Source organism: Lachnoclostridium phytofermentans (assembly GCF_000733755.1).
Taxonomy (GTDB): domain Bacteria; phylum Bacillota; class Clostridia; order Lachnospirales; family Lachnospiraceae; genus Lachnoclostridium; species Lachnoclostridium phytofermentans_A.
On sequence record NZ_JPOF01000003.1, the window covers coordinates 1 to 54,542 of the forward strand.

Here is a 54,542-nt window from a genome sequence, read left to right on the forward strand (position 1 = left end):
CCATGATAGCCCCGACAGCTAGTATTCATCGTTTACGGCGTGGACTACCAGGGTATCTAATCCTGTTTGCTCCCCACGCTTTCGAGCCTCAGTGTCAGTTACAGTCCAGTAAGCCGCCTTCGCCACTGGTGTTCCTCCTAATATCTACGCATTTCACCGCTACACTAGGAATTCCACTTACCTCTCCTGCACTCTAGTATGCCAGTTTCAAATGCAGTCCCAGGGTTGAGCCCTGGGCTTTCACATCTGACTTGACCTACCACCTACGCTCCCTTTACACCCAGTAAATCCGGATAACGCTTGCCCCCTACGTATTACCGCGGCTGCTGGCACGTAGTTAGCCGGGGCTTCTTAGTCAGGTACTGTCATTATCTTCCCTGCTGATAGAGCTTTACATACCGAAATACTTCTTCACTCACGCGGCGTCGCTGGATCAGGGTTGCCCCCATTGTCCAATATTCCCCACTGCTGCCTCCCGTAGGAGTTTGGGCCGTGTCTCAGTCCCAATGTGGCCGGTCACTCTCTCAAGCCGGCTACTGATCGTCGCCTTGGTAGGCCTTTACCCCACCAACTAGCTAATCAGACGCGGGCCCATCTCATACCTATAAATATTTGATAGCAAAATCATGCGGTTTCGCTATGTTATGCGGTGTTAGCAATCGTTTCCGACTGTTATCCCCCTGTATGAGGCAGGTTACCCACGCGTTACTCACCCGTCCGCCACTAAGTTTTTAAACTTCCATCCGAAAACTTCCGTTTAAAAACTCCGTTCGACTTGCATGTGTTAAGCACGCCGCCAGCGTTCATCCTGAGCCAGGATCAAACTCTCAAATTAAAGTTTTTAACAAAGTTAAAAACTGATACTAATTGACGTTGGTCAATTAGGTACCTTTTTTGATGTTTTAACCATTCAGAACAATTGCTGACTTCTAAGTTGCCTTAGTTATCAATCTTTGATTCCGTTTACTGATTTAGGGTTGTGTCTGAATTTCTTCAAACACAGTTCTTTGCCAAACATCTCTGCTTGGACTTTATTCTCAACGAATTTCAAGGTTGTTTCACTGTTCAGTTATCAATGTTCATGCTTGTTGTTTCGACAACAACTCGTTTATTTTATCATAAAGTGTTTTAATTTGTCAAGCACTTTTTTGATTTTATTTTTTATCACCGAAGCGACTTGATAAGTTTACCACGAGTTTATTCAACTGTCAAGCATATTTTTTATTTATTTTATGTTTTATTCTTATTTTGCATAAAATTAATACAATTTGATGCTTTGCAATAATATCACAACATAAGTCAGTTGTCAACTGTTCATTTTTCTAGATTGTTTTTATCTGACAATTCTATTTCAAAAGAGACAGCTTTGATAGTTTACCATTGAAGCTGAATTAAGTCAATACTAATTTTGTATTAATTTATAGTAAAATCTGGTTTTTTAATACGTCATAAAATCCATTAACACTAAGTAAGTTCAAATCCTCAGTATATACATAACTAAGAATATTCTCATTTGTTATGCTGTGACTTTATGTAGATGTTAAGACTTTATATAGATGTTAAAACTTTATATACATTCTGTGACTTTATGTACTTGTTAATACTTTATACTCATGCTAAGACTTTATAAATCAAACCCTAATATTCTATAAGTTAGGTATACCATTTCCCTCACTATTTACTATCTCTGTTTTCTTCCTCAACTGAAATGGATTCTTGCTACTTATGAGTTTTCAATACTATAATAATTAAATAAGAAGCACGGCTTTAGAGTTACATCCGATTACATATCCATGAAATCTTAATTAAATCGCAATCCTCTTTCTTTAATTTAAATACAAGCCACTATATCTCCTTAATCTTAAAACCAACTACAAAAGAAAGAAAAGATACACCTTAATCATAAGGAAGTATCTTTCCATTAAACTTATAACTTTAGTTAATCAAAATCTATTTATCCATGGTTGCTACATCGGAGCTTGCTTCATTTACTTTTGCTACTTTACGTCTTCTTTTTCTAGGTTTCGCTTTATCCTTAGTTATATTCTTAAAGAGTTCTGGTTTAGCAACCCTACTATGTACTATACTACCACATTCTGTGCAAATCATATGTTCAACTTTAGATCCAGCATATCCGGATTTTCCAGTCATAACGGCCCCCTGAGCACTTTGATATCCCCATCCCATATCCTCACTTCCACAATATGGGCAATTTTCAATTCTTATCTCAACCATGAAAAACCTCCTTTTTACAATCCCCCTCAGTAATGGGTATCTACCATTCACCTTATTGTACTATAGAGTATCTAGAATGTCCATAGAAAACCCCTGAATATGGCATATGTTCTTATGTAAGCGACATGAAAATTTATCGTGTCATGTCGCTATTAATTAAATTAACTTTGCTAATTTGGGTATAAATAATGTAAGCGGAGACCAAAACGTAACAAGCAATAAAATCGCTATTAGAACCACGAAATAAGGTAGCAATGTTTTTATAACCTCTTCTATTGTCACTTGTGCAACTTTACATCCAGTAAATAAAATCGCACCTACCGGAGGAGTGATACAACCAATACATAGGTTGAATGTCATCATAACTCCAAAATGAACTGGATTCATTCCGAAACTCTCAACAATAGGAAGGAAAATCGGGGTAAATATAAGAATTGCAGGCGTTGGGTCCATAAATGTTCCTAATATAAGAAGTATTACATTCATCAATAATAAAATGATAATCGGATTATCTGAAAATCCAAGGATAGAATCCGCAACCAAATTAGGAATTTTAGTAAAAGCTAAGATCCAAGACATAATGGAAGAAAGCCCAATTAAAAATACGATGATGCAAGTTAATTTGGATGACTCTAACAATATTTTGGGTAAGTCAGAAAACTTTATTGTACGATAAAGGAATGACAGAATCAGTGCATAACAAACAGCTATTGCAGAACCTTCTGTTGGAGTGAAAATACCACCCAAAATTCCACCGATAACAATAACAATTAATAATAAACTAGGAATGGCATCAAAAAAAGTTTTTAGAGCAACAGCGCCAGATACGCCTTGTGTTCCTTTATATCCTCTCTTTTTTGCCATCACAAATGCAACTACCATAACTCCTAATCCCCATAGAATTCCTGGAATATATCCACCTAGAAATAAGGAAGTTATAGACACCCCACCAGCAACCGTAGAAAAAATAATTAATGTATTACTTGGTGGGATTAATATTCCAGCTGGAGCTGATGCGATATTAACTGCGGAAGAAAAATCCTTATCATATCCCTCCTTATCCTCCATCGGCCCCATAATACCACCAATTGCTGCACAAGAGGCAGAACCACTACCAGAGATAGCTCCGAATAACATATTTGCTACTACATTGGTTAAAGCCAAAGACCCTGGTAATCGCCCAACTAAAACTTTAGCTAAATCCACCAGACGCTTTGCTATCCCTCCATTATTCATGATAATACCAGCAAGAATAAAAAAGGGAATTGCCAGTAAAGTAAATGAATTCATACCAGTAAAAGACTTTTGTGCTGCCATCAGGGCTGCTTTCGTCCCAGGTAATACTACAGTCATTGCTAACACTGCTCCGCATCCAAGACTGATACTGATTGGCGTTCCAATAAATAAAAGAACAAGTATTACCACAATCATAATTAGACCACACATCAACGCTGTATCCATAATTGCTCCTTTCAAAGTATTTATAAAAAGATAATCAAATTACTCAATAATTTTTATCGTAATCACTAGCTTTTCATGAAAGCTCTATTTCTCGCATTTTCTAGGTTCTTTTAAAATTAGTAATTGCATCAACGATATTACAGAAAGAATAAAACGCCGATAATACTCCACCAACTGGTAGTGCTAAATATATTACTCCTACTGGAACCGGAAGAGCAGAATCCATCTGATTCATCGCATGAAGTGAGATATATCCCCCGCCATATACTAGAACAATTACAACAAAAGCAAAAATTACAAGTTCTGTAACGATTAGAAAGATAGCTCTTGTTTTATTTGAAAATTTACCAACAAAAAAACCAAGAGACATGTGTTCTCGTTTTCCAACGACATATGCAGCTGTAACTAAAACAAGCCATATAAATAAATATTTTGCCAATGCTTCTGTGATTGTACTTGGAGCCTTAAGTACAAACCTTGTTATCACTTGCCATGTAACTAGAATCGTCATGACTGCAAGAATCAAGCTTGCAATTATTTCTGTTATTTTATCTATAACCTTTCTCAATACCTTCATATAACTTCCCATCTGTGCGTTGCGTTACGCACTTATTTCTTGTTTTTTTTGTCTGATGTTGCCATAACTGCATCGTAAACCTTCTTAATTTCAGGGTTTGCACACAATTCATCATGAAGCGGAAGGCAGGCATTCCTTAATGCTTCCACATCCACATCTTCGATCATCGTTGCTCCACCAGCGATAACTGCTTCTTTACTACGCTCTGCATCTTCTGCCCATAATTTAATTTCATACTCTGCTGCCTTACGTGCTGCTTCATCGAAGGCCTCCTTATCTTCTTGTGACAAACTATCATAAGCATTTGTATTCACAATGAGATAGTCAGGAACAATCAAATGTTTTGTATAAGAATAATAAGGGGCTATTTCATAATGTTTGGAATTATTATAAGAAGCTTCATTATTCTCAGCACCATCTACGACCCCAGATTGTATTGCGGTAAAAACTTCACCAAATGACATCGGAGTAGCAGAACCACCGAGATATCTCATCATCTTTGCATATGTGTCTGACTCTGCTGTTCTAATTTTCATACCTTTTAAATCCGACAATGCACGTATTGGTTTACTCGCATACATATTTCTAGTTCCTGCTGTAAAGAATGTCACTATTTTGAAATTATAGCTTTCCGTTTTCTTAAATAACTCTGGTACAATCTCGGAAGTTTCAAAAAAACGTTTTTGGTGCTCTTCATCATCAAATAAAAACGGCATTTCAAAAGTCAAGAAACCATCCTCAAAACTAGAAATATTAGCATTACCAATAACAGCCATCTCAATAATTCCATATTGTACTTGTTCTAACGTTTCTCTTTGTGGCCCTAATAGTTCATTTGGGTATACTTCAAACCTATATCTGCCATTGGTTAGTTCAGAAAAGATTTCTCCCATCTTCTTTACTGCTAGTGTTTGAGGGTGCGTCTCTGTTTGAATCGAAGCAATATTCCATATCTGCACCTTTTGTCCAGTTTCTGTAACCGTGTTAGAACGGCAACCTACGACAGTAAAGACTAGTATACTTATCAGTAATAAAAGAATTCGCTTTTTTCTCATTATTATTTTCCTCCAGCTGTTTAAGTTACCCGATACTATAAGAATTCTTCGGATATCCATTAGGATGTGCTATACTAGCATTCCATATTCATACTATTTGTCCATAAAATCCTATGATTTTATGTTAAATCACCAAGCTCTTATTTCCATCAGCCATTTCCACGCCCCAGTACACGAACTATTTCCATGAGTCATTGCATGGACTTTTTCACACGATTTATGGGATATTTATAAAAGCATTGTACAGGTTATCTGTATGTATAAATTCTGCCTCTTACGGATAGGTAAAAAAAATAAAAAAGGATGCTATCTAAATAGTGAAATCATCACCACTAAGATAACATCCCTTTATAATTTAATTAGTAACTATACGCTGAAGAGGAGTCGTACCAAAAACTAATTTCTATCTTCCATATCATCCTCATTCATATCTTCTAGATCTTCTCCATCAATATCTAAGGTATGCATGGTTCTACGTTTTCTTCTTGCCTCTTCTGAAGCTTCCATTAAGTATTCCTTAATGCTTGAACTCTTACGAATATGCATTAGCTTAAGCTCTGGATGGGTTTTATCCCCAGTATAACAAGTAACAGTACCAAGGCCGAAAACTCTTTCCAGAAAACTTCGTGTTAACCTTACATCTTGTACTTTATACATATACGCATCATCCTCAACAATACTTAGAAATCCACTTTGTATGTTGATTTTATCCGGTCCAATGCGATATGTAACAAAACACAATGGTAATCCAAACAACTTTGTACGTTTCTTTTCCTTAAAAACTACTTCCATGTTACACTCCCTTACCAAAATATACTATACTTAAAATTAGCTATTTAAGCTTAATGATAGCTGTCTTTTCTTCTTTTGAAATTATGAGATTAGCTGTTTTTATCTCTTGTTTTTTTGGTACTTCAAAGATTATTATAGTCTCCTTGCTTTCCTTGCCACCAATTTCTAAATCTATATAACGTAAATCATTTAACATAAATGTTAATTGTGGTTTCACAATTATCCCCGTATTAATATCTAGCTGATATTGAATCTCTGCATCAGATAATTGAAGCTTTATTGCATTTTTAGATGAGTTTTTTACATCAAACTTAATTACCATCAACTGTTTATCTTTAGAGGCATCTAAAGAAAAATACTCATCCGAAAAACTACTTACCATATCATAACCAGTATATTCTATTGTTAAATTCTTAATCCCAATAACTTCTGTGAAATCTGCGTTTGCTTGTACATTAGAGCTACTCTGATTGCCACTAGCATTTCCTTGGCTAGAATCCTGGGTAGGTTTTCCATCCTTTGAAGGAGTCGGGGTTAAGGTAGGTGCTGGGGTTGGCGATGGTGATGGTTCTATTAATGCTTGGTCATAAGACCTTTGTTGACTTAATAATACGCCCGCTAGGTATTCTGCAACAATATTATTTTCATTTTCCGTCAGCCGAATTGAGGTGGCACAACCGGTTAATCCAAACATAGAAACTACTGCTAAAGCTAGCAATAATCTTTTTTTCAACATATCTCCTCCTATGGAAGTGAACTCTATATTTTTTCTATCACTCAATTGCTTCTCTTATCATACCACTTTTGTTCCAATTCGGCAACGAATTTCATAGTTATGATGTAATATCTAATTCAAACCAAAATTCAACACCATTTGAGTGGTTTACAACACCACATTCCTTATTGTGTGAATTCATAATGGCTTTTACGATGGACAAACCGATACCGTTTCCTCCATATTCTCGGGTTCTTGCTTTGTCAACCTTATAGAATTTAATCCATACTTTCTCTAAATCCTCTTCTGGAATTAATTCCCCAGTATTAAAAACAGCAACACGAACTACATTCACCATATGAATTAATTTGATTTCAATGATTTTAGCACCATCTGCATGATTGATTGCATTGCTAACATAATTCGTCACAACTTCTTCAATCATGTACTCGTCTGCCCACACATAACAAGGAGATTTTTCCTCAAAGATTACCCTAATCTCTTTTTGTTTGCATAGAATATCGGTTGATTGAATAACGGATTTGATCAAAGATACAATGTCAAAACGAATAATTTCTGGTTGACTATTTCCAAATTCTAATTGATTCAAACTGAGAAGTTTTTTTACCATCTTATTCATCTTCATTGCTTCATCAATAATAACTTCACAATAAAATTCCCTACTCTGTTCATCCTCCGAAATATTGTCCTTTAATCCTTCCGCATACCCTTGTATGAGAGCGATTGGTGTTTTCAGCTCATGAGTGACGTTTGATAAGAATTCCTTCCTCATCTCGTCAATTTGTACTTTATGTTCAATATCGGATTGTAATTCAATATTCGCAACCTTTAATTCAGAAATTGTATGTTCTAATTTTTCAGAAAGCATATTAATGCTATTCCCAAGCTGCCCAAGCTCATCTTGAGACGTCCCCTCATACTTCGCATTAAAATCAAGATCTGACATTTTCTTAGCGATACTTTCCAGTACTAAAATAGGTTTTGTGAAGCTTCTGCTAATAAAGAACATAACTATTGTGCCAACCACAGTTACAAAAATTCCGACGTACGCTAAAAAATTATTGGATATCGCAGAACTCTCCTGAAGATTTTCCATATTAGTTCGTATGAATACGACAAATCCACTATCTAATCTTCCAATTAAATCAAGATAATTCATCTGCATCAATGCGTCATGCTGGATAAAAACATCGTATTGATCACTAGATTTCATCCATTCTATTTTATCAATCATTGTATCTGGTGAATTCCAATATAAGTACGCTTTCATTGATTTCTTTACACGCTGAGTGTCACGCTCCGTACCATTGGATCGATATACCATCAAATCCATATTAGCATCTACTGTGATGTAGGCACTTGCATTATTTCTAGAAATCATACGATCCATCATCACTAATTGATCCTGAGTTAATACACCACCTTTTTGACTGCTATCATTAAAAGTGTTATTAATCTCATAAAATACAGAATCCAATGATTTTATCTTGCTATACTGATAGTAATCAGTTAAGAATGATTTATTTAGTGCCCAACACAAAAAAATCGTAGATGCGAGCGATACAGTAAGTAAGAAAGTTATTTTAAGCCGTAAGGAATGTTTCATTAAACCACCTCAAATTTATAGCCCATTCCCCAAATGGTCTTGATATAATCACCCTTATCCCCCATTTTACTACGAAGCTTCTTCACATGAGTATCAATAGTTCTTGCATCCCCAAAGTAATCATAATTCCATACATTATTTAAAATCTTCTCTCTAGATAAAGCAACTCCTCTATTCGTTATAAAATAAGTCAACAGTTCAAACTCTTTGACGCTTAGTTCGATTGCCACTCCCTCAATCTTTACTTCATGAGCTGCTTTATCTACCAAGATACCACCAATTTCAATTGTCTCCTCCGATGTTTGGATTGCTCGACGTACAATAGCTTCCACACGTGCTACTAAAATTTTAGGACTAAATGGTTTTGAAATATATTCATCCACACCAAGCTCAAACCCTAACAATTCATCTTTCTCATCGCTTTTTGCAGTAAGCATAATAATAGGTACCTTTGAAAATTTACGGATTTCTCTACATACTTGCCACCCATCCATCTTTGGCATCATGACATCTAGAATAATTAGCGAAATATCTTTCTGCTCAAAGAAAATATCAATTGCTTGTTCTCCATTCTCAGCTTCTAATACATCATAGTTACTACGAGAAAGAAAATCCTTTACTAATTTGCGCATTCTACTCTCATCATCTACCACTAAAACTTTTAAGCGTTCCATATCGTACCTCCACTCTTTTCTACAGCATAACAAAGATCTATGTAGAATTTGTGAAAACCTTATAACTAGTTTCCCTTATCTTGCTGTAATAGCTCCTGTTCTTTTTCTAGTATTGCATTTTCTCTTTCAGACAATTCCTTCTCCCATGCTGAATACTTGTTTTGAATCTTCACCTCAGCATCTGTAAAAGGTGAATTGTTACTAAGTAACACGGATACAAACATTCCAATAATGATCAAGATTAAAAAAGCATTGATAATTCGTAGGTTTCTTAGTTTTCCTTGTAAAATATCTTTTTTCCCTTGTTTTTGATCCTCTGACATCTGCTGAAAGGATTCACTACGTCCAAATGCTCCTTTTTTCATATACGTAGGCACTGTAACAAACACTGGGCTCACCGTTTTATCAGAGAATGCATTCAGTTCTTTTTGTATCTCTCTAAGAAAATTGATGCCAGTTGGAGTAACAAAGGATTGTTTTTCTATTAATCCTTCATATAGTTTTTTTAGCTTTTCTCTGTCCTTAAAGTCTGTTCTACTTTTAATATAGACAATCGACTCAGCCTCCTTTTTAGCTAAATCCATCTCTTTTGCAGTAGCATAACCATATCCATCAAACTCAAACAATCCTAATTCCTCCTTTTTTCTTAATATAAAACTGTATCTAATTTGTTAAACAATATTCTCTTTACTTAACTTCTGATATTGTTATAGTTTCAATTACAACCGGAGTCTTTGGGGTTCCTTGATCGTCTGCCTTCTCGGTTTTAGCAATAGCATCCAACACATCAAATCCCTCTAATACTTGACCAAACACAGTATGCTTTCTGGTTAACCAAGGTGTTCCACCATAAGTTAAAAATCGATCCAATTCACTTGAAGATAATACTACACCATATGCCTTCTGAACATAATCTATAAAGGATAAATCATAATACTCCTTAGCTAAATCCCTTAAAAGATTTACCTGTTTTGCGTCCGCTTGGACAATGAAGAACTGGCTTCCATTTGTATTCTCCCCACTATTTGCCATACAAAGTGCACCACGGAATGGATATAAATCGTTCGAAAATTCATCTTCAAATGGCTCACCATAGATACTCTCACCACCAAAACCTGTTCCAAGTGGATCACCACCCTGAATCATAAAATCATCAATGATTCGATGGAATGTTACCCCATCGTAATATCCTTCCTTCGCATGTGTGATAAAGTTCTCAACTGCTTTCGGTGCATCCTTCGCAAATAGTTTTATTTTAATCGTGCCAAAATCTTTTACATTGATTTCAGCGATCGTATCACCTTTCTTTGCTTCCTTAAACTGATAAAGCTTTTTAGCTTCTTTGGTTAAGGTTGGTTCTTCTATACTATCTCCATTACTGGATTCCTCCTGCGTGATGGATGGCGTTGGTGTTATATTGTTATCCTCATTATTTTTTGAACCACAGCCTAGTAAGCTTACAGCCATGACTCCACATAGTATCATTATTCCTAATTTCTTATGCATGGTATTCTCCCTTTGTTTCTTTCTAACTCATTATTAAAATAGTCTCATAATGTCTGTTAAACATAGTTTCATTAGTAATTTTATTTACGTATCTTTGCTTTTGTATCGTATCATATTTTGTTATAAAATACAACGGAAGCGAAATAGCTTTCTTTGATAAATGATTGCTTATTCTATTGTCTAATGGTAGAATTAAATCCATATGGGTAAAATATCATAAAAAGTACAAAAGCATTGGGTTACCATACTAAGAATTCCCTCGTTTCCTAGTTTTCATGCTAATTTAAATAGAAGGAGTTTTAATCTAGTAAGATGGTAATGGAGGTATGAATGTCAAAATTATATTTTAAGTACGGTTGTATGAATAGCAGCAAATCAGCAAATCTTCTAATGATTCGCCATAATTATGAGGAACAGGGCTTTAATGTTTTATTATTAAAACCTTCTATAGATGATCGAGAAGGGAAATCCATCATTAAGTCTAGAATCGGAATTGAAGCAGAATGTATTATGGTGAAACCAGAGAATTCAATTAAGGATATTTTAAAGCAGCATCCTGCTGATATCATTATGGTTGATGAGGCTCAATTTTTAACGAAAAACCAAGTGGATGAACTATATGATATTTCATTTTATAACAATGTCTTATGCTTTGGTTTATTAACAGATTTTCAACAACATCTATTTGAAGGAAGTCAAAGATTGATTGAACTTGCAGAAAGCCTGCAAGAAATTAAAACCGTTTGCTCCTGTGGACGTAGAGCTACGATGAACGTTCGATTTGATGAATGGGGTAACTTAATTACTCATGGAGAACAAGTCGACATTGGAGGAAATGATAAATATAGAGCAATGTGTAAATATTGCTATGAGAATTTGAAGAAAAAATAAGGGGATAGATTAATCAGAATAATTTTTTAGGATATTTGTTTTAGAATCCAAATTTCTAAATATCTAGTCCCTAAAATTAACTTAATTCTTAAAATAGTACCATATAGGTAAGCTTCTAGTTGTCTACATTTTTATATTACAATCAGTGGTAGGGATACATATTATTTGTATCCCTACCACTTTTATTCATGACAAGGAAAAGTTCGAGAAGCGTGCTTTTTCTTGTTTATAGCAAGGAAAAGCTTACATCTTTTTCTTATTAAAAAATTCTGAATTAATATACTAAATGACACTTCTACTATTATATGATTACATAACTTTTTTAGAAAAGATAAATTTGAACTACAAATTATTTGAGAAGATGCCCAATATGAAATTGTAGTATAATAAGTTGGTTCTAGCACATAAAAAAAGAGAACAAAAAGATTTTGATATAATCTTTTTATCCTCATACTTTAGTGGAGATGACGGGAGTTGAACCCGTGCTATAGAACTCTTACCAAAAGTAGAAAAAACGCAAGATACTATTAAATACTAGCTTTATAAGTGTTTTTATTTTTCTTGTTTTGTTCTTTACTTACCGATTATATTACACTTTTTCTATATTATGCAACACGAAATGCAACATGAGTATCTAAATGCTTAGTGCTTGGGTAACCAAGCACTTTTTATTTGCGGATTTAGTCACATTATGATACAATCATTATACCATATATTGGATATGATGGAGGTTGCAATGAAAAGTAAATCTAAACTGGTAATCACACTATTGATATTGGCCTTATGTTTTTTTGTTTACCAATACATAGACATTCTTATTAAATATAATAAAGCTAATGTAGATGTAGCTGACCTACAGTCGAAAATAAGTATATTGAATGACGCAAATATTTCTCTGAGAGGGAAAATATCTGATCATGAGAATGGTGCTGAAAATAGATTATATATGATTCGATTAGCCGCAGAGAGAATGGACTTCAATTCTGTCTTATCAATAGCGGATGAATTGCATGAAAAATTCCCTGGAAGCCCTGAAGATTTAGAGGGGCAAGAATTAAAGAATGCTGTCAATGCTGTTCTTGCAGAAGAGGCTAAAGCTAAGGAAGAAGCTGAGAAACTTGCTCGAGAGGAAGCTGAAAAAGCGGAGAATATTGCAAGAGAAGAAGCTGAAAAATCTGCTCAAGAAAAAGCAAGAGAAATTATTCGAGTAACTAAGCTTAAAGTCGGAAAACCAAATTCTGCAGGTGGTGTTGATTTATTTATTGGATTTACAAATAATTCAGATAAAATTATTAAATATATTTATTTTAAAGCGACTCCTTATAATGCGGTTGGCGATTCTGTGAAATGTGATATAAAAAGAGAAAGTACTACAGGAGTTAAGGATACAGGCCCTTATCAAAAAGGTGAAGGAATACTTGGAGATAATAGCGGATATTGGCAATGTGTTTGGTATAATTACAGTATTGAAACAGTACAGTTAAACGAAATAAAGATTGAATATATGGACGGAACTTCAGTAACATTGACAGACAAAGATTTGGAATACGTTCAATATTGATTATAAGCCCCTCGCATAACCGAGGGGCTATTTTTATCTTCCCAAAACCTCAAGTATCTCATTCACTCTATCGTCCGTATCCGGTCCATACACCCCATCATCATCCACTCCGATCAGACGTTGCAGTTCCTTAACGTCATCGCCTTTCATTCGCGGAGATGTAAGCTTTAGTGCTCTCTTAACTTTCTTATATTCAATCTCTGGATGCTCGTACCAGTGAGTCCATGGTCTAGCACTAAGATTGGTAATACAAACACCGTAGTTAAATCCACGAGCCTCTACTACTTTACCATTTCCAATGTAAACTCCAACGTGACCCTTGTATCGAACGCACAGACCTATCGCAGACTTATCCATGGTGTCAATAGTTCCTTTCACAGTTGCCTTGTTATACGCATTGTCTGCAGCAGTATCATAAGTACCTTCACCAGATTCTACTACACCATCCTGATCGGTATCGTTAAGGTAGCCCTCAATTAGACCGTGACAATCTGAAGTAACTTGTCCTATCCACTTTTTACACTCCTCAATGCGCACCTTTGTGAACCACTTTGCAGGGTTCGTATTGATCAGTGATTGAAGTCTAGACGATGTAAGAACTCTGCAGTTTGTACCCATGACATAAGGAATACCGACTTGCTTTTTTGCGTAATCCACTAATCCTTGATTATTCTTTTCCATTGTCTCCACCATCCTCTCCACTTGTTTTATCTCTTAATTGTAATAATGTATCTTTAAGCCTTGCCGGCATTGGAATTAGTACTGCAGCATTTTCCACCAAGCTCAATCCCTCATTACAAATAAAGAACATGATAACAATCTCTCGAAGCTTAATCGACTCACCGAGCAATAGTTGCATCTGATATGCTGCAGCAATGACGATGAATATCATCACCTTTTTAAGGAGTCCTTTAAACCCTATCTCGCTGGACAATGATTTTGTATAGATACCCTTTATAAACCCTGTAAGGTAGTCTAATATAACCAAAGCTACAATTGTCTTAAGAAGCATGTCCCATCCTCCCATTGCGCCAGCAAGCCATCCACCGATTGCAGCTATCACTATACTTATTTTATTGAAATACTTTTCCATTCTTCCTCTTTCCGCACACAAAAAAGAGCGCCTAAGCGCCCTATGTATGCAAATGATTATATAGATTTTTATGTTAGACAGTTTTATCAATGTCTAGCTGCATGAAATCGATGTATTCATCAATTTCTTGTTGTAAGTCAGTACGCTTTGTTACTACTTCTTTATAGGTTAAGTTACCTACAGTAATCTGACTTACTAAGTATCGTGATGTTGCGCTGTACTTTTTCATACGAGTTCCTCCTTTCCTAAATAATAATCTATACACCCAAGAGCATCTCATTTACGACCTCTTGTAGTAAACTTAGTTCACTTTTTAGCATTTGGTTTTCATCTCTTAAGTCAACTAACTGGTCTTCTAATGACTTTTGCGGTTCTTTCCAATTTGGATTTAAGTAAAATCCTTTCTCAATGGTATAGCAATATTTATATGGAACTATATCTTCTACAATTTCATTTACTTCGAATGCTCGTATCCCTTTCTTTATGCAAAATAAGTTTTCGCTTATTCTATAAACATCTAAGCCGCTAGGATCTACTGTCTCTTCTAATACTGTTAGTATATACTGTAGTACATTTGCTTGGTCTACTAATATAAACATAATTACCTCCATTAATTTGAGTAAGCCAACATCATAATATTTCTGTATGGGAATGTGTATGCCGATTCTGTCAGACCTGCCGCGCTACCTGTTAGAGTCTTACCAGTTCCTGAATACTGCACATCGAATGCAACGACATATCCATCTTTTTGACGACAACCTGTTGCATGTATACTCTTTCCGACTGGAACCATTCTAACTACATTGAACTGTCCTGTTGATGCCACTCTATACACTTTATACATCCCTTGACTGGCAGCAGGAATAAATGCGTTGCTTGTTCCGTCAGTCGATTGTACACCACCTATACCTGATATAAGTTCAAACGTAGTAAGTGTAGTACTTTTTGTTTTTACTCCATTTGAATCAAACTCAATAACGTCTAGTCTTATATCAGTATAGGTTTTATTCATTACCACTAAGGCGTAAATGCCATCAAAAGGATGGAAACGTGAATCGAAAATCTCAATATTAACTGCTCCTAAGTAGTTACTTGATATTTTTTCAAAGGTACTATTTGTCACAATGTATTGACTGTTATCACCTGAACCGGTCTCAGTAGTGATGACAGTGTATCTATTTGAAGCACTCCAATATTGTATTGTTATGATGTCTATAGAGTAAGTGCTGAGAGAACTTCTTACATTTGTAAAGTTTACTCCGTCATCGCTAACCAATAACACAGAACCACACACGAACAGTTTCCCATTTGTTATTGTTAGATTTCTTGGGTACTCTGTTGTTGTCTCCCATACCTTTTCCCAAGATGTGAAGTTCTTAGTTCTATATATCCCATCTCTTATGACAGCTACATAAAAGTATTTTTTAAAATATACCATACCCTGAATCTGATTACTAAAAGGAGTGTTTGCAATGCTTGTCCATTGCAGTCCTTCTTTTGAATAATATGGGGTACCTGCCATTCCAGAAAACATAAAAACATTTAGCTTGTTTTGCCACTTCAATCTTAACGTTTTATTAGCATCGCATTCCCAAACCTCTGAAACTTGCTTTAGATTGTTAGAAGATTCTGTTACCTTTACATCTTCTGTGTTACTTTTTACATTACTTGAATTAGTTATAGTAATAGGCATAACAACCCTCCTATTCGGTTACAAAATAAATCGTGTTTGCCACTGTGCTTGCTGGTACTGATGCAACAACTTGAACATGATAATTATCTATCTTATCAGAATTGTTTGCATTAGTGGCATTATCTGCTGTTCCTGCACTTGTTGCCTTACCATTAACAGCTAAAGCACCGACCTCAGACGCAGAATATGCTGGTTTATTTGCTTGTTTAGCCCAACTATATACGTCACTTGCAGGCAAAGACGTCGGTAATCCAGTAATCATACTTGCAGGATGAGTTGATGGGTGTGTATATACTGTATCTGTAAATTTAGCATTTGATGGAACGTCTGCATTTACTGTGTGACCATTTACAGTATCAGCATCACCACCATCCGCTGGAAGCGCTGTAGGAAAATCTGTTATATCACTGGTCATATGCTTGTGTGCTTTAGGAGCCTTATTATCCTCTAAATTTTTCAATTCACCATCAATAGTATTAAAATTGGTGTTGAGACCATTAACATTGATAAAATCAGTCCCCTGTTGTAGTTCTAGGTTATAATTCTCTGTATATTGTGCCATTAAATAGCCTCCTCTCTCAATTGATTCCATGTGCGCCTTCCAGCTTCTTCCCATGTCATTCCACTAACCATATCCCATGTATTGTATAAAAGACTGACATTTAAAATAAGATTGCAAGGAGTAATCCTGTCTAATAGTTCAGAAACAGAAGTGAAATTCTTCTTCGCGGATAAAGCTATTTTTATCTTTAAGACGTAGTTTTCTTTATCCATAACGATAGAATATCCATCTTTACCACACAGGTCGGCAAGCCTTTCCTCTAAGCTTCGATACGTGTAAGGTAATTGCTCATTAACTCTGGCCAGAATTCTAAAATTGCGTTCCTGAAGTGTATCTGTATCCAAAGACTTAATACCTAGAATCTTCTCCCACCTAGCACACCCATACGAATCCAATGTACCAATGAATTGATTATTTAAAGTCTTATCGATAGCAAGGTCTAAGCTATCAATTTCAGGATTCTCTGCAGTTGTTATTGCCTTAAACTCACGCACTTCTTGGAGTACCCCAGGTACATAACTAATAAGATTAGCTGCCATTAATTTCACCCCTAACTGGTATAGCATTTTTATCAAGCTCAATGTTAAGAGAACTCCCATTTATTGCAGTATCAGTCACATCGATTATTCCTGGTATACCTAATAACGCCACATCAATTTTACTTATTCTTACAATCAATCCAGAGTTTCCTTCCTCCTGCCAGCCTCTTGCCAATTCCTTAAAATAACTATCAACCACAGAAATGATATAACTTTTAACATCATCGTAAGTATATCCGCTCTGGTAAGTGATTGTCGTTGTAATATTGATAACTGTCTCATCTGCTCCAGTGACATTCACAAAATGCCATAACGGAGCAAGCCCCATCCCATCACCGGCATTAACCGTCGGATCTAAAGCGGATTGCGCATTATCCACTAAAGCGGTACTAGGTTTGGAATAATCAGAGTTAAGTATCACTAGCTTAACATTTCCACCTGACTCATCTCCAGATATGTTTGTAGCTCGATATATTTTTACTGCACCGACACCATCAAGGCTTAAGACTTTTGCTTTGTAATCTGCACGATTTCCGCCAAAAGCTTGCGCATCCAAGCTATCAAAATACCTTTTCCGGAACGCTTCTGTATCTTCTTCCTCTTCCCCTGGAATAAGTATTTCTGTGATACTGGCACTTGTCAGACCGTCGATGTATTCCACTGGCAGTAAAATCCCTGTTGAGCCATTAGGTGCGCTTCCAGAAGTCTCACAGGTGAGTTTGAAAGTTCCTGTAGATATCTTATCCGTAGCTCTATAACTAAACTTATCCAGGGTAAACCTTGCACCGATTGGTATATCAATATTAAATACTCCTTTGACAACTGCATATGTTGAATCCTTAGGTGATAGTCCTCGCTCTGCAGCTCTTCGAATAAGGAAGTCTCTTGATGCAGTGTCGGCAAAAGATTCACTCATGATCCCCTCGAGTTCAACATACATCTGCGCAAGTTCAGCGCATACCGGTGCAACTGCAGTATAAATCATGCTGCCTTCTCGCTTATCGATACCGGACGGAATTCTAGCCAGTGCTCGATTCAAAATTACTTCATATGTCATGTCCTCATACACTAGATATTCACCTCCTTCTCTTGTTCGATATCTCCATACACGGTATGAACCATAAACTTAGCAGTTACGCTTCCTTTATTTGATACAAAATTAAACTCATCAACTGCAAGAATACGGTCGTCTTGTAATAAAGCTTCCTCAATACGACTCTTTAGCGTTGGATACACATAAGAAGGATCTTTACCAAAAAGATCTTCCAATTCAACACCGTAATCCCAAGAGTAAATCAAATGTTCGTAACGTTCTACGCTTAAAGCCATATAGATAGACTGATTAATCGCTTCCAGTCCATCCACAGTCCCTATGATCTTGTTTCCGGACAGAGCAAATGTTTTACTAGGCATTTCCGAAACATTAAGATTCGTTATATCATAATTCGTCTGTGGTACCATTAACTATCCACCACCCTATCTAAAATAAGATACTGCTGTCCACCTTTTTGCTGAAGGAGTACCACCTTATCATTTATTTTAAGTGCATTCTTAAATGTGTAGGCAGTTTCAGCTCCTGCGAACTCGACAGTCATCTTGTAATCGGTTAAGCTCTCCGGCACAACTAGAAATCCGCTTGTCAGTATCACCTTCTGATCAATAGATACTTTAAGCGGATTGATTGATATCACCTTGCCATATACAAATTGCATCGGTTTAGTGGCCTCCACAGCGTCGCAGGCTGCCTTTTTAATTAATTGTACTAACTCAGCTATTGATAACACCTCCTGTCAATTTTAGATCCATGAAGTGAGCATCTGCCTCGTAGGTATGCTTTGCACTCTCCACCATCATTGGGTAGAATTTCTGTTCACCATTGGTGTCGTACATCGGAACCAACACACTAAAGCCTGCTCTTACTCTGCTGTCACCAAAACAGTTCCTAATCGTTAAAGTTCTTTTCGGTGTATTATGCATACTTAGCAATTTTTCCACTTTATCTTTCGCTGTATTTTTATTTTGGATTTGTTCGTAGTACTGCAGCACTCCCCATTTTTTTATCGTGTTACTGTCGAATACTTGAAATATCTCTCGTGTTCCAGCCTTTTCGTTTGCATATGCAAGTTTAATACTATTATAGGTGCTCTCATCGATGCTTCTTGTAAATACATGGTCTTCTGCAGATGTTGTATCAACCACGATGTTTAAGATTAAATCTGTAGACTTCCTTAAACACAGTTCACCATAATCATCGTAAAGAATATAGAGATTTTTTGTAGCATCTGCAGTATCTGCAATAGAGTTATTAATCATATCAAACAACTCTGTGTCTACCTCAACTAATTTAAGCTTGATACCAGTATCATCTACAGTACCAAGCTTTAATCTAAAATCTGTTGCAATACGATTTAATAAATCCCCAGTACTCCAAGCAGTATACACGTACGTATCACGATTCTTTAAGTAGCGAAGCTGATCATATGCTATGATCTCTAGTAAATCATCTTTTGTTTCCTTGATTGAAAAAACATAACCGTGAAAAACTCCTAGATTATCTTCTACTAAAGCGATTGGACACCCTTCTTCTATTTTCATGGAATCGTCTCGAAGGATAGATAGCTTAATCGTTCCAGGAGTAGATTTTCGTTCTGTATTCCACACAAGACCGCCTTGTATAACAGGAAAATACAGTTTATCATTTATTATTATGCTTACCTGGTACATTCATTCCACCCATCCAATCCTTTCTAAGATCATAATTCCCTTGCCCTTCGTTACCGGTTATGGATTTGACGTACCCAACATTACTAAAAGGAACTGTAGTTGTAGCCTTTTTCAACGCATTATTGATTTGATTGTCACTCAAATTACTTAGCAATCCACTCATACCTCCTAATGGAGTAGGCGAAATAGACGTAGTTTTCGTATTGCTAGTTTTCTGAGACGGATTGCTTTTTTTCGTTGTTGCTGGAACATCCTCAATCTTTAGCACTTGCCCCACGTAGATAAGATTAGGGTTTTTGATATTATTTAACTTCGCAAGATTCCAACACTTTGCACCATTACCAAGAAGTTTCTTTGCAATAGCCCAGAGAGTATCTCCTTTTTTAACAGTGTAAGTTTTTGGGATACTTTTCGAAGAAGATGATCTTGTTTTTTTCTCAATGACACCATCCTCAACATTATTAAGTGGTACATAGGTAACACCGTAGTTTACATATTGCTTAAGCTTCATATCAACCAACAAATCAAACCCATTGTCGGCATCTTCAGTAACAGTATAATCTTCTAAAGTGACATCAGTCTCTGTTTTAAACCACTCTGTCCCCTTGATTAGTCTTGATACAATCAATTTGACATATCGCTTATTCTCTTTCAACTTTTGCAATTTATTAAGATACCAGTTGGGGGACTTGTACTTTCCCTCGTAGTTTGCAAATGGATAGTTATTTCCAGGCAGTAATATAGTAAAGCTGATTTCAGTAAGACCAGGAGACTTTAAAAGATTTATCTCCTGGCCATTAATTAAAGTAATAGTTTTATTCCTATTGTTTACCCTTGTAACAATCTTTGATGGCATAACCGGTAGGAATATGTCACCTAGATACATTTTATACATAGACGTACCCCCTAACTGCGGTTATGAGCTTGCGCAGTGTTATTTAACTCCTCACCAAGCTTCTCGGTCAGATAATCAACCATCCCATCAAGATCCTGATTGCTATTCACATTATTATTAATGCCACCCATTTCGACTGATATCTGGGCTGTTGTAAAACGATTGATAGCTTCGCGCTCTGCAGCATCACGAAGGTATTGGATATCTTCGGTTAAGGCGTCGGCGATAGTATTGGTATTATCAACTATTTTTTTTATATTATCTTCTTTATCGTGTAGGTCATCATAACCATCTGAATCGGTTTGGAACTGAGACATTTTATCTAATATACCATCGATTTCTTCATCAAATTGTTTAATGCTTGACTCAAAATTTTCCTTTTGAGTATACAGTTCCATTCGTTCCTGTGCTTCAGCATATTTATCTATACCTGTCAAAACCAAACCTGTTTCATAACTGTAGTTTTCAACAAATCTTGGCACTAATTTGTCTCTTTCAAAATCTTCTTTTGTATACTTGTCCATTTCACTGTTATCTTTTAGAAAAGCATCGTATTTATCTTGTACTTTAGTCTGATCATTCACTACATCATCTAACTTTGAAGAATAAGCATTGTAATAAGCCTTGGCTCTTGCAAGCTCTCGGAACTGGTCTGTGGCTTTTTTTAGAGATACTGCTAAATCATCGATATATCCTGTTTCTGTCTTTATCTGATTACTTAGTCCCGGTATGGTATTTTCCAATTGAAGTACGATAGTATTCATTTTATCGTGCTCTTCTTTTGATCTATTCACTTTGCTTTCAAGCTCATCATACTGATCCATTAGAGCCTTAACCTTTTCAGCTGCAATGTACGCAGATTGACTTGTCACACCAAGCGTATCTTCCATCTCATCATTTGATTCTGCAAGAGCCTTCGTTTCTCTAGTCAACTGATTATACGCAGTAACGCCAAGTCCAAGAGTAGTGGCTATCCCAGCTATCGTGGTTATCCAACCTACTGGATTTGTCGAGTTTAAAAACATGTTTGCAGTCGCTAACATCTTTGTCCCTATTTCCCATGCCGCATATGCTGCAACGATACCATAGATTTGAGGTGCTATATCATCCCAGTTATCATGTAAATAGTTAGCTGCATCAATAAGATCGTCGAAGACATCTACCGCAGTTTCAGCAAGCGATGTAAGCGCATCGATGGCGCTTTCCTTGAACTTCTCAAACCGATCTGTATTAGCGATATCATTTAGCCTAGTAAGTGACGGTTGAATATTTTGAATTAAGTCATTTTTGAACGTAGTCCATATATCAGCATAAGTAAGTGGTATCTTTTCAAAGCGTGCCTCTGTTTCATCAGCAGCACGGAACATTGCAGTTTTAATAACATCGGCGGTCAATAAACCATCGGAAGCCCAGTCCTTCATCGTTCCTTTTGCTTTTACGACATTGGTCATGTAGTCCTCAATTGAGCGAGCAAGCAATGGAGCGTTCTCTATAATACTACGATATTCATCCCCCTGCAGTCTTCCGGATGCCATAGCTTGTGACAACTGATACATAGCGGATTGCTGTTCTGTCGTAGATGAACCACCGATTTTAAATTGCATGTTCATGAGTTCAGAGAAACGAATCATCTCATCATTACTTTTAAATGATTCCTTAGCCATTAGTCCTAGCCTGGATACAACTGCAATAGTATCCTGATAGTCCGCACGTGCTCTTTGTGACGAATTAAAGATTTTTTCTTGGAGATCATATGTTGTTTGAAAACCATCATTCATCAAGTTAAGTCGTGCTGTAGCTTGGGCCATACTGTCTGAAGTGCTAAACATTGCTTTTCCTGCCATCGTACCACCAAGAGTAATAATGATGCTTTTGAGATTACTGAGCAAAGCTGATGAGTGACTTGTACTCCTTGCAATCTCGGAATTCCATGCACGTTGGTGATTCTTTGCTGATTCCGTATTTCTTTCAGCCTTATCAATCTCTGAGTTGGCTTTCCGATATGCAGTATCTAGCTTTTCTGCAGTTTCTTCGGTTTTGGTCACATTTTCTTTTATCTTATCTGTCTTATCTTGAGCTTTCACTAAGCTATCATTGATCTGCTTTAGTTGCGCCCCTGCATTCGCCATTTCGGCTCGTGCTGCTGCAAGACTTTCTACGTCAATCGCTCTAGAGGACGCATTATCTAAAGCTTCAAAACTATTAATAACCATATTCATAGCTCTTACCATGGACATCATAGGTTGTGTTATTCTATCCATTACCTGTACTGATGTTTGTATACCTGACAATTTTACGCCCTCCTATTCTTCGCTCTTTCTATTTTCTATCTTATACTTAACCGATGCATCCACTAACGCTTTTTGGTATCGGTCTAAGTTCATATAAACATCTGGCGTCCAATGAAATTGGTGAAGGCAATAATGACACATCACTGCATCGTGATCACCTTCACTTATTAGTTTTTTGCGTCTTCCACCAAATCCTCATAAGACGTGTCAAATCCATTAACTTCTTGAACCTTTGTTAAGTAATCCGCGTACTCACCAGGCGTGAGCATAGTCTTAAGCAATGCATCTGCCCCCATAACACCATAACTATCCTGTAACTCTGTATTGTCAAGCTCTGGATAAACTGTGCAGCGAGCAGCTAACTTACCAAGGTATACGCTGTAATCCATTTCTGTCTTAGTGCGACCTTTTCCATCCGGAACACGTTTCATACACTCCTTGCGGATTGCTTCATCCTCTTTGTTAGTAACAGCTGTTAACTCCCAAAGAACTGGCTTCCCTTCCTTGTCCTTAAATCTTTTTGATACCACTACCTTGATGTTTTCCACTTTAACTACATTCTGCGCTAAAAACGCTTGTAAATTTTCCATCCTTAATAATCCTCCTAATATTAGAAATGGGCGGTTATTCACCGCCCTAGTTAATTACAGCATGCCATTAAGTAGCTTGAACTCTTCTGGCATTTCAAAGTCATCGAATGTACCATTCACATCCTCGGTTAATGAATCGTCGCTTGATGCGTCAAACTTTGCTAGGATTCCATCATCCATATTACAGTTCTTAAAGATGATAGTCTGTCTACCAACACTTGAGGAAGGGTCTTCATTCGTGATTTGAATATCAAAATAAACATCCGCCCCCGTGTTCTTAAAGTCTAATAACATACGTCTAAAGATAGATGTATTATAGTGAATGGTTGCTTTAAAAGTTCCTTCCCATCCGGTTGATTTATTTCCTTTTCCAGTTCTGCCTAGAATCGGTACTTTCTTTTTCGTTTTCTTTACTTGCGCTTCAAACTTCGTAAAGTTGAACGCATTGTAACGCTTCGAACCAATCGTAACATAGCACTCTGCGAGCGATGCTGATACGCTGTCCTTTGCGTTCATGGCAATATTATTCATAAACTACCTCCTTACTGTACAATGATTGTCATGTACAACTTATCCATGCAATTCGTCGGAGTTACATAACTGTTGGCCACAACATCTGTTTTACCAGTGCCTTTTAACACCTCAATATCTGCAGCATCAAAGTTTTCAATGGCACGTAGGCCTTCGAGTTCCTTATAGTAAGATACTAAGTCGTTCCATAAGGATATCCGTCCGGAAGCATCGTTTGGAATCTTCCCATTATACTTTTCATTGAAAAGAGCTGCAGTGTCATTTCCAATCTGATCTAATACTCGAATAGTCTGATTGTTCTTAAACTCTACACCCTTCTCGCTTGATGTTGTAATCAAGGAATTGATATCAACAAGCACTCGATAGCCATCTCCAACCTTGTGGAATGTAAGTTCTCCGGCTGCTATCGCATCCTCTAGCTGACTTTGAGTATACGATGTCGTGATTTCGTACTCACCATCATAAATCATATTTGTAAGAGACTTATTAACCTCACAGCCTGCCTCGGCTCCTGCAACCCAAGGTATAAGTTCCACACTGTTCTTTACATTGATAACACCCTCGTAATCAGATGCACTTCCGAAAAGTACCGTTTGAAACTTAACACCTAGCTCCTCGCGCATGCGTTTTGTGAATGCTGCATACAGTGCCTTAGTTGGAGCATCTGACGTATCCGAAGCTAGGATATTAAAACTAGAACTTTCTACCGCGCTTAGAAATGCTTGATGTTGCGTTCCGGTTACCGTGCCATTTGTTCCACCCGCAAGTACTGTTCCTACAGTAGCTGTAAGAGTAGCATCTGTCTTAAAGGTAACAAAATCGTTCTCTTTCAAAGCAGTAGCGTCTACTACTTTTGTTTGTTCATCTACCAATGCCGTGCCAAGATAAGTACTTACATCCCATTTGCTACTATCATCCGCATTCTCTGAAATAACAATCTTTAGATCATTACCACGTGTACCAGAATATTTAGCGGTAGCAAAATCATTCGATGCTTTTACACCAGCATTGAGTCGATAAAGATAAGCTTTTGTTGCATGTTTAAACAGCTCACGAAGTTGCTTTAACTCATCTGAAGAATAATCATAACCGAAAATCTGAACTGTTTTCTTAATGAAATCATCCTTCGTAACTAAGAATACACCAGTATCATTACCCCAGTTAAGGCTCATTCCAATAGCAACGATACCTCTCTCACTCAATGCGCTGTCAGCCCTTGCAGCACTTACGAAATTTATATAAGCACCAGGTATCTTTTTATTCTGACTGGTAAATGTTCCACCACCTAGCATTAACCCACCTTACCTTTCATATATTTTTCGATCATAGCATCTACCTCTTGAATGGTATAATCGATGTTATCGTCTAGCAATGCGCTAACGAGATCCTTCTTAGCAGCATAACGCTTAGACTTTAATAACTTTTCCTTAGAATGCTTTGTTTCCTTGACATCTGTCTCTTTCTTGGCCATTACTTCACCTTTCCTTTCACATAAAGGTCATTCATCTTTTCTTTTTCTTCCTGGATAGCAAGACGCATATTATAGTCAATCGTACACACTAGAGCACCATCCGAGATTACACATGAGATGTCAGTCCCTCGAACTAAATTACCATCAACATTGATACTCTCAAGTACGAATGGTAATTCGCTTTCAACAGTCCTCAACTCATCCTCATCATCAGTTTTAGGAAGATAGGTAATGCTAAAGCTCATTGGCTTACCATACCGCTTACCAAGTGTTCTCTTATGGCCTGTCTTGATGGACTTCACACGAAAGCAAGGAAGGTGTATATTTTGCTTTTTTTTACTCGTATATACTTCAGCATCGGTCTTATATTCCAATGCTTTCGAAATCCCTATGATAACTTTATTAATCAGATTGAAACACCTCCCTAAAATACTTCTCAAGCTTCATTTCTAGGATAGCAGGAGCTTTCGTTTGAATGTCCTTTTCTGCAATTGTTAACATGAACTTACCATCTACCCATCCTTTATGATTAGATGTCCGATGACCATACTCGACATACATTGCGTATTCCACAGGATTGATCAGCTCAATTACGAAGTTATCTCCAACCCTAGTGACTACAATATTCTTAACATACTGCCTAACATCAATTTCTTGTCCTGCAGTCCATCCTCGCCTTAAGTTTCCACCTACTTTACCAGTACTTGAATCGTAAATACCAACAGGTGTATTCTTTATCACCTGAGTGAGTAAACGTGCTGCTAACTCCTTTACACATGATTCAAGGAACACTTGTGTATCATCAATACTTGCTTGCAGTTTATTCCTGAAAGCAATCAGCTCTGAAAAGTCTGCACTTATTAAGCCCACCCCCTAAATGCTTCCAGTGGTACTTCTTGGTGAGAAGGGTAAACAGCGGGTATTCCGCTCCTGGAATACTCAAACGTTTGGCCAGTCTGCATAGTAACAACAACCTTGCTACCCTCATTGATTATGATATCTGGTGCTATATGCAAACTAACAGTCTGCAAGAGCATTGCTGCATCACCTTCACTTACTGATCGTACCGACTTAAAACAGAGTTTGCATTTTTGTCCTTCCAGTACTACAACTTCCTTGTCTTTCGTGATATTCGTTTCAGCATCCCTCACTGGATGAAACTCAAAAATCGTGCATCTGTCCTTATACTGCCTTTCTACTACCTCTCGACCATTCATCGTCTTAATCTCCTAAAAGGCTTCAATTCCTTTTTATCCTTTTCTGATAACCCATAAATGGTATCCTTGCAGTTATCTTCTGACACATTGTAAGACCAGGAGCTTTCGCCCTCTGTCTGTGACTTTACATCAAAGACCGATTGCGTGCCGGCAAATGATTCATAATCGATAACTGCTTTTACCTTCTTTCTTACAAAAGGTTCAAGCTGTTTAGGAACCTCCGATAGATTGCAGTAGTTCAAGACATCATTGATGCGATCTTTAATCAATAAGTCGCTTTTCGTATCTGCTATGCTCAAATGCTCCTTAACGAGTGCTACTGTTTCTTCGACCGTCATAGTCCTCACCTCCAATAAAAGAGGGGACCTTAGACAGTCCCCTGTAATAATTCAAGTAATTCGTTTTTGTTCGCACGAGCTTTATACTCGATGCCTTTTGCGTCGAGAATGCCTTTGATTTGATCATTTGTCAATTCAGAGAAATTAACTTGCACCGAAGGAGTTTCTTTTACTTCTTCTTTTACTTCTTCTTTTACTTCTTCATGTTCCAATTTATCATCCTGTAATTCATTCAACTCTTCTTGTTGCTTAGAGGCAGCAAGTTTGGCCGCCTCCTCTTCCCTTCGTTTACGTTGAAATGCTGTCGCACTCATACTATCACCTACGCAATCTTGTGGGTAAACTGGACAATACGAATATCTTTCTTTTCGTATACTTGACTCCAGTTAGCCGCAGTAGCTAGTTCTGCATTTGTTGGAGAAACACCAGCTACAGATGCATTAGTAAACTTAATTCCTCTTGGATGAAGCACGAAATGACGTCTGTTGACCAAAATATCATCACCAGCTAAAGAGTCACGATCTGTCTCAGTAGGAACTGGTGCCTGACCTTCTCCACGACCAACTGCACCCTGTCCAAATAGATAGGTTGTAGTAACTTTAGTTGATACATCATATGGAAGCTCATCATCTACAACAACCTTCTTACCCATATACGTTGGAAAATCAACAACTCCATTGCTATCTGGGATATACTGAATTAAGTTCTGCTTCTCTAAGTATGCAAATGTATTGCTATGCATAGCAACTGCTGTTAACTTCTTAGCATTATCTCCAAGTACAGTTTTCGCATCAATAAAAGTCTCTCCGGAGATAAGAGCTGCATTACCTGTTTCACCCGAAATATCAAGCTTGTTAGTTGCATTAGAAGCAGAGAATGCGCCTGTTAAGATCTTAATAAGAGTTGTCTGCTCTTTAGCTAACCAATATCTTACTACCAAGTCACCAATTGCCTTCATTGGGTCGTCACCGGATAATGCAGTTGCTAGATCGTTGACACTCCATGCCTTACCTCTCATAAGTAGTGCTGCAACGTCCTGTCCAGCTGTAATACCAGCGACACCAAGCGCAGCAGAATCACTTAACACTTCATCGTCACCATCTAAGTCATTCCAGAATGGCATATTGATTAACTTACCTCCTGCAGATGCTAAAGCATCTAGTGTAGGGTCCGGAACTACAATTCCTGCCTTGATCAACATTGATTGTTCCTTTAATGCTTTCATAATATAAGGATTAAACACCTCAGGTACAATAACATTAGCAATTTTCGTTTTTGCCATAAATTTTTACCTCTTTCTTTCTATTAATTATTGAGCTGCCATATACTGTGCAGCAAGTTCTGGATCTTCGCTGAGCATTTTCGCCTGTAATGTAAGGTTAAAATGTTCTTTACTCCAAGGATTCTTAGTTTGGTCTTGAGACTTCTTGGTTTTATTATTAGGTTCTTTCCCCTTAACACCCTTACTTCCCTTGTCATCTTTGTCGTCTTTCTTATCATCGGACTTAGTAAAATGAGGGTACTTCTCAATCACCATCTCTATCGCTTCCTCAAGGTCAGTCTCATCATCCACGTAGGACTTGGCCAATGTCACCACATCGGAGACAGATTCCTTTTTAATACCACGCTCAAGGCAAATGATTTTAGCTTCAAGAGCTTGAACCTTATCATCGCTGTCAGATTTCTTTTCTGAATGCTCTTCGTTCTTCTCTTTAGCCTTCACCTTTTTGCGTTCTCGCTTAAGACGTCTCTCGATAGCCTCATCCAGCTCCTCTTGTGTAAACGTCTTAGCTTTTTTCTTCTTTTCCGACTGTTCTGATTCATCATCCTGATCGTCGTCATCATCTTCCTCATCTTCTGAGTCCTTGTCTTCCTCGCCTTCTTTATCCTTCTTCTTTTCAGCGAAGAACTGTAAATTATACTTCTTATACATATTCATGCGTTTCATAAACACCTCCGTTTAACGTCCGTCGACTTCCTCAGAGTTTAAAGCCTTTCAGGTTTGGGCATAAAAATAAGCCGTATCTCTACGACCTAGTAACTTGATTACTATTTAACCCATAGATGGGAGATAAAAAGGATCACCGCCTTTCTACTTCACAACAAAGTTCTCCCATTTCTTATAAGCGTCCACATATGTCTCCTGCTTATCTCCATTATGGGTTATTTCATAGTACATTCCATCTGAAACATTTGTGCTTACAAGCGCCTTATTATTCTGCAATGTCTTGCATGACCAGACAATAAACACGTCATCTTCAGTAATTTTCTTACTGTCTGTCTTGTCTGCATTCTTGTTGAAATACTCTACTACAACTTGCTTTGCTAGCTTTTGAAAATCATCATTTCCCATTTAACTACCTTAACCTTTCTTCAACAGACATCTACCGTCTGGTACTTTTTCATACTGCACTGCATGCCCTTTATGTACTGGTCCAGTACAACCGCATTCATAACCTTTACGTCGTTCAGCACATATCGGGCACTCTGCGCAGGTCTTGGGTCGTTTATCTACTACCGCTGATAATATTTTCATAGCGCTCCGACCTCCTCGAATGTCTTAAATATCTTTGGTGACTGGATTGCAAACCAATCAACCATTTCCTCATTCTTACTCCATGCACGATTGAAACTTACCGCACTCTCTTGCAACCCACTCTCGTTCAAATAAGCATGCACTATCTCATGCCGCAATGTATACTTTTGTGCTTTTAGCACTCTTTCTTCAGATTCTTTCTCCCACCCTGGATATGTTTTCATGTTACATACAGCGATATCATTATCTATAGAATCGCAATAACCATCTACACTGTTTTTCTGCATATACTCGTCATCCTGATAGTTAACATATCTAATAGTGTAGTCTGTACCAAGAATATTTGCCTTCATAGCACACCCCCCTACAGCGTATCACAGAACTTAAGAAACGCTTTTTGTTTCTGTCTGCTGTGATGCCACTTTCTGTTCTGCCACATCCACTGCAGCATTTTAAATGTTTTCATACGCCCTCCTTTCCGTTGCAACGCATAACAAAAGCACCTAATAATCTAGGTGCCTGTTTACGGGTATAAAAATACCACCTACCGTTATGATAGATGGTATTACGATTCCTTTATAACTTTTTCAATCTGATCTACTGTTATAGCGATCGTATCCCAATCAACTGGTGAGCTCCCAACATCAGCAAGAAATTCAGTCTCACTAAACTTTTCAACAATAGAAGCTTCCCTTCCGTTCTTTAATAAAACAGAATCATACTGCTTAACTTGCATTCTTAATTCACCTCTTTTATATATGCTGTAGTCATACTAATGGTTCCATCAGGCTTGTTAATCCAGCCAACAATAACGTTTGCAGGAGTATCTTTTTTACCATAAAGAATCATTTTTTGTTCATAGATATCGCCATACTGAATCTTGTCTTTAAATACTGCAGGGTATTTATTAGCTTTACCTTGAATCTCATTCTGTAATTCAGTCCAATTACTTATATTGTAACCCAATCTGCTGTTAAATGCATCGCCTTTGGGCTTGCCTTTTAGATTAGTTTCGCTAAATAAGTACTTTGTAAATTTTTCGTCCGGCAAAATCGCACTATCTGCATTTGGTAGTGCTAATTCTGGGTTATCAATAAGGTTCTTTCTCCTAGAGTAATCCAATTTCACCAAACCAAACTTTTCATTGTCATTATACTTCAAATTTTGGAAATCATCAAGACTACTAGGCGCAAATTTTCCTAACGTATCCTTGTAGTTTTGGTATTGCTTTTCATCAGCAGCCTTATTCTTGTGTTTCTTCTCTGCAAGAAGCGCATCCGGATCACTCACTATATACTTATCATACCACTCCTGATAAGTCATATCTGCAGGTATTTGATATGTCTTACCGGTAACAGAGTCTCTCGCTACTCTTGTTGTATCTTCCGTGAACTCGTCATCAAAGAACGGACACGTGCAGGTTCTACAACGGCAATGGAATGGTGGGGCAGTCACATTGACCTGGTAATCTTTTAAATCGATTCCTACATTATGGTATTTCTTATCAATATCACGGCATATTTGACTAGTCTTAATATCCATAGTTACGATGATTTCATACTTCTCTACGTCCAAGTCATTAAAGCATTGCTTCTGAGCCATAGAGTGTATAGCTGCAGTTTCGGTCATTATTAAATTACCGGCTTTACTTTTACTGACATCCATCTTTTTAGCAAGTGCAGAAATTGTCATGCCTGGATCAGAAACCCTTACTAATTGCTGTGTAAGTTCGGTATGTAACTCTCGTACAAGCTTTTCTTTGTTTTGCCATATCCGGCTGCTAAAGTCCTGTCCATCTGCAGCCCATGGGTTACGTAGGAAGCCTCTTATCAAATTATCATCCAGCATATGAAGGTTCTTTCCTACTCCGGTACCTTTTGCAATCTCGTAAGCTGACTTGTAGTAGGAAGATTTATAGGTCTTATTAAGCAAATCAGAAGTTCCGCCCTCATACTCGATAAACAATCTCTCAATTAGCTGTTGCAACTGAATCTTAATCGTTTCCAATCTGGTGATGTGGACTCTGGCCGATGCGTTCTCAAGCTCTTTCATCCACTTCTGATCAAGAGCATTTTCCTTACCGTACTTGATGTATTCCTCTACTGTCCACCGAAACTCTTTCAGCTCTTTCCGGCTAAGATATCTCTTTGCCATGGAATAGCTAATCTCATTATTCTCAGCAACACGATAATACCAGGACGCAATTTCCATCTCGATTTCATTCGATGCTCTCCTAAACTGCTTAGCCAGATCATCATAATAAGCTTTACTAGTTCGATAAGCATCATCCTCTAACTTCTCAAAGCGCTTCTTCCAATATTCCTTACTCTTCGCCATCGGTTATATCACCGCCTTGCTGCTTGGCGTAATCATCCTCTATTGCTGTCTGCTCTTTGGCAAGCTGCTTTATTTCTTCGTCAGCATCTTCAACCCATGGATGGTTCTTAACAATCGTAACCTGAGATATAACTCCCTGGCTGTTTTTACAATCCGTAATAGCGTCTGATTCATTAATGGCGATATCCCTGTTAAATGTAATCTCTACCTCCCGGCTAGATACTGGTTGCTTAGTCACTTCAAGATACTTATTCACAAAATACATGAGCTGTTCAAATCCCCACTTGAACCAATCCTCTAGTGAGTTACATTTTAGATCTAAACCGGAGTAAATAAACTTTAGAGCGATACCGGATGGTGAGTTACCCAGCTTATCGCTGTTCTTATCAACACCTTGGCCAAAATCAAAGATATCTTTTTTCAGTTGCTCATAGTGAGATTTTGCCGCATCGATATTAATTTCAGTTTGTATCGGCTCAACCCCACCATCTTCACCATCTACCTTGACTGCTCTGTAGTAAGATAGATCATGCATGAACTCTGCAAGATTTGTACCATCGTAACCATTAAGTGCAAATATTACACTTCGGATTTCTGCAAGCGTATTAGAGACATCTGATCTAGTTAAGTCATAGTTGTCAATTAAAGACTTTACAAACTTTAGATCTGGCATTTCAAAATCGTTATTCTTGAAGGGAACAAACGGTACCTTCCCCCAGGATTCATATTTATCATCGACTTTAAAATGACCTAACTCGTTAGGCTGGTTATCATCAACATCAAGATACATTTCAGCATCAATCATCAGCTGATTTTCGTCCTTTTCGTAGTAAGTAACCCCCTCAGGAGTATAGTATTCAACCTTACTCTTTACTTTCTTTTCTTTGCCCTCGTATACTTCGACGTCATACACTCTGATTAGGCACTCTAACTCCTCATGATCATTATCAGTCCACTCAGGAATACACTGCTCCGCTGGTATCATTAGCGTTTTAAATTCACCGTCACTGCTTATATACACATACAGCCACCCTGTACCCTTATTGCTTGCTTCTGTGCCTAGCTTAGCAATTCGCTTTTGAAACCTTTTACCTAATACATTCTTAACATTTTCTAGATAGGCTTTATCCTCGCATGTCATTGTGTAAGGTTTGGTAAGCAAGTAATTCACCTTATCATCAACTAAGTTATGCATAAATCCATGAGAAAGCTTTTCATTGACCTTTGTCTCATCAACTACTGGTCTCGCCGATTCATCATATCTAAAGATTTGACGTTTATTTATATCATTCTCAACCAAATAGTAACGCTCGCCTTCATCCATCAACTTACGTTTCTTAGACGCAAGGAATTCGTTGACCTCAATCAGAATCCACTCTTCTCGTGTTAATCTATTAATGCTGTTATTAAACTCCATTCGTTCCTCCTTACTTCAAAATGCTGATACCGCCATTCCTGAAAAGAATCGTATAACAAAAATATCTGAGAGCATCCATTGCATGATCGTGCTGCTTGATCGGTTTATCCTCACCGCGCTCACATGCTTTCGCATCCCAGATATAAGAGTTGAACTCTTTAATTGTATTTGTACAGCTCTCGTGTATTGCAATCTTCTCTTGATTTAGCATACTTCCAACATATCGTATACCATCAATTACATCATTACGAGCTTTCTTCACTTCATATCTGCGCTTCCTAAGCTCAGCTATAAAAGAAGCCGCTGCAGGGTCAACAATAATCTTACGTGGTCTTATTCCATTCAGCCACTTTTCTAGATCATCTGCGTACTCACCATCTGTTTTCTGCTCCGACTCATCGCGTCCAGAATAGTAATATTCACGTATTGCAATCCACTTACCTGTCCTATCTTTGCACCAAAGAAGGAATACCGTTGCATTTTGTGTACCGTAGTCACAACTAACATAATAAGTGTCTGTGATAAGGTCTTTTAACTCTGTAGCTACATGCTTGACAGCATCGAACATATCATAGATAACACCCTCTGCAACGACCCACAGACCAAGGATGTAACGTTTAAAAAAGACACCGGTATACATTGACCGATATCTCTCTTTTATCTGCTCAGATAAACTCAAATTATCATTCATCGTAAAATGTAGATACAACAGATTCTTTTCATGTATCTTATCAATCCAGTTAACCTTGAACCAATGATACGGTCCATCTGGGTTACAGTTGAACCAAAATTTTGAACCCTCTACGGAGCATCGACCAGTAGCCTGATTAACAAAGCTCTCTGGCATAAGTGCAACCTCATCGAAGAAACATCCTGCAAGTGTGATACCTTGAATTAAATCCTGCGAGCGTTCATCCTTACCACCGAAGATGTAGAAGTAATTATCTACGCCATTTCTGCTTACAATGAAGAGGTTGTCGGCTCTATGTTCAACTACTCTGTACCCTCTTGATTTCAATATCAATTTGAGCCAAAATAGAACGTTACGTCTAAAAGAACCAATTGTCTTACCGCACATTCCGAAGTTCTGGCCATCAAACTTTGACATAGCCCAAATTACGAATGATAGCGACATACTAACTGTCTTACCTGAACGGATAGCTCCATCTGCTATGATTCCATCTCTATCTTTTACCGGTGAATCATCACACCACCAGTTTAATACTTTTCTTTGCTTTTTAGAGAATGGTTTAAATTGAAATAGCTGCTTAATCTTCTTTTTAAGCTTCTTCATCCGACCAATCCTCCTTAGCCGATGCATTCAACGCATCAAGGAATCCGTCATCAGCTACCTCTTCATCGTCAGGATCTTCTACCTTAGCTTTCAACAACATGATACGCGCCTTTTGTTCTTCAGTAGCAAGCTCCCAATCCTTGTGAAGCATTTCATCATATTGCTTAATCATGCTTCTAAGCTCGCCCTGTGCTCTTGCCTGGGCTTTCATAAAGTTTGATTGCTTATCCCATGCTTGCTGTACTTCCCATTTCTCGCTACTACCAGAATCACTATAACCTTCGCCAATCTTTGTAGTGGTCACATCGTCTCTGTCCTTAACATAGGCAATCTGTTGCGCTCGTATAATGGCAGCATAAGCAATCTGTATTTGATGCCATAATAAGTCTAGTGGATTTGCTTGAGAGATTGCATCGAAGATCTCTTTTGTCTCCTCAGGAAGGTACTTAGCAAAGAACCCATACTTCTCTGCTTTCTTATTCCCAGGAGGTCCACCCCCTTCATTGCCTACAGCATTTTTATTACCTGGTTGACCACCTTTATTTCGTTTCGCAACGTTGCGTTTATCAGTTTGCAACGTTGCATTCCACTTATAACGATTCTTCCACGATCTCACCGTTCCTTCTGGAACATCTAATTGACTTGCAATCTCAATTAGTTTTAATCCTTTCTTGAAAAGCTCATGAGCCTTCTCAACTCTTTCATCTGGTGCTCTGGCCAATCAGGCTCACCTCCATTCGTGTGGTTTTGGGTATAAGAAAAGCACCCAACTAGTGAGTGCTATCTAATAAATGATTTTATGTTGATATATCAATTACCTTTTTTAATATGATTAAACAAGTGAATAATCTTATAAACATGAATATAGTTAAAAAAACTGATAGACTCCACAAAATAATTAATTCAATTCCAGCTAGCGTTAATATTAAAAGCAATATTGTATTAATTGTAATAAGATAACATGTTTGAATAAAGGATTTCAATAACTCTGAATATTTTCCATTATTTTTTAAAGCAACGATATATTTTGTCTCTTTAACAGTTAAAAGTATTGATACTGCTGTAATTAAAAAACCCAAAATTGTAGCTAGAATGCTAATTAATGTAGATGAATTGGCATCATAACGATTTAACATATAACATATTCCATAACTGTAGTAGCAATATAAATAAAATATGGAAAAAAAGACTATCGATATTAAAAAGTCAGATAATAACCTTGTATTATTTAATTTTTTCCACATATTATCAGCTCCTTTTATTAATGTTCCTCATCTTCTACAACATATTCTTTCACTTTACTATCATAATATTCTATCATTGAATTATATGCTTCTTCTTGCTTAATTGTTTTTGTTTTTTCTATAGGAATAAATGGATCGTTACATATAAATTGCTCTTCAAGTAAATTAATCTCTCCGCTTCCTGAACCATAAGCTAAAGAAAACTTATCAAAATCTTCTTTGTTATTTTTAAATAATTTGTTTACGAACTCTGCGCTTAAAAACGGAAAAATAAATCCCTTTTTCTTGGAACTCGTTCTTCTTCTCATTACAATTTCAACACTATCAATATCATCGTTCTTACAATTAAGTGAACTAAAAGCTGTGTCCTCTGCAGTAAGCATGGCAATAACAGCCGAATTAGTTTTAACCTTAATTTTAAGTAATGAAATTTCCCCGTTTTGTTTTATATTTTTCAATGTATCAGGATTAACTCTATTAGTCAAATAAGTTATTTGTGGTATACCAGCTTTACTATCTATGTACTTCGACAAGTCTGTTTTTCTACCACCAGCTGCATTATATTCTAAAGCCAATGTATTAGATTCTAGAAAAATTATACCGTGAGTTATTTCTGCAAGCTTCTTCTTACCTGTAATTACCTTATTAGCAAGTGGTTCTAACTTACCTGATTCTTCAATATATGGTAGTAATTTATCCTTACACAGCAACATCCTAAACTTTATATAATGATCGTCTAATTCATCAATTATTAAGTATGTATAATCGCCTCTTTCATTTTCTTGAACTAGATATTTATCAGTAAAATCTGTATCAGAATATTTTAAATGCTTTATTCTGCAAAAAATATCCTTAATACATTTTTTTAAATCAGGAACTTTTTCCACGCTACCAGCGATTTCTCTGCGTATATCAATTTCATAATAATAAAATTTTCTTTGTATTTCAGTTTTCTTTTTGCGCGGTGACATTGCATACCCTCTCCTCTTGGTTGTATTTACCAACATTATACATCAGATGTCGACAATGTCAATAATTACAGGAGATTTCAACCCTATTTTTGTTTTTATTATATCGAACACACATTCTATTATCAATGTATAATAAGTACTAATATTAAGCTACTTTTTTCTACACATAAAAAGACACCCGGAGGGGAGTCCGGATGCCTTTAAGGGGTAGAAAGCATAATACTGGGTATACACTTTCTAGCTTAATGATAGCATAAGATAAATACTGATGTAAATGGTTATATTCCAAAAAAAAAGGAACCTACTTCATTTAGCAGATCCCCTTTTACACATATAACTTTAAGGAGATTCATCATGGCAAATGTATCAAGTTCTCTTAAAGGCTTTGACACCTAGAAGAGATACCTAGGAATGTTTTCGTACATTTCTTGCATCGTAAACGCTCATATATCGCATAAGTTGCGCCAATATCCTTATCGTACAATTAGTAAGACGTCACTTCTTTTCGAGAAGAGTGGAAACAAGAAGTAAGAAGAAAATCACTCTATGGATACTCTTGGATTTGAACCAAGGACATCATAGCATAAGACTTATTGGCATTGCTTATGTATGCGATCTACCAGACTGATCTAAGTATCCAACACCACGTTTCTTATGTGCTGGTACGTGGCAACCAACTTGATGTTGAAACTGTGTTCAACTTTCCTCTTACAGATTATCATATTGGAAAAAACATTAAAAGAACATCTTTTTATCATGTTTTATTCAAGCCATTTCTAAGCCATCAACACCAAATATTCTAATACTGATCTCTTTTGTAACCTCATTGATCCATCGTCGGATAGTAACAGCACTTGTATCCAACTCTTCTGCCTCTGCTTCACATGTTACATTATTTATCAAGCAGTCATAGAAAGCTGTATACTTATATAACATTTCCTTTTGCTCATATTCCTCTTTAGTTAGTAGAAGAGCCTTATCAATGTGCGACACAACAATTAAGCTTTTCAGCTTACTTCTTCGAATACTTGCAATGTATACGTCATCCTCGTCGGAACAATCAAAAGGATGATCTTCTAGTTGACTTGCTTCGGATACAGCTTCCTCAATGCTACTCTTTATCTTCTCGTAATTCTTTAAAAGTAGCTTAGTGTTATGCAGTGCTTTTCGCTTTTTTTCTGTCTTCTGCTCTTTAGCATATTCCTTGATTGCTCTCTTCACTGCCTTATCAATTAACTCATCTGCTGTCTGTTGATTCATTCTATCCCTCCAGGGCACCAACGTGGTGTTCTCTTAATTGTAAAATCCTTGCTATGCCGTTCCGTCTTGCAGATTAATTTTCTTGGTGTACACTCCGTACTAACTACTTCGCAATAATACCTATTTGGTGATCCATTGCCTTTACAGAAACTGCAGTTACTACATGCCTTACATTTAATCTCTGTCACTCTACCGCCTCCTCCCGAAGCCACTTCTTTATGCACTCAATACATTCTTGTTTTTCTCCAGACTGTCCATCCGGACAAACAAGTTCGTCACTGTCGTTATATAATCCCTTGCATGCCTTGTCTATGTCATCATTTTCATACATCATCATTGCTAATGCATCAACTGTTAAACTCTCTAAATTACTCTTCCCAGGGTTAATGATATCGCAGACGAACTTCCCCATTTTACACTCTGCGCATATAAACTCAAGTTCTTCCTCTTTAACTTCTCTTGGAAACCGACATATGTTGTCACAGATGTGTTCCATCATTTCGGTTGCTATACTATTCAAGTCTTTCAAGATTCCCCTCCTAACTTTCGTAAATATTGTTTTTTATACTTAAAATTTCTCAATTCATGTACTTAATAGTTATAATTACTGAATTTTACGTAAATAATTGTTGTTATTGTCAATTTACATATATTGTCATTTAATGTAAACTTATAGTATATTAAGTAACTTTAAATTTTAAATCCGGATATTAGTTGCTTAGTATATTCTATTACCTAAAGTTGAGTTTTTATGAAAGGAGCCATACTATGAAAAAAATAATTAAACGTTTTATAGCTTTTGTGTTTGCTACTGCTTTACTTCTTGCACCGTTATCAGCTCCAATTACTACATATGCAGCCTCACAATCGTATCCAGTATTAACATATTTTTCTGAAACTTTAAAAGAATATACGTATCAACCATCACCATATGAGTTACAACCAGGCGAAACTATTACCCTATCTAATCTTACAGGTGGCGGTGGTTGGGATATTCCAGCTGGTAAGTCATTTCAATTTGCATATAACTTACAGTATACAAATAATATAAAAGTTACTGTTATCAGAACTTCACAGCCATCTGGAATAGTTTTTGAAAATACTACTAATGATTGGGGGACTGATTTTATTAATGTAGCTCCACAAACACAAGATTGTCGTTACTATGTAACAATACAATGTGTTGGTACTGAGCCAGCATTAGTAAAGAACTATTTTGGATATTACTATTAAATATTGTTACGGGCTCTTCGGAGCCCGCTTAACTTAAATTTAGTTCATCTAACCTAAGTAATAGCCTTTTTCTTTAACCGATTTATATTCATCATCTGTTAAAAACAGTTCTTGTTGTGTTTCTTTTTTCCCATAGCAGTCTGTGTCAGCGGTTAAAACGTGAAGTCCCGTATATTCTGATGCAAACTGTTCTGTAATATTACTAACATAAATTTCTACTAAATTCATGTTCATACCTCTCTAATTTTCAGTTTAGCTCAGTAAGAAGAAACTGTTTCTTCTCTAATTTTTGATAGAGTGTTTCTCCTTGCTGATCTACAATGTATGGCATGAATATTTCTTCCATCTTGACCATTTCTATATCTAGTAATGCCATTTGTGATTCCACCCAATCCTTTAGGATTCTCCATGCTACTCGCTCTGCCTGCTCTCTTGTATCTTTTACATTCTTGGAACCGTTACGTTTCTCCTTCTTCAACACAGTAAGACATTCATTAACCTTAACTGGTAGCTTGATTGGTACCTGGCTATATCCTGTATCTATTAAAAAAGATAATCCAATGATGCTATCCCCTTGAAACTCTTTCATGATGGATTTTGCCTTATGTTTCATTAAGATATACTCAATTTCTGATACGGTCTTAAATGCATCTATCTGTGTGGTATAATTCAAAATTGCCATAATTCATACTCCCTTCTTAATCGTTTAAATCTTAATTTTCCGCACAAAAAAACTACCAATACGAATATTGATAGTTGGTTATCCATTGATTAATGCTATTTGTTTTTTAACTTATGAGCAGTAATTATTGTATAACTATAAGCATTTACTGTAATCACGCAATCATCCACGTTTATATACCAGTTTTTACCGTTCTTTGATATATCACTATTGGGTTCTTTAATTTTTTCTCTACACCAATTAACGACATCGTCCGTATCTAAACGAAGGTTTTTTCTTATTCGTTCCCCTCCTAGCACTGTTGTGTGTAACTTGTCTAAGTTTAATATTAGCTCATTATTTTCATTCATTTTTGTCAACCTTTCATATTCATATTCATATTGTACATATTTATAAGAATACGACAAATACTTCCAACTATCAATATTCAATTGTCAATGTGCTACGTCTTCCTCGCCTATATCGTACTTCTTACCTTGTCCAGATTTTCACTCCCATAAAGCGCATACACCTTGCCACGTACCGCCTTGGAAGATTTCCCTATCCTTTCAGACATCAATTCATATCCGTAACCGGATACTATTAGCTCCATTAAGATTTTCTTTTCTTCATCCGTCCACTTGATATGATTGTCAGCTTTTACAGGCCTCTCTTTGATACCTAAATCGCATATCCTTCTTTGGATAGCTCCATTTGTTCGACGCAGGATCTTTGATAAATCGTCATATCCATACTTAAATTGCTTTAAAAGACGCTTAAGCTTCTCATCCTCTTGCTTAGTCCAAGGTGTAGTAATATATTTTTCAGCTCTTTCAAAGTCATGCTTCCTTTTTTCTTCTGCCCAGGATGGCTCCTTGCCAATCGCATTCCTTTCAAACTTTGTAAAATCCAATAAATCCTTATTTCCTTCAACCCATTTCCAAAACTCATCAATATAAACTACCTTAAATGTGTTATTACCAACTCTTTTTCTATGGATTGGGAATTTCCTGTTATCCACCCATGAAATCATTTTATAACCACCCGAGTCGTGACCTATTGCGATAAGAAATTGATTCCATGTAACATAATCACCATTTTCAAGAAACGCACCTAAGCCTAACTTATTTTTCATTACATCAATTGCGTTTAATGATCGCTCTAAATTTTTAGCTATTGTTTTCTTGGATAACGCTCCCCAGTTATCCTGGAGATACTGCTTTTCTTCTTCCGTCCAGCTTCTGAATTGTCTCATACTGAAAGGAGCCGCTGCAGCTTTATCCGGATAGCTCCGCCCCCTTTCTTGTTTTTTACCTACCTTTGAACGGATCCTTCTTTACTGGTTTATCCAATCCATGCTTCTTTACAAAAGCATACATAACCTTGGTGTCCACTCGAAACTCATCAGATAACTGATGCATGTTAAATGGTCCATTTGTATACAAAGCCTTAATGGTGGAGATATCTGACTCATTCGGATGTACCTCTTTAGGATTCTGGCCAACAGAGATGTTGTTCTTTTCGATGAACTTTCTTACCATACCATCGCCTTTGTATCCATAGAATTTAGCAATAGCACTCATAGTTTCACCGGCTTTTAACATATCCGTTATCTCATCAACTTTCATCTTGCTTTCTTTTGTATTCTTTTTAGGATCCTCGATTACATCTTGTTTCGCTACATACCTAGGAGGTTTATCCGTCTTGGAACTTCCAACCATCTCTTGTACTGCAGTTTCAAACTCAATATTTATTGTAGCCGGCTTACGCTTGATACCAAGAATCTCATCAAGCTTCGTTGCCCTATCATTACGTACACCCTGCAACTCATGCATCACTTTGGTGAATAACTCGGCCAGTATCGGTTCAGGAAGAAGATCTGACACCTTCGTAGTACTTCCTTTCCCTTCGACTTCTGTATATAGACAAATGGTTGTGCATCCAACAACTTTTTCCAATCTTGATTCTACATCTTCCAAATCTTTAACTAACTTGTTAACCTCTCTGGTCTTGTTATCCCATAGCTCCTGGTACTCTCTTAATTCCATGCTTAATTCTCCTTATCCAAATTTATAAATACACCTGCTTCTTCCGCTTTTCTGCAGTACTCTTTAATCAACATTGGGCTCTCACAGCACTTGTTTACGTGTTCTGCAAATAACTCATTAAACTTTTCAATCTGATAGTTACTAAAGTAGAAATCATCCTGCAGAATCGCGATTGATATTGCAATAGCCGTCATAGTAGAATGAAACTTCATCTTTTCAGTGGCTGCCTGTATATCCTTTCGAGATATATTTAAACTGCATCCGGATACATTTCGAAATTCAATAGTCTTTTTCAATTCCTCAATCCCGTCTTTCTCAACAATACGAAGCGCCAAATCCAGTCCCTGATTAACTCCTTGGATTATATCATTCTGTTTTCCCATCCTGACCTTACCTCCTGCTTCATACATCTGTTATGAATAAAGTTATCTCTACCGCTACGTGCCTTAACATACACGAATAGACTTTGTGATATATCTTCACTTGTAAACTCCTTACCACAGATATGGCAGATTTTATTTTCTGCTTGTTTCTGCCTGGCTGTTAAAGTAGCTCCACTTCTCTTGGCCATTATTTATCCTCCTGTGCTTTACAACCCTTAAAAAGTAATAACCCCTCATATATATTGCTTCTATCAATCAAAATTCTAAGTACTGCAGTAACTAACAGAGCAGACACCTCGCAGTTTTCATAGTTCTGTCCAATCGTCTCACACGCTAAATTTATTTCATCCTCATATTCTGCACAGTCAAGATCCTTATACTTAAGAAATAAGTTATATGTGTCAGACCAGATGTTTGCAATTTCTTCATCTGAAGGTTTGTAATATGTCATGCTATTCATCAGATTCACCTTTCTCCTAGTAACCACCGTAACCCATTTATTGAATAACGGTTAATACTGGGTTACCTATTCAAAGCATTGATTTTACTGTGTTTCTTAACTTCGGTAACCCGGTAACCCATATTTTCATATCTTCAAGCAACTATGTTAGTGTGTATGTATTTGATAGGACACACACCGAAGATATATATAAGGTCTAATTTTACGGGTTACTGGGTTACCGCTTATCCTTAAATGGGATTTCTATCTGCTCATTAATCTCGTGAAAGTCAGTATCTTCAACGGTTTCCGCATCTTCGATGCTCTCGACAGTATCCATTTTCAAGAATACGCACCGGGTTACCTTACCCTGTATCTTTTTACTTTTAGTAACCCGTTCCCTGTCTTTTTCATTAGAGGATTGAAGTAACCCGTTCCTTTGAGCCCATGCAAGAAATCCTTTCGCCGAAAAGTTTCCTCGATCAGCCATACTATTAAATACGTTATTGTTAATAATCGCATACCCATTGTCAATACACCCCCATACATCTCCACGATAAGTTCCCGTGAATCTGTCTGGAACAAAGTTATTAATGTGCATTTGAATGTCAGACATAATAAAGTCATATGCCCTTTCTTCCTCGGATATATCTCCTTTGCTCTTTAACATCTCATAGCACTTATCAAAGTCAAGATATTGGCCATCTTCAAAAATCTGCTCTGTAGCGATCTTATCTGCAGTAAGAAGAATACTCATCGGTATAATCTGTTTTTCTTCTTTCTCCTCGCCCATTTCAAATTGCTTTGCATAAATTCGGTCAAGGAACTCTCTCTGAATAGACTTAAGTTCCTCTAATGACATACTGGAGATAATGTTTATAAACTCTTCACCTGCATATCCATAATGCTCTTTGATGATATCCACTACTTCAGCACCGCTTTCAAATATATTGCCTTCTTCCGATTCCACTTCAATGATTCTATTGATAGCTCCGCCATTCATTGTTTCTGATACTAGGGAACGCTCTGAATTGGTAAGGACAATATTCTTCCAATAACGTTGACGCTGTAAGCCAATGCTCGTATTCGAACGTTCCTTACCACCTCCTGAGCAGAGATTGTAAACAAACTCCCCAAAGTCATCCTTAACCTTTTTTTGTATCTGTGACAAGTCATCAATAGCTAGTGGAAGATGATTTAAGAAATCTAGTCTAACTTCTAATGCAATCTCATTCGCTTTTGCACGGATGAAATACTTTCCTTCCGTTGGATCTGCCCATACACTTGTCGCTACCATAAGAGCTACTGTTTTACCTTTACCTGTCTTACCATATGTTGATATGATAAATGGAAGTGCATTAAATTTATGTAGCAATGGACTGGCAAATGCTCCGGCCAGATACATCTTTGCTTCAATTCTTCCGGATGCTCTAATCTTTCTCATCAAGTCTAGCCATTTTGTATAGGAACCGTGACTAGTTACACTTTTGAATGCTCCTGAAAGAGCATCGTCATTATCAAATACCACTGTGGAATCATATGGAATGAAAGATTTATCTAACCATCCAAGTTTAGAAGTAGACTTCTGTTCAGGAATAAGCTTTTCATTCATACTCTCCATATCTGCAAGATATTGAACAAGAGCCCTGGCATTTTCCGAAGTGACACGCACACCGTACTTCGATAGATTTACTATTCGGTTATTAGAAGAGATAACTTCTTTGTCAACGATAACCTCTTTCCAACGACCTCTGATTTTAAATGCGAGTACAGACTTTAAATATCCTGTCTCTGCATTGACAAGCATACGAACTGGAATTATCGGATGTGTACACGCTGTTTTCTCACCAAAGTTTGTAAGGATTGAGATTCCATCATCATTAGCTATCCACCCACCGCAATACATCTGCGGATAATCATCTCCAAAGTCTGTATAACTACCTCCAGTTTGTTGATTGTAGGATTGCCTAGCTCTTTTAAAAGCTTTTAACATACGGTCAAAATTCTGTTTCACACCAAAACTCTTGGCCATATCAGAAAGTGTGCAAATCATAGCTGCCTGCTGAATCGGATCCTGTTCATCGTATATCTCGGTAAAAATGTCTTCTTCCAAAATTGCTTTTCCATCCAGCGACTTATAATCTATCATCTACTCACCTCACTAATCATTTGATCTAATTTGTATTCTTCGTAAACCACTCTATTTTGGCATTCACACCAAAGATCACTGTAAGGAGTCTCAGAATCAATAATATCTTTAAGCGCTAACACTATGGCTCTTTGTTCCATAAACATCTTTGTCTGATGAGTGACGACTTGTTTTGCCTGCAGTCTTTTTCTCTTTGCACTTGCTGCAGCAACATATGACTTCCAAGAAGGCTTATCATTTCCACCTAGCAAATCAAATGCCGTATTAAAGTCGCAACCTGTCAACTGCATAACTACATCAAATACATTCCAGTTCCGGCCACAGACAAAACATTGAACACCATCTTTAAATACTTTCATAGAAGGATTTTTCTCATGATGAAACATGCAGCGACACATCCTTCTTTTGACCACAACACCATACTCCTCTAAAACTTGAAACATGTTTTTTGTGGTTATGATTTCTTCCTTACGCTCCTTCTTTTCTTTAAGTGTCATAACATCCACCCAGGATCTCTAAAATCCTTTTTCCTGTATCCTTTTTATCACAAAAAAGAAATTCACATCCATACTTGTCCTGTAATGTATTTAGTATCTTATATAAAACATCGCCCTTCATTGCCTTAACATCTATATCAGTCCATTTACCATCAATGCGAACTCTCTTTTTAGCTCTTGGATTTACCCAAAACACTAAATCCTGAAGGCTGTTAATTCCATTACCATGCTCACATAATATGACTAACTTTATTCCATTCTCCTGGGCTCTAATCAGCTCATTTCTGAATCTTGTATGATCCTGGGTTACGTTGTTACATATCTCGCTTATATTTTGTTTCCTGTCGATTATGAGCCGGGGATTATCCAAACTCATATAATCCCCAGTCCACAATTTTGAGATGTAATACTTGACTCCTTCTGAATCAAATGTTGCTAATATCTTTTTGATAGCTCTCGCCTTTTCCCTTGAATCTACCTGTATAGTCAAGTAATCACGCTCCTAACAACTAATTAAATGGTAGTTCTTCATCAAGACCTTCTGGAATATTCATAAATCCATCACCAACAGCTTCACTTGGGGTAGGTCTTGCTGATTGCTGATAATCACCGGAACCCTTGCTCTCAGCAAACTCCATTTCATCAACAACAATTTTAGTAGAATATACTTTCTGGCCTTCTTTGTTCGTATAGTTCTCATTCTGTACAGATCCCCATATTGCAAATTTTGTTCCCTTAACTGCATATTTTTCTACAAACTCAGCTGTCTTTTTAAAAGCGATGCATCTAAAAAAATCAACATTAGGTTCACCATCTCTTTGAAATCTTCTATTTACTGCAATATCAAAATTTGCTACAACATTACCCGTTTCTTGTCCATATCTAATCTCAGGATCTCTTATTAATCTCCCAATCATAATAACTTTATTCATTAGGCACCTGCTTTCTTATCTCTTAAAGGTTTCAATCTATTGATTGCATCCTCAATATTTTCCTCTGTAAGCTTATCTATTGAATCCACTTTATAAAACATCAGCATACTCTTAGGATTTGTACCAGTACGTGCAAGTTCTGCATTTAACTCAGCCATTTTGATGGCATCTACTTCTGTAGCTTTCACTTCACTTGATTTCTTATCAGCAGGTGATTCTTTTGGTTTATCAGCTTTTTCTTTACTACTCTTTGCAGCCTGCTTAGGGACATCCTTTCCATTTGGATTTACTTCATGAGTCTCGCCATCCGGATCCTTCATTTCCTCTGTTGGGATGCAGAATACTTGAAAGCAAGCATATTTAAAAGCCACAGACATTGCTTTGTTGGTCGCTTTGTCACCGGGGTCCATTGCTTCCCCTATCACAGTAGCTTGAACACTGGACCCGTCCTCTGCATAGAAGGTATATCTAATTTTACAGATTGAATAAAGTAATGTTCCACCTTGTCTGGATGCTCGTTCCTCTCTGATCTGTTCCAAAACTTCCGGAACCACAAACACTCCATTTTTCTCCATAGCAGGTTCTAACGCATTCATTACATCATCAATTCCTCGGTACATAAATCCATTCCCTTGGGTATTGCGTTTGTTCTTTCCAATAGCTCCTATTTCCCTCATAACGCTATTAATTGCTTTATAGATTAATCCTTCCATCTAATACCTCCTATAGCTTTGCAAACTGCACACCAATTTCGAAAAGAATCTTCTCAACTTGCTTATGCTGTCCTTCAGTTCCTTTAATCATATATCTAACAGTAGTTACAGGACTGACAGGCTTGCACTTAACTTCAAATGCATTTTCCTCTTGCTTCTCTTTCACAACAGGAAATGGTACTTCATCAGCTATGTGAAAAGGTGCTTCAGAAATATTTGTTTCCTCTTCAATAGAGAAAGGAGACTCTTCTATCTCGACTACTCTTTGAGATTCCTCGCGACTTTTAATTTCTTCCTGTTGTCTACGAACTTCCTCTTGAGCCTTTGCTCTTTCCTCTGCTCGGATACGCTCAATCTCTGCCTGACGTTCTCGCTCTGCAGCAAGTTCTCGTTCTCTTTGTTCCCTAGCAAGACGTTCCTGCTCTTCACGAGCCTTGCGTTCTTCTTCACGCTTTCTTCTCTCTTCTTCCTCACGTCTGCGACGCTCTTCAGCTTCGAGAATAGCTTTCTTTTGCGCTTCGTAATCGTTGATAATCTTAAGAGCATCAGCAAGTCGCTTAGTAGTCTTATATGTAGCCATTGCCTTTTCTTCGACTTCGCTCTTCATAGCCTCAATTGCTTCTAAGTCTGCAATACGATTTTCAACAGCAGTATCAATATCGTTCTTGATAGACTTAAAAGACGTATTAACGTTGAGCCAAGAATCCTTAAAGACTTCATCAAATTCCAAAGTCTCCGATTGTCCACCCATCTTCTGCAGATAATAGTCGTAAGCTTTTTGCTTCTTAACAGCCTTTTGCTTTTCATCATACTCTTTAACCTGCTTATTGATTAATTCAATAGGCTCATTAATAATCTCGATAAGTTCCTTGGCTTTCTTTTCAAATTCAACATATGGAATCATTAAGCTATTCTTTACTTCTTTACGCTTATCATCGATGGCTTTTGCCATATTTCGGAGTGTCGTTACATCTTTCTTACGTTCTGCTAGTACTTCCTCCGTTACTTCCATAGATTTATAAATTTCCATCTGTTCAGAGAGCCCCTGTTTGATTTCATTAAAATTGAAAGAGATCTCTGCAGGTTTCTGCGTTACTATTACTTGTAGTTCATTCATTACCACTCGTCCTCCTCATCGTTGTGTTCCCTTTTAACGCACTTCTTAGCAGGGTAAGGAGGCTTTTTTTCAACATTATCTTCCACAACCTTAAAATCGAAAGAGATGGCTCTGATTTCCTCAGAAAGGCTTCCTATCTTTTTATCAATCTGTTGGATTATGAGTGAAACAATCATGTCATTCACGGAATCGCTTTCACACACATCTTTGAGGTTGACTTGTCTTCCATATCTATCATTAATTACAATTTTAGTTCCCGTCTTAATACCTTCTAAAAGCTGAATTTCGCGAGCTTTACAATCGGCATCATTAGCAATGCTTGATACCATATCCGAATATTTACTCATTAGATTCACCTTCTCCCTCAACAACTCGACTCGCCCACATATCAGCAAAGTGGATTAATATTTGCAGAGGAGTCTCATTACCATTAAGACTGCGACCTAATCCAGCATACAATCCATTGTGATAAAGGATAGCAAATTGCTCCTCTTCAGTAAGTTGAATAAATCTGCTAGCCTCAACTACAGATACAACTTCATGGTCAACCTTTAACAAATCGGTACTCTGAGCATAAGGCTTTGCATCTGAACGCTTACCACTCTTTAAGATGTTATCTACATATAAAGGCTTATCAAACTGACCAATCTTACCAAGATCATGAAGCAATGCAGAAATGATTATAGAATCACCAAACTTACACACATCATCAAATCCCATGATAGATATTGATGTATCATTCGCAATGTTATAAACATTCAAGCTATGTTCTGCTAACCCACCTTCCTTGGCCAGATGATTTCCTCCACTACATGGAGCTGAGAAAAATCCATTCTTGTCCATATGATTAATCAAGTTACTCATACCTTCTCTACCAGTACTTAAAAGAAGATTAATTATCTTGTCTTTTACTTCTTCCTTACTAAAATCATTTTTATATCCCATTCGGATATACCTCCTTATCATGTTTTCCGTAGTCATTTGGAACGACTACAAATCCTAATCTACTTTCATCGCACTCACATTTTTCTCCATGGTCCAAGTTGGCTCCACAATGTGGGCATGTCCAATAATCTTTCATAGGCTTACATCTCATCTGTGAACTGCATTATGCAAGTGGTGCATAATGTGACACCATTCAAAGTAACTAAGCGATTACCGTTACCAAGCTTCTGACCACAAACCTTACATTTACATTCGTTCTGATACTTTTTAAGTACTATATTGTTACCATCAACATAAATCTCCATTGGGTCTCCTTCTTTGATTTCCATAGTCTTTCTCATTTCTTTAGGGAGAACGATTCTTCCTAACTCATCAACTCTTCTAACAATCCCTGTATTCTTCATTTACAGATCCTTTCTGCCATGGTATAATGGCTATAGAATATTTTGTTTGTACGCTAAGCTTGGACGGCCATCCAGCTTGGCGTTTTTCATTTATTAACAGCTCTCGTGTTAATCTTTACATTTCTTCTCATCTTAAAATTGCATCTTGGGCAAGTATAATTATCCTTTGCATACTCTACCTTTGCAGATACATTCCACGGTATACCACAATGCCTACACCAAAAATATGTAGCCAAGCCATTACCTCCCTTCTTTGATAATGTTTATGACTTGTCCATCATTAATGATGGTAACTAGCCCTTTGAGTTCATAGCATATTAAACATTCCTCAATTGTTGGTATGATACCTTTTTCCATTGCTGCTCCTCCTATTCTTCATCTGCGCTATACTGGATTTCATCGTAAGCATAGCGAATCATTTTATCTGCAACATTTCTAATGCTACGCCCTGTCTCGTCAGCAACCTCTTGGAGCTTGTCATAGACTTCTTCACTCACTTTAATAACCATCAGTCCTTTATTAGCCTTCTGAACTCTTTGTTTTCTTTGCATAATTAATGGCATGTTCTCACCACCTTCCATTGTTGTAATAATTTGTCGTTTCTCCTATAATGTAAGTACCAGGCGTTACAGCGCCGAGTACGTATGAAAGGAGAAAATACTTATGAGTAATGACATTAGTTTTTCAACATTTCCAAGCTCTAAAACGCAGGCATTAACTATGCTCTATCTGCAAAAAGCTGACATATCTGATTTGACTCCCTCACAACTGGCCAAAAAATATGATGAAGTTTATGAAGAAATATCCTCTCATTACAAACAAGTTGGCAATGCTAAAAGAGAAGCCTTTTACGGCAGATAATCTATTAGAGTAATAATTTCAGTTATTGCATGTGTGATGGCTGGTAATTCTTCATCAGTACATCCAATTGATCTCTCCGCTAATAGTTCCAGCTGTTGGCGGAGAATTTCATTAACGCTCATCTCGCTTAAATTCTTGTTTTTCTCCATCCTCTTCCACCTCCTCTCAGCTTGTCCTTCCTTGACTGCCTAAGCAGTTTTATCATCGTTTCCTTCTTGCTTTTTATCACTTGCAAAAACTAACTCTGTAATCTCATATCCTTCTTGCTCGCAATACAACTCTATGAGAAGTCTTATTGCCTTCTTAGCATCAGGTTTTCCTATAAATGTAAAGGTCGGTTCTTTCTTTGCTTTACTCATGTTGCACCTCCATATATGTTTTACGTTATTATATTTCAAATTTCACATAATTAACGACTTTTCCTCATCACTAAGCTTAATTGCATTACATAGCTTTCTGAGTTCACCTAGTGTGAATGTCTCAGGACGTTTCTTTTTATTTTGAAATGTCCTCTTTGTACATCTAAGCTTCATAGCAATCTGTTCATCACTTAGATTGAACAACTCCATGTTTTTTGCTATGTACGCTCTTGTAAGTCTGTCTTTATTCACCGATTCATCAGCTTTCAGCTTTGGCACGTCTCCCTCACCCCTTTACATTGGCTTTCCAATTATAACTGCTGCCTATTGACATATGTTTTCTACCTTGTTACAATAAACAGAACATATGTTCCTATGCTGCGAATTCTACCCTGGAAAACAAATAGTCATAATCATATTCAGGAAAGAATACTTTTCTAATCTTTGCCGCTTCATCAAAATAGAACCCACAAGCAACAATTCCGTTGAGTTTATCACTTATTGTTGCTTGTCTACATTCTAATAGATTGGAAATTTGTATTGCTGTAATACCCTTGGCTTTCATTACTGTTAAAAGATTTTTATACATGCATTGTTCCTCCTTTCAAAATACTTAAATCCGTATCGGATGATTCGATTATATACCGTGTACCGAATATAGTCAACGATAAAAATACCGAATAACGAATTATTACGTTTATCCGTATTTTCAGTATTTACAAAATATGTTTTTCAGTATATAATGTGAAATATATTGGAAACGAGGTGCGCTATGGAAAAAGCTAAGATTCTTGAAAGATTAATTAAAGAGCAAGGATATAACCTAAAATCCTTTGCTGAAAAATGTGGTATACCATATACCACTTTGTACGGTATTATTAAAAACGGCGTGGGTAGAGCTACTATGGATAACATTATGACAATATGCAGATACCTTGGGATTAAGGTTGAGGATCTAGAAAGAATGGCTGAAGGTAAAGCAGAAGAAACCCAGCCATCATACAGCGACTTAATCACTGTTTACACAAGAAGTAAAAAGAACCTATCGCAAGAAGAAAAGATGAGATTAGCTAGAATAATACTAGAGGATGATGAAGATTGACAAACAACGAGATAATAGCAGGCACCTTATCCGTGTTTAAAGAATGTAGCATTAATAATTTTCCAATAGACTGCTGGGACATTATTAATCAGTACGGATATAAGGTTAAAAGATACTCTGAGCTTAAGCCTAAAAAACAAGAAGCTTGCATGGGTTTAAGTGATGACGCAAACATCATAGGTGACACAGTATATTATAATGAATCTAAAAGTACAAATAGGATAAGATTCTCATTAATGCATGAATTGGGTCATGTTATATTAAAATCTGACAATGAATCTGAATGTGATAAGTTTGCCAGTCATATTATCGCACCACGTATCGCTATACATTATTCAAAATGCAAGAACGCAATTGATGTTACAAAAATATTCATATTATCTGACCAGGCATCAAGAATAGCCTTTGATGATTATAGACGGTGGCGTCGCATTATATCAATCTACGGTATGTCCGCTATAGACAAGCAAATGTATGAACATTTTTATAACGAAGATGCTCAAAAATTTGTCTGGACCTTTGACCGATGTGATTTCTGTTACACAAATGATACATATAACGGCGATGTGCTATGTGATTCCTGTAAACTCTACGAAATAAGAAAGAACATTCATACTAGAAGAACTGATTACCAAGAACATGATCTTGATATTGCTAGAAGCAGATGGCTTTATGGTAATCTGTAAAACAAAAAAACAGCCCCAGTGCTTCAACACCGGGACTGCTCACATAGATACTATTCGGTTAGACCGATATAATATCGCTCTCAACAAGTCATATTATATCATTTTGAACTCTACACCGCAATAGGTGTATTTTTTATACCACAAAATAGAAAGGAATGATATTATGGCAAAAGCAAAGAAATTACCAAGTGGACAATGGAGAACTCTGGTCTACGATTACACAGACAGTGCAGGGAAAAGGCACTATGAATCTTTCACAGCTGATACAAAAAAAGAATCTGAATACATGGCAGCTGAATTCGCATTAAACAAAAAAAGTAGGATTAAGATAGACATCACCTTTAAAGAAGCACGTGATAAATATTGTGAATCCAAGAACAATATTCTTTCTCCTTCTACTATCAATGGTTATAAACAAATGGATACTTACTTTGGTTGCATTGATAATATAAAATTATCAAAGCTAACTCAGGAACATATCCAACTATGGGCCAATGAGTTTGCATCTACTCATGCTCCTAAAACCGTTCATAATGCTCATGGATACATTAGTGCTATATTAAAGAGCTACGCTCCTAATATCGCTTTAAATACTTCTTTACCACAAAAAATAAAACCAGTCTATTATGTACCGTCTGATTCTGATATAAGGATTATTATTGACTATCTAAAAGAGAATGACATAGAAATGTTAAAGGCAGTTTGCCTATCAGCCTTTGGTACTCTAAGACGTTCCGAAATCTGTGGTCTTGACGCTTCTGACATTAACGGAAATACATTATATATTCATAAAGCATTAGTTAAAAATGCTGATAAGCAATTAAAAATAAAAACAACAAAAACCACCTCTTCTAGTAGGTATGTTGAGATGCCTGCGTTTGTTATAGATTTGTTACCAAAGCAAGGAGCAATAGTGTCATTAACGCCTGACGCAATAACACGAAGATTTTTTCGATTACTAAATAAACTTAATATAAATCAATTTAGGTTTCATGATTTAAGACATTACTCAGCATCAATCATGCATGCTATAGGAATACCAGATCAGTATATTATGGCTCGTGGTGGTTGGGGATCCGACAAAGTGCTCAAGGCAATTTACAGAGGTACTATTGATGATTATCAGAAACGATTTACAGATTTAACGAATACCCATTTTGACGAATTATGCAACACAGAATGCAACACAAAAAAATAAAACCCTAGTAAACACTAAGGTTTTGCAGTGGAGATGACGGGAGTTGAACCCGTGTCCAAAAGCCCTTCCATTGTACTTCTACAAGTTTAGTTGATTTTTTTACATTCCCTACGTCAGACTCGAATCAACACGATTCTGATTTCGGTAGCTTCATATTACGCCCACATACTCAAAGCTTTGTATATGTCGTTTCCTACATAGTCGATGCCTGGGTCTTAAAGTATAGGTGCTCTAAGTCAGACAGCTGCCATTAGGCAGCGTATGCTAAATTATCGTTAGCGTTTATATTTATTGTGGATTTAACGCATTCCTACGACTTGCTTCTCCAATTTCAAAACCCCTGTCGAAACCGGTACATCCCCAAATTATTACAATAACTATTTTGAGGTGTGTACTGATTATAGTATAGTATTCACCAATTGTCAATAGAAATAATAACAGCTGCAGTTCTATCGTATTACCGAAGACTGCAGCTGCCATATGTATGAATATACTTTGGGGGCTAAATTAGTTGTTGAATATTCTCCCTGATAATTTATCTATCATGGATTTCAAGATTTGCATTACTTCCTTCAGTTAACTTCTACAAAGCCAACCGAAACATCAAGCGGTGCGTTTTCCATCCTGCAATATTCTTGTTCACCTTATAGGTTACCCGTTGATTATTTACCACTGCTCTTCCTAATAACAAATCACTTTGTTTTTGAATAAGCAGATT

Annotated in this window: 78 protein-coding genes, 1 rRNA gene and 1 other RNA gene (1 of these 80 running past the window's edge); 7 read left to right on the forward strand and 73 right to left on the reverse strand. The window is 36.9% G+C overall.

The genetic code is table 11. The features are described 5' to 3' along the window. From CC92_RS0105330 to CC92_RS0105380, 11 genes are all read right to left on the reverse strand, one after another. A 16S ribosomal RNA gene (locus tag CC92_RS0105330) occupies positions 1-835 on the reverse strand; the annotation flags it as partial. 1,115 nt (positions 836-1,950) lie between these two features. Further along, positions 1,951-2,235 carry a hypothetical protein gene (locus tag CC92_RS22780; RefSeq protein WP_051650821.1) on the reverse strand — a complete coding sequence of 95 codons (285 nt, stop codon included), beginning with the start codon at positions 2,233-2,235 and terminating at the stop codon, positions 1,951-1,953. A gap of 156 nt (positions 2,236-2,391) precedes the next feature. Continuing rightward, positions 2,392-3,696, reverse strand: a complete 1,305-nt coding sequence (locus CC92_RS0105340; protein WP_029504017.1) for a TRAP transporter large permease — start codon at positions 3,694-3,696, stop codon at positions 2,392-2,394. A 100-nt stretch (positions 3,697-3,796) separates the two neighbouring features. Next, on the reverse strand, positions 3,797-4,273 hold the full coding sequence (locus tag CC92_RS0105345; protein ID WP_029504016.1) for a TRAP transporter small permease: 477 nt from the start codon (positions 4,271-4,273) through the stop codon (positions 3,797-3,799). 32 nt (positions 4,274-4,305) lie between these two features. Then, positions 4,306-5,328 carry a TRAP transporter substrate-binding protein gene (locus CC92_RS0105350; RefSeq protein WP_029504015.1) on the reverse strand — a complete coding sequence of 341 codons (1,023 nt, stop codon included), beginning with the start codon at positions 5,326-5,328 and terminating at the stop codon, positions 4,306-4,308. Between the two features lie 396 nt (positions 5,329-5,724). Further along, entirely contained in the window at positions 5,725-6,120 is a 396-nt protein-coding gene (locus CC92_RS0105355; RefSeq protein WP_029504014.1) for a PH domain-containing protein, read from the reverse strand. Between the two features lie 40 nt (positions 6,121-6,160). Then, the gene (locus CC92_RS0105360) at positions 6,161-6,856 is read right to left on the reverse strand and encodes a hypothetical protein (RefSeq protein ID WP_029504013.1); all 696 of its coding nucleotides are present in this window, start codon (positions 6,854-6,856) and stop codon (positions 6,161-6,163) included. A 97-nt stretch (positions 6,857-6,953) separates the two neighbouring features. Continuing rightward, a complete protein-coding gene (locus CC92_RS0105365; RefSeq protein ID WP_029504012.1) occupies positions 6,954-8,462 on the reverse strand; it encodes a sensor histidine kinase in 1,509 nt (502 codons plus the stop codon). Then, entirely contained in the window at positions 8,462-9,136 is a 675-nt protein-coding gene (locus tag CC92_RS0105370; protein ID WP_029504011.1) for a response regulator transcription factor, read from the reverse strand. The genes CC92_RS0105365 and CC92_RS0105370 overlap by 1 nt, the downstream gene beginning before the upstream one ends. A gap of 65 nt (positions 9,137-9,201) precedes the next feature. Continuing rightward, the gene (locus CC92_RS0105375) at positions 9,202-9,762 is read right to left on the reverse strand and encodes a hypothetical protein (RefSeq protein ID WP_029504010.1); all 561 of its coding nucleotides are present in this window, start codon (positions 9,760-9,762) and stop codon (positions 9,202-9,204) included. A 61-nt stretch (positions 9,763-9,823) separates the two neighbouring features. Next, complete coding sequence (locus CC92_RS0105380; protein ID WP_029504008.1) at positions 9,824-10,642, reverse strand: peptidylprolyl isomerase; 819 nt, start codon at positions 10,640-10,642, stop codon at positions 9,824-9,826. A gap of 330 nt (positions 10,643-10,972) precedes the next feature. Here CC92_RS0105380 and CC92_RS0105385 point away from each other — a divergent pair, with 330 nt between their 5' ends. Together CC92_RS0105385 and CC92_RS0105390 are read left to right on the forward strand one after the other, a co-directional pair. Further along, positions 10,973-11,533: a thymidine kinase gene (locus CC92_RS0105385; protein WP_029504007.1), complete on the forward strand. Its 561-nt coding sequence runs from the start codon at positions 10,973-10,975 to the stop codon at positions 11,531-11,533. Positions 11,534-12,269: 736 nt separating this feature from the next. Next, the gene (locus CC92_RS0105390) at positions 12,270-13,094 is read left to right on the forward strand and encodes a hypothetical protein (protein WP_029504006.1); all 825 of its coding nucleotides are present in this window, start codon (positions 12,270-12,272) and stop codon (positions 13,092-13,094) included. Between the two features lie 33 nt (positions 13,095-13,127). On the opposite strand, the gene CC92_RS0105395 is transcribed toward CC92_RS0105390, so the two are convergent. From CC92_RS0105395 to CC92_RS20770, 36 genes are all read right to left on the reverse strand, one after another. After that, positions 13,128-13,775 carry a peptidoglycan-binding domain-containing protein gene (locus tag CC92_RS0105395; protein ID WP_051650820.1) on the reverse strand — a complete coding sequence of 216 codons (648 nt, stop codon included), beginning with the start codon at positions 13,773-13,775 and terminating at the stop codon, positions 13,128-13,130. After that, entirely contained in the window at positions 13,762-14,187 is a 426-nt protein-coding gene (locus tag CC92_RS0105400) for a phage holin family protein (protein WP_029504004.1), read from the reverse strand. Before CC92_RS0105400 ends, CC92_RS0105395 begins: the two co-directional genes overlap by 14 nt. Before the next feature lie 73 nt (positions 14,188-14,260). Then, complete coding sequence (locus CC92_RS22425) at positions 14,261-14,416, reverse strand: hypothetical protein (RefSeq protein ID WP_155998432.1); 156 nt, start codon at positions 14,414-14,416, stop codon at positions 14,261-14,263. A gap of 28 nt (positions 14,417-14,444) precedes the next feature. Beyond that, positions 14,445-14,786 (reverse strand): bZIP transcription factor, encoded by a 342-nt coding sequence (locus CC92_RS0105410; protein WP_029504002.1) that lies wholly within the window; start codon positions 14,784-14,786, stop codon positions 14,445-14,447. Between the two features lie 11 nt (positions 14,787-14,797). Continuing rightward, the gene (locus CC92_RS0105415) at positions 14,798-15,880 is read right to left on the reverse strand and encodes a hypothetical protein (protein ID WP_029504000.1); all 1,083 of its coding nucleotides are present in this window, start codon (positions 15,878-15,880) and stop codon (positions 14,798-14,800) included. A gap of 10 nt (positions 15,881-15,890) precedes the next feature. Continuing rightward, positions 15,891-16,496: a hypothetical protein gene (locus CC92_RS22430; RefSeq protein WP_155998430.1), complete on the reverse strand. Its 606-nt coding sequence runs from the start codon at positions 16,494-16,496 to the stop codon at positions 15,891-15,893. Beyond that, positions 16,442-16,981: a YmfQ family protein gene (locus CC92_RS20760; RefSeq protein ID WP_029503998.1), complete on the reverse strand. Its 540-nt coding sequence runs from the start codon at positions 16,979-16,981 to the stop codon at positions 16,442-16,444. Before CC92_RS20760 ends, CC92_RS22430 begins: the two co-directional genes overlap by 55 nt. Further along, positions 16,971-18,050, reverse strand: a complete 1,080-nt coding sequence (locus CC92_RS0105430; RefSeq protein WP_029503996.1) for a baseplate J/gp47 family protein — start codon at positions 18,048-18,050, stop codon at positions 16,971-16,973. The genes CC92_RS20760 and CC92_RS0105430 overlap by 11 nt, the downstream gene beginning before the upstream one ends. Then, on the reverse strand, positions 18,050-18,442 hold the full coding sequence (locus CC92_RS0105435) for a DUF2634 domain-containing protein (protein WP_029503995.1): 393 nt from the start codon (positions 18,440-18,442) through the stop codon (positions 18,050-18,052). Before CC92_RS0105435 ends, CC92_RS0105430 begins: the two co-directional genes overlap by 1 nt. Next, entirely contained in the window at positions 18,442-18,765 is a 324-nt protein-coding gene (locus tag CC92_RS0105440; RefSeq protein WP_029503994.1) for a DUF2577 domain-containing protein, read from the reverse strand. Before CC92_RS0105440 ends, CC92_RS0105435 begins: the two co-directional genes overlap by 1 nt. Further along, complete coding sequence (locus CC92_RS0105445; RefSeq protein WP_029503993.1) at positions 18,749-19,705, reverse strand: XkdQ/YqbQ family protein; 957 nt, start codon at positions 19,703-19,705, stop codon at positions 18,749-18,751. Before CC92_RS0105445 ends, CC92_RS0105440 begins: the two co-directional genes overlap by 17 nt. Then, positions 19,677-20,600: a M23 family metallopeptidase gene (locus CC92_RS0105450; RefSeq protein ID WP_051650818.1), complete on the reverse strand. Its 924-nt coding sequence runs from the start codon at positions 20,598-20,600 to the stop codon at positions 19,677-19,679. Before CC92_RS0105450 ends, CC92_RS0105445 begins: the two co-directional genes overlap by 29 nt. An 11-nt stretch (positions 20,601-20,611) precedes the next feature. Then, on the reverse strand, positions 20,612-22,891 hold the full coding sequence (locus tag CC92_RS0105455; protein ID WP_029503991.1) for a tape measure protein: 2,280 nt from the start codon (positions 22,889-22,891) through the stop codon (positions 20,612-20,614). A gap of 167 nt (positions 22,892-23,058) precedes the next feature. Then, a complete protein-coding gene (locus CC92_RS0105460; RefSeq protein WP_029503990.1) occupies positions 23,059-23,481 on the reverse strand; it encodes a phage tail assembly chaperone in 423 nt (140 codons plus the stop codon). Positions 23,482-23,535: 54 nt separating this feature from the next. Then, positions 23,536-24,012, reverse strand: a complete 477-nt coding sequence (locus CC92_RS0105465; RefSeq protein ID WP_029503989.1) for a phage tail tube protein — start codon at positions 24,010-24,012, stop codon at positions 23,536-23,538. An 11-nt stretch (positions 24,013-24,023) separates the two neighbouring features. Further along, positions 24,024-25,304 (reverse strand): phage tail sheath family protein, encoded by a 1,281-nt coding sequence (locus CC92_RS0105470; RefSeq protein WP_029503988.1) that lies wholly within the window; start codon positions 25,302-25,304, stop codon positions 24,024-24,026. Further along, a complete protein-coding gene (locus CC92_RS20765; RefSeq protein WP_029503987.1) occupies positions 25,304-25,483 on the reverse strand; it encodes a hypothetical protein in 180 nt (59 codons plus the stop codon). Before CC92_RS20765 ends, CC92_RS0105470 begins: the two co-directional genes overlap by 1 nt. After that, positions 25,483-25,923, reverse strand: a complete 441-nt coding sequence (locus CC92_RS0105480; RefSeq protein WP_330372746.1) for a phage tail terminator family protein — start codon at positions 25,921-25,923, stop codon at positions 25,483-25,485. Before CC92_RS0105480 ends, CC92_RS20765 begins: the two co-directional genes overlap by 1 nt. Next, on the reverse strand, positions 25,886-26,353 hold the full coding sequence (locus CC92_RS0105485; protein WP_051650817.1) for an HK97 gp10 family phage protein: 468 nt from the start codon (positions 26,351-26,353) through the stop codon (positions 25,886-25,888). The genes CC92_RS0105480 and CC92_RS0105485 overlap by 38 nt, the downstream gene beginning before the upstream one ends. Beyond that, positions 26,344-26,700, reverse strand: coding sequence for a hypothetical protein (locus CC92_RS0105490; protein WP_029503984.1), 357 nt, complete (start codon positions 26,698-26,700; stop codon positions 26,344-26,346). Before CC92_RS0105490 ends, CC92_RS0105485 begins: the two co-directional genes overlap by 10 nt. Continuing rightward, the gene (locus tag CC92_RS0105495) at positions 26,697-27,038 is read right to left on the reverse strand and encodes a hypothetical protein (RefSeq protein WP_029503983.1); all 342 of its coding nucleotides are present in this window, start codon (positions 27,036-27,038) and stop codon (positions 26,697-26,699) included. Before CC92_RS0105495 ends, CC92_RS0105490 begins: the two co-directional genes overlap by 4 nt. A gap of 29 nt (positions 27,039-27,067) precedes the next feature. After that, positions 27,068-27,352 carry a hypothetical protein gene (locus CC92_RS0105500; protein ID WP_029503982.1) on the reverse strand — a complete coding sequence of 95 codons (285 nt, stop codon included), beginning with the start codon at positions 27,350-27,352 and terminating at the stop codon, positions 27,068-27,070. An 8-nt stretch (positions 27,353-27,360) separates the two neighbouring features. Then, complete coding sequence (locus CC92_RS0105505; protein WP_029503980.1) at positions 27,361-28,320, reverse strand: major capsid protein; 960 nt, start codon at positions 28,318-28,320, stop codon at positions 27,361-27,363. A gap of 27 nt (positions 28,321-28,347) precedes the next feature. Beyond that, positions 28,348-28,986, reverse strand: a complete 639-nt coding sequence (locus tag CC92_RS0105510; RefSeq protein WP_029503979.1) for a hypothetical protein — start codon at positions 28,984-28,986, stop codon at positions 28,348-28,350. Positions 28,987-29,130: 144 nt separating this feature from the next. After that, a complete protein-coding gene (locus CC92_RS0105515) occupies positions 29,131-29,391 on the reverse strand; it encodes a DUF6275 family protein (RefSeq protein WP_029503977.1) in 261 nt (86 codons plus the stop codon). A gap of 9 nt (positions 29,392-29,400) precedes the next feature. Next, positions 29,401-29,574 carry a hypothetical protein gene (locus CC92_RS22435; protein ID WP_155998428.1) on the reverse strand — a complete coding sequence of 58 codons (174 nt, stop codon included), beginning with the start codon at positions 29,572-29,574 and terminating at the stop codon, positions 29,401-29,403. Then, on the reverse strand, positions 29,571-29,927 hold the full coding sequence (locus CC92_RS0105525) for a hypothetical protein (protein ID WP_029503975.1): 357 nt from the start codon (positions 29,925-29,927) through the stop codon (positions 29,571-29,573). Before CC92_RS0105525 ends, CC92_RS22435 begins: the two co-directional genes overlap by 4 nt. A 212-nt stretch (positions 29,928-30,139) precedes the next feature. Continuing rightward, positions 30,140-30,310: a hypothetical protein gene (locus CC92_RS22785; RefSeq protein ID WP_197035784.1), complete on the reverse strand. Its 171-nt coding sequence runs from the start codon at positions 30,308-30,310 to the stop codon at positions 30,140-30,142. Positions 30,311-30,312: 2 nt separating this feature from the next. Then, a complete protein-coding gene (locus CC92_RS0105540; protein ID WP_081841916.1) occupies positions 30,313-31,911 on the reverse strand; it encodes a DUF6883 domain-containing protein in 1,599 nt (532 codons plus the stop codon). Beyond that, complete coding sequence (locus CC92_RS0105545) at positions 31,898-33,328, reverse strand: phage portal protein (RefSeq protein WP_029503972.1); 1,431 nt, start codon at positions 33,326-33,328, stop codon at positions 31,898-31,900. Before CC92_RS0105545 ends, CC92_RS0105540 begins: the two co-directional genes overlap by 14 nt. 10 nt (positions 33,329-33,338) lie before the next feature. Continuing rightward, positions 33,339-34,622, reverse strand: a complete 1,284-nt coding sequence (locus CC92_RS0105550) for a PBSX family phage terminase large subunit (protein WP_031420211.1) — start codon at positions 34,620-34,622, stop codon at positions 33,339-33,341. Next, on the reverse strand, positions 34,609-35,343 hold the full coding sequence (gene terS / locus CC92_RS0105555) for a phage terminase small subunit (protein WP_051650816.1): 735 nt from the start codon (positions 35,341-35,343) through the stop codon (positions 34,609-34,611). The genes CC92_RS0105550 and terS overlap by 14 nt, the downstream gene beginning before the upstream one ends. Positions 35,344-35,883: 540 nt before the next feature. Then, the gene (locus CC92_RS0105565) at positions 35,884-36,837 is read right to left on the reverse strand and encodes a hypothetical protein (RefSeq protein WP_029503966.1); all 954 of its coding nucleotides are present in this window, start codon (positions 36,835-36,837) and stop codon (positions 35,884-35,886) included. A gap of 765 nt (positions 36,838-37,602) precedes the next feature. Continuing rightward, positions 37,603-38,097 (reverse strand): hypothetical protein, encoded by a 495-nt coding sequence (locus tag CC92_RS0105570; protein WP_029503964.1) that lies wholly within the window; start codon positions 38,095-38,097, stop codon positions 37,603-37,605. Beyond that, a complete protein-coding gene (locus tag CC92_RS0105575; protein ID WP_029503962.1) occupies positions 38,094-38,285 on the reverse strand; it encodes a hypothetical protein in 192 nt (63 codons plus the stop codon). The genes CC92_RS0105570 and CC92_RS0105575 overlap by 4 nt, the downstream gene beginning before the upstream one ends. After that, complete coding sequence (locus CC92_RS20770) at positions 38,282-38,626, reverse strand: hypothetical protein (RefSeq protein WP_034218457.1); 345 nt, start codon at positions 38,624-38,626, stop codon at positions 38,282-38,284. The genes CC92_RS0105575 and CC92_RS20770 overlap by 4 nt, the downstream gene beginning before the upstream one ends. A 239-nt stretch (positions 38,627-38,865) precedes the next feature. Here CC92_RS20770 and CC92_RS0105585 point away from each other — a divergent pair, with 239 nt between their 5' ends. Next, the gene (locus CC92_RS0105585; RefSeq protein ID WP_029503961.1) at positions 38,866-39,330 is read left to right on the forward strand and encodes a hypothetical protein; all 465 of its coding nucleotides are present in this window, start codon (positions 38,866-38,868) and stop codon (positions 39,328-39,330) included. 48 nt (positions 39,331-39,378) lie between these two features. Here the strand turns inward: CC92_RS0105585 and CC92_RS0105590 are convergent, their stop codons facing one another. From CC92_RS0105590 to CC92_RS0105690, 20 genes are all read right to left on the reverse strand, one after another. Continuing rightward, positions 39,379-39,558, reverse strand: a complete 180-nt coding sequence (locus tag CC92_RS0105590) for a hypothetical protein (protein ID WP_029503960.1) — start codon at positions 39,556-39,558, stop codon at positions 39,379-39,381. Positions 39,559-39,577: 19 nt separating this feature from the next. Further along, positions 39,578-40,012 (reverse strand): hypothetical protein, encoded by a 435-nt coding sequence (locus tag CC92_RS0105595; protein ID WP_029503959.1) that lies wholly within the window; start codon positions 40,010-40,012, stop codon positions 39,578-39,580. A gap of 95 nt (positions 40,013-40,107) precedes the next feature. Further along, the gene (locus CC92_RS0105600) at positions 40,108-40,362 is read right to left on the reverse strand and encodes a DUF3781 domain-containing protein (protein WP_029503958.1); all 255 of its coding nucleotides are present in this window, start codon (positions 40,360-40,362) and stop codon (positions 40,108-40,110) included. Positions 40,363-40,469: 107 nt separating this feature from the next. Beyond that, positions 40,470-41,246 (reverse strand): hypothetical protein, encoded by a 777-nt coding sequence (locus CC92_RS0105605; RefSeq protein WP_034218455.1) that lies wholly within the window; start codon positions 41,244-41,246, stop codon positions 40,470-40,472. Positions 41,247-41,301: 55 nt separating this feature from the next. Next, a complete protein-coding gene (locus tag CC92_RS0105610) occupies positions 41,302-42,039 on the reverse strand; it encodes a hypothetical protein (RefSeq protein ID WP_029503955.1) in 738 nt (245 codons plus the stop codon). Between the two features lie 2 nt (positions 42,040-42,041). Continuing rightward, positions 42,042-42,422 carry a hypothetical protein gene (locus CC92_RS0105615; protein ID WP_051650815.1) on the reverse strand — a complete coding sequence of 127 codons (381 nt, stop codon included), beginning with the start codon at positions 42,420-42,422 and terminating at the stop codon, positions 42,042-42,044. Beyond that, positions 42,401-42,610, reverse strand: coding sequence for a hypothetical protein (locus tag CC92_RS0105620; RefSeq protein WP_029503952.1), 210 nt, complete (start codon positions 42,608-42,610; stop codon positions 42,401-42,403). Before CC92_RS0105620 ends, CC92_RS0105615 begins: the two co-directional genes overlap by 22 nt. Further along, complete coding sequence (locus tag CC92_RS0105625) at positions 42,610-42,882, reverse strand: hypothetical protein (RefSeq protein ID WP_029503951.1); 273 nt, start codon at positions 42,880-42,882, stop codon at positions 42,610-42,612. Before CC92_RS0105625 ends, CC92_RS0105620 begins: the two co-directional genes overlap by 1 nt. Before the next feature lie 217 nt (positions 42,883-43,099). Next, the gene (locus tag CC92_RS0105630; protein WP_029503950.1) at positions 43,100-45,010 is read right to left on the reverse strand and encodes a DUF927 domain-containing protein; all 1,911 of its coding nucleotides are present in this window, start codon (positions 45,008-45,010) and stop codon (positions 43,100-43,102) included. Then, a complete protein-coding gene (locus CC92_RS21465) occupies positions 45,007-45,507 on the reverse strand; it encodes a CHC2 zinc finger domain-containing protein (RefSeq protein WP_051650814.1) in 501 nt (166 codons plus the stop codon). The genes CC92_RS0105630 and CC92_RS21465 overlap by 4 nt, the downstream gene beginning before the upstream one ends. Continuing rightward, positions 45,497-45,997: an ERCC4 domain-containing protein gene (locus CC92_RS0105640; protein WP_029503948.1), complete on the reverse strand. Its 501-nt coding sequence runs from the start codon at positions 45,995-45,997 to the stop codon at positions 45,497-45,499. The genes CC92_RS21465 and CC92_RS0105640 overlap by 11 nt, the downstream gene beginning before the upstream one ends. A gap of 19 nt (positions 45,998-46,016) precedes the next feature. Continuing rightward, entirely contained in the window at positions 46,017-46,439 is a 423-nt protein-coding gene (locus tag CC92_RS0105645; RefSeq protein WP_029503946.1) for a single-stranded DNA-binding protein, read from the reverse strand. Continuing rightward, positions 46,439-47,152, reverse strand: a complete 714-nt coding sequence (locus CC92_RS21470; protein WP_051650813.1) for an ERF family protein — start codon at positions 47,150-47,152, stop codon at positions 46,439-46,441. The genes CC92_RS0105645 and CC92_RS21470 overlap by 1 nt, the downstream gene beginning before the upstream one ends. Before the next feature lie 10 nt (positions 47,153-47,162). Further along, entirely contained in the window at positions 47,163-48,269 is a 1,107-nt protein-coding gene (locus tag CC92_RS0105655) for a DUF1351 domain-containing protein (protein ID WP_029503943.1), read from the reverse strand. Beyond that, complete coding sequence (locus CC92_RS0105660; RefSeq protein WP_029503941.1) at positions 48,269-48,616, reverse strand: hypothetical protein; 348 nt, start codon at positions 48,614-48,616, stop codon at positions 48,269-48,271. The genes CC92_RS0105655 and CC92_RS0105660 overlap by 1 nt, the downstream gene beginning before the upstream one ends. Next, the gene (locus CC92_RS0105665; protein ID WP_029503939.1) at positions 48,609-49,214 is read right to left on the reverse strand and encodes an HD domain-containing protein; all 606 of its coding nucleotides are present in this window, start codon (positions 49,212-49,214) and stop codon (positions 48,609-48,611) included. Before CC92_RS0105665 ends, CC92_RS0105660 begins: the two co-directional genes overlap by 8 nt. Then, entirely contained in the window at positions 49,204-49,350 is a 147-nt protein-coding gene (locus CC92_RS22440) for a hypothetical protein (protein ID WP_155998426.1), read from the reverse strand. Before CC92_RS22440 ends, CC92_RS0105665 begins: the two co-directional genes overlap by 11 nt. 4 nt (positions 49,351-49,354) lie before the next feature. After that, a complete protein-coding gene (locus CC92_RS23600; RefSeq protein WP_029503938.1) occupies positions 49,355-49,618 on the reverse strand; it encodes an AbrB/MazE/SpoVT family DNA-binding domain-containing protein in 264 nt (87 codons plus the stop codon). An 86-nt stretch (positions 49,619-49,704) separates the two neighbouring features. Further along, positions 49,705-49,854 (reverse strand): hypothetical protein, encoded by a 150-nt coding sequence (locus CC92_RS22445; RefSeq protein WP_155998424.1) that lies wholly within the window; start codon positions 49,852-49,854, stop codon positions 49,705-49,707. Positions 49,855-49,986: 132 nt separating this feature from the next. Next, on the reverse strand, positions 49,987-50,181 hold the full coding sequence (locus tag CC92_RS0105690; RefSeq protein ID WP_155998422.1) for a hypothetical protein: 195 nt from the start codon (positions 50,179-50,181) through the stop codon (positions 49,987-49,989). Between the two features lie 100 nt (positions 50,182-50,281). On the opposite strand from CC92_RS0105690, the gene CC92_RS20775 reads away from it, so the two are divergent. Further along, positions 50,282-50,479 carry a hypothetical protein gene (locus tag CC92_RS20775; protein ID WP_034218453.1) on the forward strand — a complete coding sequence of 66 codons (198 nt, stop codon included), beginning with the start codon at positions 50,282-50,284 and terminating at the stop codon, positions 50,477-50,479. Here CC92_RS20775 and CC92_RS22450 read toward each other — a convergent pair. The 4 genes from CC92_RS22450 to CC92_RS0105715 form a co-directional block, all read right to left on the reverse strand. Further along, positions 50,467-50,628 (reverse strand): hypothetical protein, encoded by a 162-nt coding sequence (locus CC92_RS22450; RefSeq protein ID WP_155998420.1) that lies wholly within the window; start codon positions 50,626-50,628, stop codon positions 50,467-50,469. The two genes, CC92_RS20775 and CC92_RS22450, sit on opposite strands and share 13 nt — an antisense overlap. Positions 50,629-50,667: 39 nt before the next feature. Then, complete coding sequence (locus tag CC92_RS22455; protein ID WP_155998418.1) at positions 50,668-50,838, reverse strand: hypothetical protein; 171 nt, start codon at positions 50,836-50,838, stop codon at positions 50,668-50,670. 42 nt (positions 50,839-50,880) lie between these two features. Then, positions 50,881-51,117 (reverse strand): hypothetical protein, encoded by a 237-nt coding sequence (locus CC92_RS0105710; protein ID WP_029503936.1) that lies wholly within the window; start codon positions 51,115-51,117, stop codon positions 50,881-50,883. Positions 51,118-51,211: 94 nt separating this feature from the next. Beyond that, the gene (locus tag CC92_RS0105715; RefSeq protein ID WP_029503935.1) at positions 51,212-51,427 is read right to left on the reverse strand and encodes a hypothetical protein; all 216 of its coding nucleotides are present in this window, start codon (positions 51,425-51,427) and stop codon (positions 51,212-51,214) included. Between the two features lie 183 nt (positions 51,428-51,610). Between CC92_RS0105715 and CC92_RS0105720 the strand changes: the two genes are divergently transcribed. From CC92_RS0105720 to CC92_RS0105730, 3 genes are all read left to right on the forward strand, one after another. After that, positions 51,611-51,940: a helix-turn-helix domain-containing protein gene (locus CC92_RS0105720; RefSeq protein WP_029503934.1), complete on the forward strand. Its 330-nt coding sequence runs from the start codon at positions 51,611-51,613 to the stop codon at positions 51,938-51,940. Next, complete coding sequence (locus CC92_RS0105725) at positions 51,937-52,626, forward strand: ImmA/IrrE family metallo-endopeptidase (RefSeq protein ID WP_031420218.1); 690 nt, start codon at positions 51,937-51,939, stop codon at positions 52,624-52,626. The genes CC92_RS0105720 and CC92_RS0105725 overlap by 4 nt, the downstream gene beginning before the upstream one ends. 163 nt (positions 52,627-52,789) lie before the next feature. Beyond that, entirely contained in the window at positions 52,790-53,824 is a 1,035-nt protein-coding gene (locus CC92_RS0105730) for a site-specific integrase (protein ID WP_029503931.1), read from the forward strand. Between the two features lie 25 nt (positions 53,825-53,849). Here CC92_RS0105730 and ssrA read toward each other — a convergent pair. Together ssrA and CC92_RS0105735 are read right to left on the reverse strand one after the other, a co-directional pair. After that, positions 53,850-54,186, reverse strand: a transfer-messenger RNA (tmRNA) gene (gene ssrA, locus CC92_RS22070). Between the two features lie 221 nt (positions 54,187-54,407). Continuing rightward, on the reverse strand, positions 54,408-54,542 hold the 3' end of the coding sequence (locus CC92_RS0105735) for a hypothetical protein (RefSeq protein WP_155998416.1). Its footprint extends 324 nt past the window's final position; 135 of the gene's 459 nt are visible here — the last part of the coding sequence; the start codon falls outside the window, past its right edge; its stop codon occupies positions 54,408-54,410.

What these genes read in the sequence shown, in the direction of transcription:
- CC92_RS0105370 (WP_029504011.1), bottom strand. Translation starts at nt 9,136, where the DNA reads ATGGAACGCTTAAAAGTTTTAGTGGTAGATGATGAGAGTAGAATGCGC.
- CC92_RS20775 (WP_034218453.1), top strand. Translation starts at nt 50,282, where the DNA reads ATGAGTAATGACATTAGTTTTTCAACATTTCCAAGCTCTAAAACGCAG.
- CC92_RS0105385 (WP_029504007.1), top strand. Translation starts at nt 10,973, where the DNA reads ATGTCAAAATTATATTTTAAGTACGGTTGTATGAATAGCAGCAAATCA.
- CC92_RS0105730 (WP_029503931.1), top strand. Translation starts at nt 52,790, where the DNA reads ATGGCAAAAGCAAAGAAATTACCAAGTGGACAATGGAGAACTCTGGTC.
- CC92_RS0105610 (WP_029503955.1), bottom strand. Translation starts at nt 42,039, where the DNA reads ATGGAATTAAGAGAGTACCAGGAGCTATGGGATAACAAGACCAGAGAG.
- CC92_RS0105460 (WP_029503990.1), bottom strand. Translation starts at nt 23,481, where the DNA reads ATGGAAAATTTACAAGCGTTTTTAGCGCAGAATGTAGTTAAAGTGGAA.
- CC92_RS20765 (WP_029503987.1), bottom strand. Translation starts at nt 25,483, where the DNA reads ATGGCCAAGAAAGAGACAGATGTCAAGGAAACAAAGCATTCTAAGGAA.
- CC92_RS0105390 (WP_029504006.1), top strand. Translation starts at nt 12,270, where the DNA reads ATGAAAAGTAAATCTAAACTGGTAATCACACTATTGATATTGGCCTTA.
- CC92_RS0105545 (WP_029503972.1), bottom strand. Translation starts at nt 33,328, where the DNA reads ATGGAGTTTAATAACAGCATTAATAGATTAACACGAGAAGAGTGGATT.
- CC92_RS0105360 (WP_029504013.1), bottom strand. Translation starts at nt 6,856, where the DNA reads ATGTTGAAAAAAAGATTATTGCTAGCTTTAGCAGTAGTTTCTATGTTT.
- CC92_RS0105500 (WP_029503982.1), bottom strand. Translation starts at nt 27,352, where the DNA reads ATGAGTGCGACAGCATTTCAACGTAAACGAAGGGAAGAGGAGGCGGCC.
- CC92_RS0105565 (WP_029503966.1), bottom strand. Translation starts at nt 36,837, where the DNA reads ATGTCACCGCGCAAAAAGAAAACTGAAATACAAAGAAAATTTTATTAT.
- CC92_RS0105630 (WP_029503950.1), bottom strand. Translation starts at nt 45,010, where the DNA reads ATGATAGATTATAAGTCGCTGGATGGAAAAGCAATTTTGGAAGAAGAC.
- CC92_RS0105655 (WP_029503943.1), bottom strand. Translation starts at nt 48,269, where the DNA reads ATGAATGAACTACAAGTAATAGTAACGCAGAAACCTGCAGAGATCTCT.
- CC92_RS0105525 (WP_029503975.1), bottom strand. Translation starts at nt 29,927, where the DNA reads ATGAAGGCAAATATTCTTGGTACAGACTACACTATTAGATATGTTAAC.
- CC92_RS0105365 (WP_029504012.1), bottom strand. Translation starts at nt 8,462, where the DNA reads ATGAAACATTCCTTACGGCTTAAAATAACTTTCTTACTTACTGTATCG.
- CC92_RS0105395 (WP_051650820.1), bottom strand. Translation starts at nt 13,775, where the DNA reads ATGGAAAAGAATAATCAAGGATTAGTGGATTACGCAAAAAAGCAAGTC.
- CC92_RS22430 (WP_155998430.1), bottom strand. Translation starts at nt 16,496, where the DNA reads ATGGGAAGAAGCTGGAAGGCGCACATGGAATCAATTGAGAGAGGAGGC.
- CC92_RS0105350 (WP_029504015.1), bottom strand. Translation starts at nt 5,328, where the DNA reads ATGAGAAAAAAGCGAATTCTTTTATTACTGATAAGTATACTAGTCTTT.
- CC92_RS0105620 (WP_029503952.1), bottom strand. Translation starts at nt 42,610, where the DNA reads ATGGCCAAGAGAAGTGGAGCTACTTTAACAGCCAGGCAGAAACAAGCA.
- CC92_RS0105625 (WP_029503951.1), bottom strand. Translation starts at nt 42,882, where the DNA reads ATGAATAGCATGACATATTACAAACCTTCAGATGAAGAAATTGCAAAC.
- CC92_RS0105570 (WP_029503964.1), bottom strand. Translation starts at nt 38,097, where the DNA reads ATGAATCAACAGACAGCAGATGAGTTAATTGATAAGGCAGTGAAGAGA.
- CC92_RS22455 (WP_155998418.1), bottom strand. Translation starts at nt 50,838, where the DNA reads ATGAGTAAAGCAAAGAAAGAACCGACCTTTACATTTATAGGAAAACCT.
- CC92_RS0105715 (WP_029503935.1), bottom strand. Translation starts at nt 51,427, where the DNA reads ATGTATAAAAATCTTTTAACAGTAATGAAAGCCAAGGGTATTACAGCA.
- CC92_RS0105495 (WP_029503983.1), bottom strand. Translation starts at nt 27,038, where the DNA reads ATGACGGTCGAAGAAACAGTAGCACTCGTTAAGGAGCATTTGAGCATA.
- CC92_RS22440 (WP_155998426.1), bottom strand. Translation starts at nt 49,350, where the DNA reads ATGAAAGATTATTGGACATGCCCACATTGTGGAGCCAACTTGGACCAT.
- CC92_RS22425 (WP_155998432.1), bottom strand. Translation starts at nt 14,416, where the DNA reads ATGAAAAAGTACAGCGCAACATCACGATACTTAGTAAGTCAGATTACT.
- CC92_RS0105450 (WP_051650818.1), bottom strand. Translation starts at nt 20,600, where the DNA reads ATGTATAAAATGTATCTAGGTGACATATTCCTACCGGTTATGCCATCA.
- CC92_RS0105470 (WP_029503988.1), bottom strand. Translation starts at nt 25,304, where the DNA reads ATGCTAGGTGGTGGAACATTTACCAGTCAGAATAAAAAGATACCTGGT.
- CC92_RS0105605 (WP_034218455.1), bottom strand. Translation starts at nt 41,246, where the DNA reads ATGAGACAATTCAGAAGCTGGACGGAAGAAGAAAAGCAGTATCTCCAG.
- CC92_RS0105380 (WP_029504008.1), bottom strand. Translation starts at nt 10,642, where the DNA reads ATGCATAAGAAATTAGGAATAATGATACTATGTGGAGTCATGGCTGTA.
- CC92_RS0105665 (WP_029503939.1), bottom strand. Translation starts at nt 49,214, where the DNA reads ATGGGATATAAAAATGATTTTAGTAAGGAAGAAGTAAAAGACAAGATA.
- CC92_RS0105720 (WP_029503934.1), top strand. Translation starts at nt 51,611, where the DNA reads ATGGAAAAAGCTAAGATTCTTGAAAGATTAATTAAAGAGCAAGGATAT.
- CC92_RS0105415 (WP_029504000.1), bottom strand. Translation starts at nt 15,880, where the DNA reads ATGCCTATTACTATAACTAATTCAAGTAATGTAAAAAGTAACACAGAA.
- CC92_RS22450 (WP_155998420.1), bottom strand. Translation starts at nt 50,628, where the DNA reads ATGGAGAAAAACAAGAATTTAAGCGAGATGAGCGTTAATGAAATTCTC.
- CC92_RS23600 (WP_029503938.1), bottom strand. Translation starts at nt 49,618, where the DNA reads ATGAAGAATACAGGGATTGTTAGAAGAGTTGATGAGTTAGGAAGAATC.
- CC92_RS0105400 (WP_029504004.1), bottom strand. Translation starts at nt 14,187, where the DNA reads ATGGAAAAGTATTTCAATAAAATAAGTATAGTGATAGCTGCAATCGGT.
- CC92_RS0105410 (WP_029504002.1), bottom strand. Translation starts at nt 14,786, where the DNA reads ATGTTTATATTAGTAGACCAAGCAAATGTACTACAGTATATACTAACA.
- CC92_RS0105505 (WP_029503980.1), bottom strand. Translation starts at nt 28,320, where the DNA reads ATGGCAAAAACGAAAATTGCTAATGTTATTGTACCTGAGGTGTTTAAT.
- CC92_RS0105510 (WP_029503979.1), bottom strand. Translation starts at nt 28,986, where the DNA reads ATGAAACGCATGAATATGTATAAGAAGTATAATTTACAGTTCTTCGCT.
- CC92_RS0105615 (WP_051650815.1), bottom strand. Translation starts at nt 42,422, where the DNA reads ATGGGAAAACAGAATGATATAATCCAAGGAGTTAATCAGGGACTGGAT.
- CC92_RS0105690 (WP_155998422.1), bottom strand. Translation starts at nt 50,181, where the DNA reads ATGCCATTAATTATGCAAAGAAAACAAAGAGTTCAGAAGGCTAATAAA.
- CC92_RS0105490 (WP_029503984.1), bottom strand. Translation starts at nt 26,700, where the DNA reads ATGAATGGTCGAGAGGTAGTAGAAAGGCAGTATAAGGACAGATGCACG.
- CC92_RS0105540 (WP_081841916.1), bottom strand. Translation starts at nt 31,911, where the DNA reads ATGGCGAAGAGTAAGGAATATTGGAAGAAGCGCTTTGAGAAGTTAGAG.
- CC92_RS22780 (WP_051650821.1), bottom strand. Translation starts at nt 2,235, where the DNA reads ATGGTTGAGATAAGAATTGAAAATTGCCCATATTGTGGAAGTGAGGAT.
- CC92_RS0105645 (WP_029503946.1), bottom strand. Translation starts at nt 46,439, where the DNA reads ATGAATAAAGTTATTATGATTGGGAGATTAATAAGAGATCCTGAGATT.
- CC92_RS0105595 (WP_029503959.1), bottom strand. Translation starts at nt 40,012, where the DNA reads ATGGCAATTTTGAATTATACCACACAGATAGATGCATTTAAGACCGTA.
- CC92_RS0105340 (WP_029504017.1), bottom strand. Translation starts at nt 3,696, where the DNA reads ATGGATACAGCGTTGATGTGTGGTCTAATTATGATTGTGGTAATACTT.
- CC92_RS0105600 (WP_029503958.1), bottom strand. Translation starts at nt 40,362, where the DNA reads ATGAATGAAAATAATGAGCTAATATTAAACTTAGACAAGTTACACACA.
- CC92_RS0105355 (WP_029504014.1), bottom strand. Translation starts at nt 6,120, where the DNA reads ATGGAAGTAGTTTTTAAGGAAAAGAAACGTACAAAGTTGTTTGGATTA.
- CC92_RS0105585 (WP_029503961.1), top strand. Translation starts at nt 38,866, where the DNA reads ATGAAAAAAATAATTAAACGTTTTATAGCTTTTGTGTTTGCTACTGCT.
- CC92_RS0105515 (WP_029503977.1), bottom strand. Translation starts at nt 29,391, where the DNA reads ATGGGAAATGATGATTTTCAAAAGCTAGCAAAGCAAGTTGTAGTAGAG.
- CC92_RS0105465 (WP_029503989.1), bottom strand. Translation starts at nt 24,012, where the DNA reads ATGAATAATATTGCCATGAACGCAAAGGACAGCGTATCAGCATCGCTC.
- CC92_RS0105435 (WP_029503995.1), bottom strand. Translation starts at nt 18,442, where the DNA reads ATGGTACCACAGACGAATTATGATATAACGAATCTTAATGTTTCGGAA.
- CC92_RS20760 (WP_029503998.1), bottom strand. Translation starts at nt 16,981, where the DNA reads ATGGCAGCTAATCTTATTAGTTATGTACCTGGGGTACTCCAAGAAGTG.
- CC92_RS0105445 (WP_029503993.1), bottom strand. Translation starts at nt 19,705, where the DNA reads ATGTACCAGGTAAGCATAATAATAAATGATAAACTGTATTTTCCTGTT.
- CC92_RS22435 (WP_155998428.1), bottom strand. Translation starts at nt 29,574, where the DNA reads ATGAAAATATTATCAGCGGTAGTAGATAAACGACCCAAGACCTGCGCA.
- CC92_RS0105590 (WP_029503960.1), bottom strand. Translation starts at nt 39,558, where the DNA reads ATGAATTTAGTAGAAATTTATGTTAGTAATATTACAGAACAGTTTGCA.
- CC92_RS0105660 (WP_029503941.1), bottom strand. Translation starts at nt 48,616, where the DNA reads ATGAGTAAATATTCGGATATGGTATCAAGCATTGCTAATGATGCCGAT.
- CC92_RS0105550 (WP_031420211.1), bottom strand. Translation starts at nt 34,622, where the DNA reads ATGAAGAAGCTTAAAAAGAAGATTAAGCAGCTATTTCAATTTAAACCA.
- CC92_RS22785 (WP_197035784.1), bottom strand. Translation starts at nt 30,310, where the DNA reads ATGCAAGTTAAGCAGTATGATTCTGTTTTATTAAAGAACGGAAGGGAA.
- CC92_RS0105345 (WP_029504016.1), bottom strand. Translation starts at nt 4,273, where the DNA reads ATGAAGGTATTGAGAAAGGTTATAGATAAAATAACAGAAATAATTGCA.
- CC92_RS21470 (WP_051650813.1), bottom strand. Translation starts at nt 47,152, where the DNA reads ATGGAAGGATTAATCTATAAAGCAATTAATAGCGTTATGAGGGAAATA.
- CC92_RS21465 (WP_051650814.1), bottom strand. Translation starts at nt 45,507, where the DNA reads ATGACACTTAAAGAAAAGAAGGAGCGTAAGGAAGAAATCATAACCACA.